Raw genomic sequence first — 57671 nt, 5'->3', positions numbered from 1 at the left:
GGGATTTTACTTAATTGATCTTTTACTGTAATAAATACTTCCGCTTGTCCAACAATAGCAGCTGCTACTGCGTTATATGATTCTAGTTTTCCTAGACCATTTACTTTACTTAACAACGTACCAATAGCACGAATAAATATCGGTAAAATTTTAAAGTGTTGCAGAATTCCGATTAAAACGGCAAAGAATACGATTGGTAATAACGCTGTTAAGAAGAATGAAACCTCTCCTTTATTAACAAGGCCACCAAATACAAAAACGATTCCAGCTTCCGCGTATCCAAGCAGCGCGCCAAATCCATCTGAAATTCCTTTTACTAAAATATAACCAACTTGCGTATTTAATAAGAAATAAGATAGTGCTAGCTGAATAACAAGCATAATTGCGATTGGTTTGTACTTAATCTTCTTTCGATCGGCACTTATAAGAAAACCGAGTACAAATACAACGAGTAATCCTACAAGAAACATAACAAACTTCATTAATAAAATCCTCCATTTAACTCTTCATTAACGTTGAACGTCTGACCACTCAAAATAAGAAATAATCCGAACTTTCCATTTCTCCTCCAAAACCTTCAATCGAATAGGAAAGATCATAAAACCTCTTGTTTCAAAGGCATTTATCATTCTAACACAAATCACATCTCATATCCGCACTTTTCTTAAAAAAATTACATTTTATTATAAAACACTCATTAATGTTCGTCTTTTACCACCAACAAATATCTGGATAAAACAAAAAAATGAGCATCAAGTTTCACTTGATGCTCATCTCATTATACTGCTTTTTCTTTATCAGCTACTCGCTCTTCCCAGCACTCTGTATTTTTCAGGCCTGGAATAGAATTCGCATAGAATACCGGATCTTTTCCTTGTTTCTTTTGCTTTACGTAATCTGATAATGCCGCAAAAGCATACTTAGAAAGGAATACAATCGCAACTAAGTTAATAACAGCCATAATACCCATGAACAAATCTGCTAAATCCCAAACGATTTGAATTGTTGCTACAGATCCTAACATAACCATACCAAGTACAGCAATACGGTATGCCGTTAATAACACTTTACTTCCATTTAAGAATTCAATATTCGTTTCACCATAGTAGTAGTTACCTACTAATGAACTAAATGCAAACAAGAAAATTGCAACTGCTACAAATATAGACGCCCACGGTCCGATATGTTGGCTTAACGCTTGCTGCGTTAATTGAATACCATTTAGATCAGCTGCATTATGCACATCTGATAAAAGAATAATAAATGCTGTACAACTACAAATTAATAATGTATCTGTAAATACCCCTAAAGTTTGAATGAAACCTTGTTTAACTGGGTGCGTTACGTTTGCAGTCGCAGCTGCGTTCGGCGCACTACCCATACCCGCTTCATTTGAGAATAATCCGCGTTTTACCCCTAATAAAATCGCAGCTCCTAATCCTCCGCCTACTACTTCTTTAATTCCGAAAGCATGTAAGAAAATTTCCTTAAATACATATGGAATTGCCGTAATGTTTGTTACAACTACGAATAATGCCACTGCTACATAAATAATTGCCATTACCGGAACAATCATTTCAACCGCACGTGCAATACGCTTTACTCCGCCGAAGATAATAACTGCAAGTAAACCAGCCATTACAAGACCTACTAACCTACTATCTGTTTTGAATGCCCCATCAAAAGCAGCAGCTACAGTATTAGACTGTACAGCGTTAAAAATCAATCCAAAACTTACTGTTATTAAAACAGAGAAAATAGCTCCAAGCCAGCGCTTATTTAATCCTTTTTCCATATAATAAGCTGGACCACCACGGAACGTATTCCCATCTTTCACTTTATAAATTTGCGCTAATGTGCTCTCTACAAATGCAGAAGCACCCCCAATTACCGCGATTAACCACATCCAAAATACTGCTCCTGGTCCACCTGCCGAAATTGCGATAGCTACACCAGCTAGGTTACCAGTACCTACACGAGAAGCTGTACTCATACAAAAAGCCTGGAACGATGATACACCGCTCTTCTCTTTTTGTGCTTTCCTCGTTTTCGAGCTTGCCCCATCCCCAAGCAATCGAATCATTTCACCGAAGTAACGAACTTGGACAAATTTCACACGAAACGAAAAGTAAAGTCCTAACCCAATTAACATCGCAATAATGATATATGACCAAAGGACATTATTTATATCCCCAATTACCTTAGCTAAAAAATCCATAATTGCATTGCCCCCTCTTCCTAACAATAAGAAAATTATATTCTAAAAACTCTTAGTAATCAAGAACTTTATGTTAGGTTTTCTAACACGAGTACGTCAACACACTTAACATATACGTTTTTTTATGTAAAACTATAACCAGTACGTGCATTTACCCAATAATCGATTACTCATTCTATACAACCAGTCATACCTTTAAGACAGGACGTTCCCTACAAATAACATGAGAGATGAACAAACAAAAATTATATTAATAATTACCTCTCACTCTTTTCATCATTTACTACAACAAAAAAGGCGAGCACCGAATTCATCTCGATGCTCGCCTTTTTATTATACTGCTTTTTCTTTATCTGTTACTGCTGACTTATCCCAACAATCTGTGTTCGTTAAACCCGGGATAGAATCTGCACGGAAGACTGGATCTTTCCCTTGTTTCTTTTGCCTTACATAGTCTGCTAATGCAGCATACGCGAATCTTCCAAGAAGTGTAATCGCAATTAAGTTCGTGATTACCATTAGTCCCATAAATAAGTCCGCCATATTCCATACAACTTGAAGCGTCGCAACAGAGCCGAATAATACCATTGCAACTACCGCAATACGGTAAATTGTTAACCACGTTTTACTTTGTTTAATGAATTCAATATTCGTTTCACCATAATAATAGTTTCCTAGAAGCGAACTGAAAGCAAATAAGAAAATAATAATCGCTAAGAAGCTACTTGCCCATGGGCCAATTTGTGAACTTAATGCATTTTGCGTTAATTCAATACCTTCTAAATTCGTTGCTTTATATGCACCAGAACATAGTACGATAAATGCTGTTGATGTACATACTAAGAATGTATCTACCAATACGCCAATTGTTTGAATAAAACCTTGTTTTGCTGGATGCGTTACATCAGCCGTTGCTGCCGCATTCGGAGCACTACCCATACCTGCTTCGTTCGCAAATAATCCGCGCTGAATACCATATTTCATCGCAGCACCGATACCGCCGCCTACAGCTGAATCTAAACCGAATGCACCTTTAAAGATTTCCGTAAACACATCTGGTATTAAATAGAAGTTTTTAATGACAACAAAAATAGCTACCGCAATATAAATAAGCGCCATTGGCGGAACAATCATTTCCGACATACGTGCAATACTTTTTACACCACCAAAAATAATAACCGCAACTAATGCAGCTAATACAATACCAACAATATAACGCTCTAAACCAAATGCATTTTCAAACGCCAATGTTACTGTATTCGCTTGTACTGAGTTAAAAATCAAACCATAACTAACTGTAATAAGGACAGAGAACCAAATTCCCATCCAACGTTTATTTAAACCTTTTTCCATATAATAAGCAGGACCACCACGGAAGCCACTGCCATCTTTTACTTTATAAATTTGGGCAAGCGTACTTTCTACAAAACTTGAAGACGCTCCGATAATCGCAATCACCCACATCCAAAATACTGCACCAGGTCCTCCCATAGAAATCGCTAACGCTACACCAGCTAAGTTACCGATACCAATACGAGCCGCTGAACTCATACAGAACGCTTGGAAAGAAGATACACTACCTTTTTTACGCGTCTTTCCAGTTAATCCATCACTCATTAATCGAACCATTTCCCCTAAATGAGTAATTTGTACGAATTTCAATTTAATAGAAAAATAAAGACCTAAACCAATTAACATTGCAATAAGAATATATGACCAAAGAATTGTATTCGTTGACGAAACAAATTGTTCCAAAATATTCATACAATTAACCCCTCCTTTTCTCCATAAAACGAATTATATTTAAAAAACATTCAAAAATCAACATTTTTCGACAATTTACATTTTCCAAATGTTAGTGGTTTATAACGAATCAATCTTTTTATGACTACCCTCCCTCTAACTGTGCATACTAAAGCAAAAAATAAATCTACAAACAACCCTATTGACAAAAATACCAACCTGTAACTATAATGATTACATCATGTTGTAACAAACATAATTACAACAAATCCATTTACTTTCAGATATACACTTTAACAAAACACTTTGGAGGGATTTATTATGAAAATTGGAATCATCGGAGCAACTGGTAAAGCAGGAAGTCGTATTTTAAAAGAAGCATTAGATCGCGGGCATGAAGTAACTGCAATCGTAAGAAACGCTGCAAAAATTACAGAAGAAAACGTAAAAGTTTTAGAGAAAGATATATTCTCTCTTACATCTAATGACCTACAGGCATTTGACGTAGTTGTAAATGCATTCGGCGCTCCAGCAGGCGAAGAACACCTTCACGTAGATGCAGGAAACGTACTAATCGAGGCTATGAAAGGTGCACCTAACACAAAATTACTTGTAGTCGGCGGCGCTGGAAGCTTATTTGTAGACGAAGAGAAAACAACACGCGTATTTGATACACCAGGCTTCCCAAATGAATACCTTGCAACAGCTCAAAACCAAGGTAAAAACTTAGAAATCTTGCAACAAACAAACGATATTACTTGGACATTCATCAGCCCTTCTGCACTATTTGCATTAGGAAAACGCACAGGCTCTTATACAGCTGGTAAAGACAACCTTCTTGTTAACTCAAAAGGTGATAGCTACGTAAGTTACGAAGACTTCGCAGTCGCAGCACTTGATGAAATTGAAAATCCGAAACACGTAAACGAACGCTTCACAGTTGTTTCGGAAGCTGAATAATAGAAAAAGCTCGTAAACATTATGTTTACGAGCTTTTTATTATTGTACTTGCTCTAAACCATTCGGAGTAATCTTAAAGGAAATTTCTTTAAACTTTTTCTTATCTCCTTTTCCAACTAACTCACTATTTTTGTACCAAATTAAACGATCTGATTCGGCATGATATACTTTCACTACATCTCCATATTGGAAGGAAGTTCCGTTTACTTGCTCAGCAAAATTCTTTGAAGTTTCTTGTCCTTCTGCTGTTACATGTTTTTTCTCCGTTCCGTTTTGATCATATAGTGTAATTCCCATATATAATTCGTTTTTAAAGTAACTATGAATTTGTTCATTTGTATGCGTTACATGTAGTTGCTTATCTTCATGATTGAACGTTACAACAGAACGAATATCATCACCCAGCCCTTGGTATACAAGACTATCTCCATACGTTACTTCTAATGCCACTTCTGTTACCTTTTTGTTTCCAAAACGATCTTTCGTTTCTACTTTTACTGTTTGCTTACCAATTTTTGTTGTATCTGGTTTCCCTACAAAACCTACTACTTCTCCACCCTGTACTTCAACAAATTTCTTCGCGTCTAGCGTTTCGCTGTTTGTTCCGATTACTACTTTTTGCGGATTTGCTTTTACTGTTTGCTCGCTGTCTAATCTTTCAAATCCATTTTCAGTGATTTTGAAGACTAATTCCTTTATCTCTTTACTTTTTCCTTCGCCTACATATACATCTTTTTGATACCAATGTAAACGAGAAGATTCCGCATGATATACTTTCACTACATCTCCATACTCAAATGTAAGTCCATTTACTTCCTTAGCGAATGCTTTTGTATTCTCTAAACCTTTTACCGCTATATTTTTCTTTACTGTTCCTTCTTTATCGTACAATGTGAATTCAAAATACTTTTCATCTTTAAAGTAATCATGAATTAGATTCTTTGTATCTGTCGCACTCAGTTTTTTCGTATCATGGTGTAACGTTATTATCGACTTCATATCGTCAGTACCGTAGCTTAATCCATATACAAGTAGGCTATCTCCATATGTTACTGTTAGAGGAACTTCTGTCACTTGCTTATTTCCAAACAGATCTTTCGTTTCTACTTTTACTTTTTGTTCACCGATTTTTATTGTATTTGGCTTTTCTACAAAGCCGATTACTTCACCGTCTTTTACTTCAACAAAAGCTTTTGGATCTAGCTTTTCAGCGTCTGTTCCTACTACTACTTGCTGTGGTTTCGCTGTTACTTCTTGTAAACTACCTTTTAATTCAAAGCCTTGCGGGGTAATCTTAAAGAATTTTTCTTTTTTATTTTTAGCTTTCCCTTGATCTACAAGTGCGTTATTTTTGTACCACTTCAAACGGCCTGGTTCTGCATGGAATACTTTTACTACATCACCATATTCAAAATCCAATTCATTTAGTTCCATCGCAAATCTTTTTCCTGTTTCTTGTCCTTCTGCTGATACACGTTTCTTTTCAATCCCATTTCGATCGTATAGCGTTAAGCCCATATATTCTTCTTTTTCAAAACGGTAATGTATCTCATTATTAGTAAAGTTTACATTTAATTTCTTCTCATTGTGGTGAAGTGTCACTGTCGACATTACATCATCTGAAAGCCCTTGAAAAACTATACTGTCATTATAAACTCCATTAACTTGGACAGGAATTGAATTTTTATTTCCTTTCTCATCCTCAATTTCTACTAACACTTCCTGTTTCCCATTCTCTAATTTAGGCCATACAATCTTTCCTGTTACTTTTACATTCTCACCTAAATTTCGAACAAGTTTACTTGCTTCATTCTCGTCAGAATCTGTACCAACTAAAAGGTTTTGCACCTCATTAGCAGGTTCACCATATGGAACCTTATACGGTTCAACTTGTTTCTCACGAATATCATTACTATCTGTAGCTTTCCAGATCTTCTTTTCTAATTTAGGTAACTTTAATTTTTCTATTTTCTCTCTAATATCATCATTTGGCGTTAATCCCCATTCCTCAAAGAAAGGAATTAAATTTTGTCCTGCCACTTTTGATGTCATAATCACAAACATTTGCTTTTTCTCTTCATCAGAATGAGGCATTTCACTCTGTGGTAACAAACGATAAGCTTGATGTAACCTAGGATAGAAATGTTCTCCATACACTACATTTAATTGCCAAAACATTGTAAGAGGGTTAATGTCATCAATGAATCTTTCTGCTTTAGGCTTCTCTAAATACTCAAATGAGTTTTTATAGTGCTCATCCATTTCTAATTGATTCCCTAACGCCTTTTGAACAGCTAATGAGTAAATATTTACTGTGACTTCCCTTACTTTAGACCACTTCCAAGGTTCTTGCTGATGTAAATGTCCAACTTCATGCCATGGTCCCCAGCCATCCTTTTCAAGCACTTCTATATCTAAAACTCTATTCATTGCCGTCGGGATATATCCTGTATGATAATTTGTTGCAAACATAAAGTTCCCTTTAGCAGGCTTCCTTTTTTCAACAAACTGAACATAATGATTTGGAGATTTTGCAACCCCAACACCGTCCTCAGATAAACCTGCCACTGCGTTTTCTAAACGAATAATCTTATCGTGTAATTTCATTAACTTTGTTGGATCTGTATCGTTCATATAATCTCGAACAGCATTATAACTCGCAGTAATTAAACTTCTCTCACCTTTTAATTCAACTGCATACGGATCCTTATATTTTTTTAACATTTCATCCCAGTCTTTTTTCGTATGCTTACCTAAAATAAATAAAGGGAAGTGACTACCACCATTCGTAACTGAAGCTGTTACTTCTCCTTCGTTATTCATATTATAAAAATATAAAATACCGCCTCTTGGGGATGAGATAACATTTTTCCCTGGTTTTAAATCAAACTCTTCCGGGTCTTCTTCATCATAAGATCTCGTTCCAATAAAAGCTTGAATAGACTGCGTTCCTTTTATGTCAATTGTAATCTCTTCATTTGGTGCCGCATAAATTCCAGTCGGCTCATTAGCAGCAAGTTTCCAGGTAACTCTTAAGCGTTTATTTTCTTCTTCCACACTACCTTTCCCCGGTAACTGAAACACTCTCTGCTCAAATTTATTCTCTTTAACATCTTCTAATTTCCCACCTTTATGTTCTTCCAAAGGTGCCGCATATCCTTTTGATGCTTCAAAAGCTACTGGCGATAACAATGTAGATATACATATTCCAGCCACTAATACCCTATTACTCTTTTTCTTCGACATAATCTGTGTCCCCTGTTCCTTTATTTAGAGAAACTACCCTATATATATTCATTTAATCAGGCATCCTATTATTTTTATAAAAACATTTAATGAATAGTCCAACACCTCGCGCACCTGTATCATTTACTACCGCATTTCTCTCCATGTATTCGCTTTCCTACATTAATAGAAATTTTTATATACTGTATTCTCCTCACTTCACTCTATTTGTGACGAGTTCTCTATACATAACAAGAGAATAGTAAAAGGTATATTCCAGTATTGTCATCTATACATCTAAAGTTGTAAATAATAATACAATCTTACATTTTCTTCATATATGACCATCTATAGGTAGTTTTTCCAACTGAATTTTACACGCTTTCTACTTCGTTTGATAGCCTTTCCAATTAGAATAATGTTACAATTTTGTGAATATAATCATTTAATCTATACGTTAAGATTTTTATACATTATATTATTTTAAAATAATATATGTGTTACATATCCTTTTCCTCTCCGTGACCTACTGATGATAATGCCTTCACCTTCAAACGAAAAACACCTCCATTGAATTTGCATACTAAGTATGCAAATTCAATGGAGGTGTTTTTTCATATGCCACTATTCGGGTCCACTTCAGAAAGATACTATTCTTTCGGGCAGTTTTTTTTATCAATCTAGCATACGTTTCATTATAAATCCTTTTCCATGCAACCATTCGTCTTCAATTTCACCAGTTAAATGGAATCCTATTGATTCATATAACCTTTGTGCAAGTTTATTTTCTGGATGTATGCTTAAATACATCACTTTGCAACTATATTCTTTTTTTAAATACTCCATTAATAAACGCAACAGCGGTTTTGCATACCCTTTTCCTTGGCATGCACTATCGATGACAAATTGATTTAAATATACAGCCCTTTCTTCTTCTTCAAACCATCCATACATTGTGTATCCGATAGGTGTATCACCATCATATAGACCTACCGAAATTGCATCCTTTTTATATTTTGTTTCAGCATCAACTAAACAATTTTCAACTGTACTTTCAATAAATTTATGCTGTTCCTCTGTTACTTTTAAATTAGCAATTTCATGCCGATTTTCTATCGTTATTTCACAAATACGAAGTTTCATTTTCTTATCTCACTCTCTAACTTTTTTCATTATACCTTACTTATTAAAACATTCATGCTGGCAATGTAAGAAATCCGAAGCATGCAAACAAGAATATATATTTTTCTCCATGGTTTGCTTTCGCTTGAATTTAACCCTTCAAAAAATATACCCACTCGATTTTCTAACATAACAATTTGATATATATAAACATTAAGTCTAAACGGTAAAAGGAAACTAAGTCTTCCCCAGTAATAAGATTTTTCATATCTATACTACAAAAAAGCACTGGCACAAGCCAATGCTTTTTTATTATCTCTTTTGATTCGGTTTATGTGGTTCGTTTGGAGTATGCGGTTTATTATTATCATGTCCATTTGTTGTTTTCCAACTTACCGATAACTCCGGACTTGTTTTTTCTTCACTGCGCTCAAGTAATACGACTGCATTTTGAATTGTTGGTGTACCTTTATGTGCAATCCCTTGTAACTTTGTTAAATTCCCTAATACTTTAAAGCTAAATCCACCAGCTGGTGTTTGTTTCGGAATTAAGATACGGAACTTTTCTCCTACATTAAATTCCGTTTTTGCTTCGCCTTTTTCATTTACAAACTTCGCGCCCGCTGGAGCACCTGTTGCTTGCACTTTATACGTTCCGCTTTTCGCATTTGTTTCTACTGTATATAAACCTGTTTCAAAGAAATCATTTTTCAATACTGCTTCTTGTTCTTCTGATGGTGTGACACTCATCGTAATTTCTTGTAATTCTTCACTAGCATTTGCTTTTGCAACAATCTCTTTCGTTAGCTTTTCTACATTTTTATTACGAAAATCTAAATCGTTAATATCGATTTGTTTTAACGCATTCCATACTGCAAGCTGCGTTGCATAATGTGCTTCTCTCCAATCAGAAACACCTAATTCTTGTGGACTCTTTTGTGGATATCCATTCAATAGTACACGGTACACATTAATATCCACTTTCCCCATTTCCGGTAAATCTTGACCGCTCGGAGATTTCAAATCTACATTTAAGCAAAAGGCAATTTTACCATCTGCTGTTTTAATAAGCTCTGTTCGAATTGGTTTCTTCTTTGACTTACTATAACTCCAATCCATCTGATACTTTGTATGATCCATAACTTCCGCGAATGCTTTTTGTAGCGGAAATAACACAAATAAAACACTTAAAAACACAGCCAAAAATTTGAACGATTGCTTTATATTCATGTTTACAGCCCCTTATGAAATAACAAATTTACTAATAAGTAGTATTTAGTTAGAAAAAAATTTTATGCATAAACAAAACAAAAAAGAGTGCAAACTGTTTGCACTCTTCTTCTCCACTATATGTTTAGAAATCGAAGTTATCAGGGTCTGGACCAACGCGGTGATTTTCGTTTAACGCGTCGATTTTCTCCATATCTTCTTTCGTTAATTCGAAATTAAATATATCGGCATTTGCAATGATTCGGTGTTCTTTCGTTGACTTCGGAATTGTTACAACTTCATTTTGAAGGTCCCAGCGTAAAATGATTTGAGCTGTCGTTTTACCATACTTATGAGCAATTTCTTGCAATGTTTCGTTATCTAACAATTGACCTTGCATAAGTGGTGACCATGCTTCCATTTGAATACCTTGCTCTTTACAGAACGCTTGTAATTCTTTTTGCGTTAAACGAGGATGATATTCCACTTGGTTAATCATCGGTTTCATTTCTGCATCTGCTAGCACATCTTGCAGATGGTGGATTTGGAAATTACTTACGCCAATTGCACGCACGCGTTCTTCTTTATAAAGTGTTTCTAACGCTCTCCACGTATCTTTATATTTCCCTTCTACAGGCCAATGAACAAGATATAAATCTAAATAATCGAGCTCTAATTTTTTTAAACTTTCTTCATATGCAGCAAGTGTCGTTTCATATCCTTGATCCGAATTCCACACTTTTGAAGTAATGAATAAATCTTCACGAGAAATGCCTGCTTCTTTTATACCAGCGCGAATTCCTTCTCCTACAGCTTTCTCATTTCCATAAATCGCAGCTGTATCGATACTGCGGTATCCTGCTTTAATCGCAGATTTCACCGCTTCTACAAGTTCTGGTCCATCTTCTACTTTGAAAACCCCTAAACCGAACCAAGGCATTTCTACACCGTTATGCAATGTTGTTGTACTTTGTAAATTTTTCATTATATTTTCTCTCCCTTATTTTACTTGATCTCTTTTTTCTAATGTCATACTCCACGCTGTTAAAATAACAGCGCCCACTACCATAATTCCGCCTACCCAAGCTGTATGAATTAATCCTAACGAGTTCGTAACAATGCCTCCTAAATAAGCACCAAGAGCGATTCCCGCATTAAACGCCGCAATGTTAATCGCGGATGCCACATCAACAGCGCTAGGTACAAATCGTTCAGCCAATATAACGACATACACTTGTAGCCCTGGAACATTCATAAATGCGAATAGTCCCATGAAAATAATTGTGATGAATCCAGCGACTTGAAACGGCGCTGTAAATGTGAAAACAAATAATACAATTGCTTGAATAAGGAACATGTAAAATAATGCTCGAATCGGATTATGATTTGATAATTTTCCGCCGACCATATTCCCCATCGCAATTGCGATTCCGTACACTAACAAAATAATTGTAACGGTACTTGCTTTAAATCCTGTTACTTCTTGTAATAGCGGAGATAAATACGTAAATGTTACGAATGTCCCCCCGTATCCTAATGCAGTAATAATAAATACAAGTAATAGTCTCCCATTCGTAATCAGCTTAAATTGATCGCGAAATGATACAGACGTACCTTTTTTTAAGTTAGAAGGAATTAACATACTGTTGGCGATTAAAGCAACGATCCCAATTACCACAATTACCATAAACGAGGCTCTCCAACCAAATTGTTGACCGATAAACGTTCCAATTGGTACACCTGTAATGGTCGCAACGGTTAAACCAGTAAACATAAATGCAATCGCACTCGCACGTTTATTCTCTGGTACAAGCGCAGCCGCAATAGTCGATCCTATCGACATAAAAACGCCGTGCGCAAACGCAGATACAACCCTCGCGATAAGTAACACAGTAAAGCTTGTTGCCACCGCTGCAATTCCATTACCAATAATGAAAATAATCATAATCCACATTAATAACGTCTTTCGCGACATACTAGCTGTTAATGACGTTAATACTGGAGCACCGAACGCTACTCCTAACGCATATAAAGAAACGGTTAAACCCGCTGTTGTAACAGAAACATGTAAATCCTCTGAAATAGATGGTAATAAACCGACGCTAATAAATTCGGTTGTACCAATTCCAAACGCACTAATGGCTAGTGCTAATAAAGCAAACATACTTCTCCGATTCGTCTGTACTGCCGAAGAAGATACTGTATATGAATTCAATTGAACTCCTCCTTAATACGAGAAATCCAATCATAATAGTATGAAAAAGGCCTTTTTTCTTCTACAAAATAAAATTACTGCTCATATATGCTATTATGAATGGCTTCACTCTTTTTTTGAAGAACGCACTTAAAAGTACGATAGGTACTCAAAAGTAACATAGGCACTTTTTAGTACCGTACTACTCATTTCCCTCTTACGTATGCTATTATGGAACATATTCAACATGATAAAAAGTACGTACTTTAAAGTGCTATAGGTACTTTTTAGTAACATTTAAATGATTTAGCTTCTTTTGTTGGAGAACTGACATCTACATTCATCAAAGGAGATTTTAATATGAAGAAATATAACATTCCCGTTGAAGCGACTTTAGAGGTTATCGGTGGAAAATGGAAAGTCGTTATTCTTTGCCACTTAACAAAAGGTACAAAAAGAACGAGTGAATTAAAACGTCTCATGCCTGGTATTACACAGAAAATGTTAACGCAGCAATTACGCGAACTAGAAGAAGATGGAGTTATTCAAAGAAAGGTATACAATCAAGTACCACCGAAAGTGGAATATTCCCTTACAGACTACGGTTGGTCTTTAGAATCCATTCTTGATTCCCTTTGTACTTGGGGCGAATGCCATCTTGAAAAAAGCGGTAACACATCGATGCTAATAACAGAAGGTGAACAATAAAAAAAGGAAAAAATGAACATAAATTTGTCCATTTTTCCCTTTTTTTCTTTATATATATGTACATTTCTAAGCTTAACAAAATAATTTATGCGCTTTCATGCCTTGGCAGTACTACGTTATACACGTAATATCAAATAATTAGGAATCATTTTTATGTTAACATAGGTGTATATAGTATATAATATAGGATATATATTATATACACTTTCCGATAAAGGAACTTTCCATTATGCGGACAAGCCATGTATCGGACAGTTCATAAATAATAGGTAGGACATTATGGTTTTGGGTTTATGATTTCAGCTTACTTGCTGACATAAATTTAAAGGCATTTTATTGTGTTTTGTGAAACTTTGTATAAAGTTTCGCAAGCGTTTACTATCTTACCTATCAAAAATAAGAGTATTGCTATCGTAAAGGAGAATTGGAGATGCCAGAAACTATGACTCAAACAAAGCCAGAACAAGAAACTGTACAAATTTCTGCTAGCCAAGGACAACTTGATGTACTTGATCAGTTGTTAAAACCTGAGGTACAAGAATCATTAACTACACTAGTAGAACAGCTTCCAAAATTAACTGAGCTTGTTAACATTTTAACTAAGTCTTATGACTTCGCTCAAACTGTTGCTACTGATGAAGTATTAAAAAGCGACACTGTTGGTGCAATCACAGAGCTTGTAGAACCTGTAAAAGATACAGTGAAAAGCATGGCTGCTACTGCAATCGAAGCGAAAGATCGTGCTGACGAAAGCAACGAAGTTATCGGCCTGTTCGGTCTATTAAAATTATTAAAAGACCCACAAGCACAAAAGATGTTCCGCTTTGTGAACGCATATCTTCAAATTAGTGCAGAACGTAACAATAAATAAGTTAACTTATAACAACAATTAGTAAAGACGGGGGATATCATACTATGTCAAAACAAATTGTCATCTTAGGCGCTGGTTATGGCGGTCTTCTTGCCGCTTTAAACGTACGTAAATATTACAGCAAATCAGAAGCACAAGTTACAGTGATCAACCAATACCCAACGCACCAAATTATCACTGAACTACACCGCCTTGCAGCTGGTAACGTGTCTGAGCAAGCAGTTGCAATGCCACTTACAAAGCTTTTCAAAGGTAAAGATATCGATCTTAAAATCGCAACAGTTGAGTCATTCTCAGTTGATAGCAAAGAAATTAAACTAGCTGGTGGCACTACTTTATCTTACGATGCACTTGTAGTTGCTTTAGGAAGTAAAACTGCTTACTTCGGTATTCCAGGACTAGAAGAAAACAGCATGGTATTAAAATCTGCTGCTGATGCAAACAAAATCTACAAACACGTTGAAGACCGTATTCGTGAATACGCGAAAACGAAAAACGAAGCTGATGCTACAATCGTAATCGGTGGTGGCGGATTAACTGGCGTTGAGCTAGTTGGTGAGCTTGCTGACATTATGCCTAAACTTGCAAAAAGCCACGGCGTAAATCCAAAAGAAGTTAAACTTCTTCTTGTTGAAGCAGGTCCAAAAATCCTTCCAGTATTACCAGATCACTTAATCGAACGTGCAACTACTAGCCTAGAAGCACGCGGCGTTACATTCTTAACAGGTCTTCCTGTAACAAACGTTGCTGGCAACGAAATCGACTTAAAAGACGGTCAAAAACTTGTTGCTAACACATTCGTTTGGACAGGTGGCGTTCAAGGTAACCCACTAATCGGTGAATCAGGTCTTGAAGTAAACCGTGGTCGTGCAACAGTTGATGCATACCTACAATCTACTTCTCACAAAAACGTATTCGTTGCTGGAGACAGCGCTGTTGTCTTCGCTCCAGACGGACGTCCATACCCACCAACTGCACAAATCGCTTGGCAAATGGGTGAGTTAATTGGATACAACTTATACGCAGCACTAGAAGGCAAAGCATTTGAAGAGTTCGCACCTGTAAACTCTGGAACACTTGCTAGTCTAGGACGTAAAGATGCTGTTGCTACAATCGGAGCAAGCAATACTCCACTTAAAGGCTTACCAGCATCATTAATGAAAGAAGCAAGTAACGTTCGTTACTTATCACACATTAAAGGTCTATTCAGCTTAGCTTACTAATCTGAATATAAGCCCGAATCATGCCCTGCATGATTCGGGCTTTTTTAGTCCGTAATTTCCTCTAACTTATGTATTCGGCAGATGTATAATATAACCCTTTTAATTATCTAAATTTACTGATTATTTTATGTCTAAATTGTGTATACGAAAGAATGGAAGTATTCTTCCTACTCCCATCCTTTCCTACAAACTATTCTCCTAACTTCACAAGGCTGTAGTTCTTCTTCCCTTTACGAATAATAATAAATCGTCCATCAAATGAATTTTCTACAGTCACATCCGTACCTACATCCGTTACTTTTTCGCCATTCATAGAAATAGCTCCATTATTAATATCCTCACGCGCTTGTCGTCTAGATGGTTCAATTCCTAAATCAACGAGCCATTCTACGATATTTTTCGTCTCTTTTGAAGACTGGAATGTTGGCATTTCTTTAAAGCCTTGCTCAATTTCATCGGCTGTTAACGATTTAATATCTCCGCTAAATAACGCTGCTGTAATTTTTACAGCTTGCAGGAACGCTTCTTCTCCATGAACGAATTTCGTCATTTCTTCCGCTAATACTTTTTGTGCTTCACGTTTATGAGGCTCTGTTTCTACCTTCACTGCCAATTCATCGATGCGCTCTTTCGTTAAGAACGTAAAGTATTTCAAGTATTTAACGACATCACGGTCATCTGTATTTACCCAGAACTGGTAAAATTCAAACGGTGTTGTTTTTTCAGAATCAAGCCAAACTGCACCACCTGCTGATTTACCAAACTTCGTACCATCTGATTTCAATAATAACGGAATCGTTAATCCGAATACCTTCGCTTCGTGCCCTTCTAACTTACGAATTAAATCTAAACCACTCGTAATATTTCCCCATTGGTCACTACCACCAATTTGCAGTTGAACATCTTCTTTCGTGTATAAATGATGGAAGTCCATCGCTTGCAAGATTTGGTACGTAAATTCTGTGAAAGAAATTCCTGTATCTAAACGACTTGCTACAATGTCCTTCGCTAACATGCTATTAATGCTAAAGTTTTTTCCGTAATCACGTAAAAATTCGATAATGTTTATTTCATGTGTCCAGTCGTAGTTATTAACCATCTTCACTTCGCTATTTCCGCCAAAATCAAACAGCTTTTTCATTTGCACTGTTAACGCATCCACGTTATGCTGAACGACTTCTAACGTTTGAAGTTGACGCTCTGATTGACGTCCACTCGGATCACCTATTGTTCCTGTTGCCCCGCCGATTAAAATAACTGGATGATGACCAGCTAACTGGAATCTCTTCATCATCATAAACGGAATCAAATGTCCGATATGCATACTATCACCAGTCGGATCAACTCCGCAGTATAGTGAAATCTTTTTCTCCTCTACTAGCTTACGTAAACCTTCTTCATCCGTCTGTTGATTAATGGCACCGCGCCATTCTAATTCATCAATAATGTTCATCTTTTTTCATCCCCTCTATTTTTTTGAAAACAAAAAATCCCTATGTCTATGACATAGGGACGATTATTCACCGTGTTACCACCCAGTTTGTATAAATAGCATAGCTACTCATACCACTCTTAGCAATAATATCGATTGCCAATCCGCTTAGCATTACCTAAGATACTCCAGAGTGTAATTCGCAAGTTTGTTTGTGCTAGGTTCCAGCAACCCCTAGCTCTCTCGTTAACAGTGACAAACTGCTACTGGGCTCTTTCAACGTATGTTATTTGTTAAATTATTAGCCATTATATTGAATCGCAAACAAATTGTCAACAATACCTAAATATTATTTTGAAATAATTCACAGTTTCATACGTAGAGTTTATTCTTTATCTTCTCCAATAATTCTTACTTCTCGCTCTAACTTCACGCCAAATTTCTCTTCAACAGTCTTTTGTACGAAGTGAATTAAATCAATGTAATCTTGTGCTGTTCCGTTATCAACATTCACCATAAATCCAGCGTGTTTTAGAGAAACTTCCACTCCGCCAATTCGCTTACCTTGTAGCCCTGATTCTTGAATTAGTTTACCAGCAAAGTTATTTGGTGGGCGCTTAAATACGCTACCACATGAAGGATATTCTAGAGGTTGTTTTGACTCACGTTTGAACGTTAAATCATCCATTTTTGCTTTAATTTCTTCATATACACCTTCTTCAAGTTCGAATCTCGCTTCAAGAATAATGTAATGGTTGTTCGCAAATACACTCTTACGATATCCAAATTCAAATGCTTCTTTCGTCAAAGTACGTAGCTCTCCATCACCTGTCATTACGACAGCTTCTGTTAATACATACGAAATTTCACCACCGTATGCACCTGCATTCATATATAATGCTCCGCCAACTGAACCTGGAATACCACAAGCAAACTCAAGACCCGTTAAGTTATGTTCTAGTGCAATACGTGATACATCAATAATTGCCGCACCGCACTGTGCTACAATCGTCGTTCCTGTTACAGTAACACCTGTAATGTGAATTAAACTTACTGTAATTCCGCGAATTCCACCATCTTTAATAATAACATTTGATCCATTTCCTAAAAACGTAACTGGAATATTATATTCGTTAGCATATTTAATAACTTTTTGAATTTCATCATAATTTGTCGGTGCAACGAACACATCTGCTTTTCCACCAACTTTAATATGCGTATGATTCTTTAACATTTCATCTTGTTTCACATGACCTTCAGGCAATACCGTACTTAAATATTCATAAACCTCTTGCATATTCATTTTACGATTCCTCTATTTCTATATTCTTTTTATCCCGTTATACGGGCCCATAATATCCCCACATACATGAAATGAACCTAAAGTGGTGGATACAGTGTACCCAAAATCAATTCGAGACACCTATTAACCTCTTAATTTATAAGAGGTGCCACTCATATTAAAATATATATTGCATAATAAAGCAACCCAAATGGGCTACTAAACTTGACATGTCATCAGAAAGACAACAATTTGTAAAATATATTACTTTTTCAACACACTACTCTTCAGTATCTTACTATATCATACGAAAATAAAGTGGTATTTTTTTGTAATATTTACTTTATTTTCATCACTAAAAAGGGAGGCTTTTACCTATGTAAAAGCCTCCCTTTCATCACTTATTATAAATTACTTTTCGTTCTCTTCTTTTTCCTTATCAAACCATAACAGCTCATCGTTATCAACTTCGCCATTATAATTGATTAAGATTTCTTCTCCCGCTTTTATATCCTTGTAAGCGAAGAAGTTAAACGTATGGTTCTCGAAGACAATATCATACGTCGCATTCGGTGTATATGAATGATTAAATAACATACCGTATCCTAAAAGGATTGCCGTATGATTTACCCCATACTCAAATGCGTAATCAGCAAGTAATGTTTTCTCAATATGTTCATGCTGCTCATTCGGATAAGAGATAACTGGTGCTGAGTGAATCAACTCACCCTTTTTAATATCACGAGTTGCAAATACTCCTCTATTAAATTCTCCATCACTAAGTTCAGAGGTCTTAACTTCGATCATATGCGTCACCTATATAATTCTTTCTTTGAAGTATTTTAATTCCGCTATTAGCTGAATTTTATCTCCTTAAGCTTGGCAGAAAACGAACAGAAAAGCAATTAAATTCCTCTCAAGTATTCGTTTAAATGAAAGAAGAGCACACATAGTGTGCCCTTTTGAAGTGATATTACTTTTCTAAAATATCTTCTAACAACTTCACTTGCTCACTAACAGTATGTAACGTCTTCACTGATGTGTCATTTCGATGTTTTTCTTCTTCCACACTTGCTAACACTTCTTCCGTGGCCGCAGAAGTTTGCTGAATTACATTAGAAGCATGTGTAACATCCTTTACGATATTCGTCGTTTTAACTTGGAAGCTTTCTTGATGACCAACGATTTCTCTCATTACATCATTGATTGCATCAATAAACTTTCCTAAATCCGTTACGTTTGTTAAAACGCTTGCTAACATTTCGTTACATTCTTCTTGTACTCTTTCTGATTTCTCTACCTGCGCTTCCACCTTACTTGCTTGATTACTAAACTCCTTTAAAATACCTTGAATTCTTCCCGCAGAACGATTCGATTCTTCGGCCAACTTTAATACTTCATTCGCTACAATAGCAAACCCTTTTCCATGCTCACCTGCTCTTGCCGCTTCAATATTTGCATTTAAAGCTAGCAAACTCGTCTGACTTGAAATATTCGTTATTACATCTACAATTTCATTAATTTGCTTCGACTGTATCATTAAATCTCTAAATATAATTCCTGATTGTGAAACAACATCATTTAAACTTCTCATATTCGCTTCAAAATTTCGCAAAGTATGTACACTACCCTTTGAAATTTCTAAACTTTCATCAACACGAATTGATGCATTTCTTACTTGAGAAATGATTTGTTCAATATTCCCCTCCATCTCATTCAATACTTCTACCGAACGATGCATCATCTCTGATTGTGATTGAGTACCAACTGCCACCTCTTCAAAAGCGAAATTAATTTCACTCATCGACTCCATCGATGTATTCATATTTTGTCTTAAATGATTGAAATTACTATCTAGTTTTACAACCGTTTCCTCAATAAGTCTTTGCGTTTCTTCTAACTCCTGAGCTTTCCTCATTACTTCTTGCTTCTCATCACTTAAGCGGGCTAACAGATTAGAGCCAATCTTCGTTACGCCCCACATAGCGATCGTTACGATTGCTAACAAGCTTGCAAAGTTTGCGGCTTCAGATGCGGCTGTATAAGCAAAAAATTGCTCCGGCCAATAACTACAAAGAATAAATGTGATCACAACCGCTACTCCGCCAAGAATAATAACGAGACGTTCACTTAAATAAATAAGTGAAACCGCTAGTGTAAAGTAGACCATTTGAAATACAGCCGGGCTTTCATTAAAAGCTTGTACCATAATGAAAGACATAATAAGCAACATAAATGTCATGATATATTTATACACTGATTCCATACTTTTTATAAATGTAAAGCTTGTTCCAAATACAACTACAGACATACCACAAATCCAAAACGGTAGTACGCTCGGTCTAAAAATATACCCGTAATACCCAATCAGGATTATCCCAAGGAAGAAACTACAAATCGTAATAAACAGCAATAAATGATTTTTCTGTGATTCTTTCTCAAGGTTAGAAAAACAAGTTTTCTTTAACCACTCCATATCTAAAATCCCACCTTCTGCGCTTCATTACTTCAGTTTAAATACCGCACTCACTGGGTTATGATCGCTATTTTCAAACTTTAAATCTTTCCCTTGCACATTTACAATCTCCACATTTGGTGAAACGATGAAGCCATCAATAATCGTGACGAAGTTTTCACCCTCCACATATTTCTTCACATCATCTCTCACAGTCATAACAGACGGATCTACACCCCACTTAAAGCCACCATCAGTAAAGTCCTTTGGTAACTCTACTAACCATTCCGGACGCTCTTTCACAAACTTCGGATCACTTAACTGAGCATTGGAAACTAATTGATTCCAATCTCCGCCCATTATTACGTAGTCACCATTTTTATAATGCTTGTTCATATATTCTTTTAAATACTCTACTTGCTGTTTTCTAATTTTCCCGCCTTCATCGTACGCAGATAAATGTAAGTTTACAAGTCTAACGTGCTTTCCATTATTAACAGGAATTGCATGTTCAACAATCGCTCGATCTAAATCGAATAAGCGCTTCGGCCAAGGCTCCATTCCAGGAAGCTGGAATCTCTTCACTGTTTGAACTGTATATTTAGAAAATGTACTTAATCCAGCCTCCGCATATCCCATTGGACTTATAATTGGAACGGGAACCCATTTTGTATCATAGTTCTTTCCGAACGACGAGGCATAATCAGGTAATCCTTTTTTCAAAAACTCATGCTCATTCACATCAAATGATCGCATTGACTTTATATCGACTTCTTGTAATAACGCAAAATCACTATTCTCATTTTGTAAAAAAGAAAGCATATTCTTTAGGTTAACTTCCGTTTGCGCTTTACTACTCGAACCAGATCCTTTTCCACCATCCATAAAGAAATCTTGATCCTTATCTAATCCACCATATCCAATATTAAACGTTGTAACTTTAAACTCATTTTCAGACGCTAATACACGCTCCTTATTATTTTCCACCTTCAAGCTTATCACATCAGCAGGTTGTTCTTTTGTAATTGTCATATACGCTAAAAAACCACCTAATATGCAAGCTCCTATCAAAATACATATAAGTACTATTTTTAATAACTTCTTCAAATAAACGCCCCTTTTCTAAAACACACAACTGAATTATCTTTATTTTCAGTTAACTAAAAACTGAATGACAGACATAAGAAATATTTTATCACATTGAAAACCTTATATCACTATATTTAGTTTATAAGCATCTTTATCTACCTTAAACCATTACACATATACAAAACGACTCCACTTCTTCACTGGAAATTCAATAAAATTTTTAGTACACTATATGTAATAATTATAGGCGATGGAGTTCGCCATAATCGCTGCTTAGCTAATGACTCCTACCAGTATCACTACTGGTAGGAGTCTATTTTTTTGAGCAAACTATTTTAAAGAGGTGAAGATATTGATTTATATTATCGTTGGCATTGCCGGTATATTAGGAGCACTCTCTCGTTATTATTTAGGCCTTACTATTCATACTTCATGGCATCATTCATTTCCGTTAGCTACATTACTTATTAACTTAGCTGGCTGCTTCTTATTAGCTTGGCTAACTACGTATATCGCTCGGAGAAATATCTTTTCTTCAGAGATTATCACAGGCATTGGAACTGGATTTATCGGTTCCTTTACGACGTTTTCGACATTCAGTGTAGAAACTGTGCAATTAATCCATCATTCTGAATGGAGTACGGCTTTCTTATATGTATCATGCAGCATGCTCGGTGGCCTCATTATGTCTGCTCTTGGCTATACACTAGGTGATTTCTTAATTAAGAAACACCTTACGAAAGGTGATCACTTATGATGGAAGCTTTATTAGTAGCAATAGGCGGTTTTTTCGGTGCGATTACACGATTTACAATTAGCAATTGGTTTAAAAAAAGAAATAAAACTTCCTTTCCAATTGCTACATTTCTCATTAATATAACAGGTGCATTTTTACTCGGATATATAATTGGCAACGGTGTCTCTACAAGTTGGCAATTATTATTAGGTACTGGATTTATGGGAGCCTTCACTACATTTTCAACGTTTAAATTAGAATCTGTTCAGCTTCTCAATCTAAAAAAATGTAGCACACTCCTTTTATACATAAGCACTACTTACATAATCGGTATTCTCTTCGCATTCCTTGGAATGAAACTAGGCGGAATATAAAGAAAGAAAGCGACTCTAATCAGTCGCTTTCTTTCATAAGAAATATGTCCCGCCATACGGAATAGAAAATAAACCCATTGGTTGCACATCGTAATGTACACTTTGCATCGGAAGCTGTGAGTACGACATATACGGTCCTTGCATCATTTGTGCAAAATATGCTTGTTGCTGCATTTGAATCGCTTGATTCACAGCATGAATTGTCCCCTGAGCTCCTGCCAGTGTAATAGCTGCCCCCACTTGTCTACCATTATAAAAATAATGATTCATTATGATTCAGCTCACTTATTATTTTTCTTCCATATTATATGTTTCTATTTTATAGTGAGTATTTTGTCCTGATTAATGGATCCCTCACTACTTAAATTTCATTTTATCTATTACTTTTTTTTAGCTTTGAAGCAATAAATTCAAATAGTAATACACCAATACCACTTAAGAATAATACATAACTTATCGGTACTAGGAAAAAGAAAGGTTCTTCAAGAAACCCATTCGCCCCCACTTTACTATTTGAAGCATGTATAGTTAAAGAAATAATCGCTAAAATCATGAAAGAAATAGATACTATGTATTTATTTATCATTTCACATTCTCCTCCATTCATATAATTATCCTTAGATTGTTAACATCATACTATCTAAAAACACATTAAAAATCAATAATTATTTATTGTTTAACAATAAATAAATTGTCTAAATTTAAAACAAAAAGGTTTATGAAGCACCTTACATTGCCTCACAAACCTTTTCAAACATATATATTTACACTTCAAACCTCTTGCTTACTACAACATATATCGCACACAATAGCACGAATATCCCAGCATAAATTAACAAAATTTCTACACTAAACATATCAGCCAATGGGCCAAATATTATCATTCCTAAAGGAAGGGCGCATGAATTAGCGATTTGTACAAGACTAAACATTCGTCCGTGCATGGAAGGTTCTACTTTTTCCTGCAATAACACGTTAACCGGTGTATTGAAGCACGGCATTGTTATACCAATTAAAAAGTTAAATACTAAATACATAATAAATACCGGAGCGATCCCTAGTCCAATCATAAGCAGGCCATACAACGCACAAGCTAGCGCTGTTGTATGCATACGATTACGGAAACCACCCCACGCTGCAATCAATACGCCACCAGCTACTGCCCCCGCACTAAAAGTCATCTCGCTGGCAGTAAGTCTCCACATTTCTGCACCGAAAGAACGAGTTACCATTAAAGGTGTTAAAAAGGCAGCTGGACTTATTAAAATCATGACAATGATTAATAAAACGAGTAGCCTTTTAATAAATACATTTTCTTTTAAATAAGCAAAGCCTTCTTTTATGCCTTGTAGATTAGATTTTTGCTTACTCTCTGCATTCACATGTCTCTTCACTTGAATGATAAACATAATACTAATTCCAATCATAGCCGTAATAACATCAATAAAAAATGTCGTTTCAATACTAGCAATAGAAAGAATTGCAGCACTTGCTGCTGGAGAAAGAAACATAATTAAAGATGTAATACTGCTATTCATCCCATTTACTTTCATAAGGTAATCTTTTGGAACGATTTGTGGGATTAATGCATTCACAGCTGGCGTTTGTACCCCTGTCCCAGCTGAACGAATGAGTAATACTATAAAAAGTAACCAAATACTTTTATATCCTGTTAAAAATAAAATTGCTAAAATTAATGTAGCAATTGCTATAACCCCGTCCGATAACATAATCATCTTTTTACGATCGTAACGATCAATCCAAACACCTGCAAATAAAGAAATCGCAATTTGTGGTAAGAAACCGGAAACAGTTGAAATGGTCAACATTACCCCTGACGATGTCGTTAAGGTGATATACCATATAATCGCGTACTGTACGAGAGATGAACCGAATAACGAAATCGTTTGAGCGGTCAAAAATAATATAATTTTCGTTTTCCAATTGTTTTCAATCATACGTTTCACACCCCCTTAACTAATCCTGTCTCTATATTAAAAATACTATCTGCCCAATCAAGATAAAAACTTGCTTCGTGAGATACAAGTATAATACTGCCCTTAAACTTAATTAGTGCCTTTTGCAAAGCTTCCTTTGCTTCTGCATCTAAATGATTTGTCGGCTCATCTAAAATTAAGAAGTTACAAGGTGATAGTAATAATCCGCATAGTTTCACCTTCGATTGTTCACCACCACTTAACGTACAAATTTCTTGCGAAACGTGCGTATCCTTCACAGCACATGCAGCTAAATGCTGGCGTATTTCCTTCCTATTCAGTTTAGGAAACTGTTCTGAAATAATTTGAAGCGGCGTTAAAGAATCATTGCTCCAATTTAAATCTTGCTCATAATATCCAATTTTTATTTGCTCTGAAAAGTGAAACTCTCCAGAAATACTAGCAATATTTCCAACGATTGTTTTTAACAAAGTAGATTTCCCTACTCCATTGAAACCTGTAATAACAAGTTTTTGTCCACCCATTACTGAAAAATTCAACTTTGGTAAGAGAGCAAAATCGTAGCCAACTTCAAGATTATTTACTTCAAGAACTGTCTGAACTGAAATGGGAAGTTCCCGAAAATGAATAGACGGTTTATGAGTAAAACTTGGTGGCGCAATTCTTTCCATACGTTGCAACTGCTTTCTACGTCCCTGTGCTATTTTTGAATTGACCCCAGCAATATTTCTACGAATATACTCTTCCGTTTTTTCAATTTTCTTTTGTTGTGCATAATATTGACGAATATAATCTTTTCGCAAATGCTCCTTTTGTCTTACAAAATCTGAGTATTTTCCGTAATACTTCTTCACCGTTCCAAACTCTACATCACATATACAAGAAGTCACTTTTTCTAGAAAATCAAAATCATGAGATACGACAATAAACGCCCCTTCAAAATTCATTAAATAATTAGCAAGCCAATCCACATGCTCTTTATCAAGAAAGTTTGTCGGTTCATCTAGTAATAAAATATTAGGCTCCTCTAATAAAAGCTTCGCTAAAATTACCTTTGCACGCTGCCCTCCGCTTAATTCACAAATAACACGATCCATCCCAATCGCATCAATACCTAAACCGGCTGCTACCTTATTTATTACGCTTTCTACTGAATAAAAATCACGAGCTTCCAGTTGCTCTTGTATTTCAGCTGCTTTCAATAGTTGATTCTCATCTCCAGTCATCGCACTTTCTTCATATAACTTGTTCATTCTATCTTCCATTTCATACAAATCATTAAAAGCTCGCTTTAAATATTGTGAAATAGTATAGTTACCATCAATTTCTGCATATTGATCAAGATGTCCAATTTGAATATTAGGGTGCCACTTAATGCTCCTCTTATCAGAAATAATTTCCCCCACCAATATTTTCATTAACGTACTTTTTCCTGCACCATTCTGTCCAACAATCCCCATATGCTCCCCTTTATGCAAATCAAAAGAAGCATTTTCGTATAATACTTTATCTATAAAACTATGTGATAAACTTTCAACTTTAAGTAAACTCATTTTTATTCCTCTTTTCCTGAAATTAAAAAAAGCAGAGAGATAGCGTCATTCGACACTAGCCCTCTGCTTCGTGGTTTTTCCTATACTACTCCAATTTATAAGTAAAGACTCATCGGAATAAATACACAAAGGGCCATAGACAAAGCATTGTCTATGGCCCCTTAATCTATTTTATACACCAGCTGAAAAACCATAACGAAATAAGCATAGATAAACTATACTTTTTTCGAAAAGTTATTCAGCCGATGAATATAGGGGATTTATACCCCTTGATTAAGCTCCGTACAACGCTTCACCGTATACATTTGTGCGGAGCAAAGTTTTCTAATGAGTTTTACAAATTTTATATAAAGCATATTCTGCACCTTCCTTAATACTTAAAAGGGATTTTAGCATACAGTTTTACGAAGCGTCAACATTACTTCCAAATCATTTAACTATTTGCTTTCAAAATATTCCTTCTGAAACATACACATTCTTATTGCATTATGATAGTTACCATCCACGAAAAATTCGTCGAGAAGTTCTCCTTCCACCATAAATCCAACCTTTTTATAAACGTGTACAGCTTTTTCATTCTCTTTATCAACAACTAAATATATTTTATGCATATTTAATACGGCAAAAGCGTAATCCATCGCTAAACGCGTCGCCTCTGCTGCATAACCATACCCTTGATAATTCGGATCAATAATAATTTGGAATTCTGTTCTACGGTGAATATAATCAATTTCTACTAACTCGACCAATCCAACCATCTCATTGTCTTTCTCAACGATAAATCGGCGTTCACTTTGATCATGTATATGCTTATCATATAAATCCTGCAGCTCCACAAATGCCTCATATGGCTCTTCAAACCAATACGACATAATATGTGCATTATTATTCAGTTCATGTACGAACTTTAAATCTTCTCGCTCTAATGGACGTAACTTCAATTCCTGATTCATTTCTATAACCTCCAAGTAAAAGAAACCTCTTCACTTAATTTCTCAATTTTTTTCAATTTCAAACGCCCTAATTTCATTGTAAACTTTCAAGTAACTTGAAGGTCAAGACATAAAAAAGTAGTGCAAACTTATGTCTGCACTACTACTCTTTTCTCAAATCTCTCATATTCGATATGTATAAAGCAATAACTAAAACAAGAATGGATCCCGCATATAACAACGTCTCCATCGGTTCCTCATGAGACACAATAATTAATCGAATTAAAGCCGTAATTCCTATATAAATAAAATAGCGTAACGGGAAATGATAATTTGATTTAAAATACTTAATAATCAATGCGATGAACTCGAAGTATAAGAAATAGACGATGATACTCTCAACCAATTTATACGATGTATATTCCTTTGTTGAAAATATGTATTGAATAAATGTGATAGTCTCGTTAATTAAAAAGATAGATAAGACAATGGATAATATAATCAACGCTATATTCAATATCCACTGTAAAACGCTAGCTATGTAATGATCGATATTAAACTTCATTTCACACTCTCCTTCACGTAAATACTTATTTATTATAGCAAAATTATAATTGGAGGTGGGTTAAATCATATTTCCGACCTTTGTTGGTGCCGGTATGGGGGATGTTCATTGTTTGGAGGAGTCTTTTGACAGTCGCACTCGATTGAACGTTAAGAAATTTCTTCAACTGCATATTTGTACAAGTGTCACCAATAAGAAGTGCGTAATCTTTTAAAACAAATTCATGCGCCACTTTAGAGATAGCTTTACAGTTCGAACAATACCAGCCTTTTTTCAATTTAAACATTGGTAGTACAGAACATACCTCACATTGTACACCGTGTAACAACTCTTCTTTTTTAATTTTAAATTGTTCAAGAATATTTTGCCGTAATGGAGCGTGGTTGGCTACTATTTGACGAATAAGAATATCTACATTTTTTATAGCTTTTTTCTTATATTTACTCTCAAACCATTTGATTTTATTAGGTAAATTTGCACTGTGGATAATTGTATTAAGGAGATTATCATCTGAAGCTTTAATAATAGTTCGGGGATTGCTAATCACAACAAGCGATTCAATTGGAAAACGAGAAAATCCATTTAGACTTAACCATTTCCTAAGCTGTTGCTCTTGCCTTTTCACTTGTAAAATTGGGTCTGGAAATCCTTCTGAATTCCCCTCTGATATTCTAATAAGCTGATTAAACTTTGAATCAAATAATAATGTACCTGCTATATTTTTTATTTCGAGGAAAAGAAGAAAATAGGCGGAAATGATAATCGTATCAATTTGGAAATGGTAATTTCGGTCGAACAACCTTATATCGTGCAAAATACGATATTTCTCCTCCGACAGGAAACTTAGTGAATAATTAATAGCTTGTTCGCCTTTATAACCAGCCTTATGCTTCGCTAAACTTTCTACAATCATATCTCGTTTCGGATGATGAGCGGGTAATCGCCTAAATAACGCTTCTAATTGCCGTAAATAGATCGGCATTTGTCGCTCTTTTACAATCATTTTTAGCCCTCCCCAGAATATATCAACGATTTTTCAAATATATCGACGATAACTCACAATATATCAACGATTTTTTCAATATATCGACGATTCGACAGAGAATATCGACTTACCGACAAAAACCGACACAACAAACACTCATAAACAGTATATCACCACATGTAAAATCGCACTGTAAGCATAATGTTACTTCTCCCCTTTTGATTACGACATTTTTAAAATGAAAGAATAACATTTACCGTATGTAAAAGAGCTTTTTTATACATGCAACCTCATAGGCAATCGCACAAAAAAGCTGCTGCCTATAAAATATAGACAGCAGCTTTTTTCGCATACTCATTTTGTAATTAATAAACCGCGATTGGCCCATAAGGACCTTTAATAATTTCTATTTTTGTTTCAAAAATATCTGTCAAAAGTGTTGAGTCCATAACCTCTTCTACTGTTCCAAAAGCAGCAATTTGTCCATCTTTCATAGCACAAATTTTATCAGAGTATTTCGCTGCAAAATTTATGTCATGCATAACAGTCAAAATGGTTCTTCCGAATTCATTAGCTGCACGTCTCAAATGCTCCATCATTTGAACAGAACGCGCAACATCAAGATTGTTCAGCGGCTCGTCCAACAGCACATATTCAGTCTCCTGGCACAACACCATGGCTACATATGCCCTTTGTCTTTGACCACCAGAAAGCTCATCTAAATATCTATTCTCTAAATTAGTTAAATCTAAGAAATCGATATATTTAGAAATGATAACCTCATCTTCTTTCGTTAATCTTCCCTTCGAATACGGAAAACGCCCAAATCCAACTAATTGTCTAACAGTAAGCCTCGTTACAAAATGATTTTCTTGTCGCAATATAGTTAAAACTTTTGCTAAGTCTTTTGATTTGGATTCAGAAACATCCATATTCGCTACTTGGATTTGACCTTCATCCATATCCAAAAGTCTTCCAATCATCAAAAGTGTCGTTGACTTTCCAGCGCCATTTGGTCCAATTAAAGAAGTAAAGCCCGCTTTTGGTATTTCAATATCCAAAGGTCCTATTTTCACCTTATCGGTATAGAACTTTTTAACATTATCAATTTTTATCATAAAGCCCTCTTCCTTAAAACAATAGTTAAGAATATAATTCCACCAAATAATTCAATAATAACTGATACTACACCTTGAGCATGGAATACATGATACATTAAAAAGTATGCACTCGTCATTATTAAAAATCCTATAGCAAAAGCCATTGGGAAAATATATCTATGATCATAAGTTGACGCCGCCTGATAACTCAAAGTTGCTACTAAAAAGCCGTAGAACGTAAGTGGTCCAATTAGAGCAGTTGAGATAGACATTAAAATAGCTACTAACACAAGCGTATAAATTACACTAGGTTGATATTTAACCCCAAAAGAAGTAGCAACATCCTTTCCTAGTGACAAAACATTCAATTTCTTAGAATGAGTAAAAATTAATAACGCTACAATTATGATCATTGGAATTACAACCGGAAAATATGCAGGGTCTGCATGATTAACAGAACCAAATAATCTCGCTTGTAAAATATCAAATTCTGAAGGCGCAAGTAGTTTTCTCATGAAAGTTGACACAGAATTTAGCCCAGTACCAATAATAATTCCAACTAAAAGCATAAGTTGTAAATTCCCGTATTTACCGGAAAGTAACCATCCATAAAGTATCAAACTCATGAAGACCATCACAACAACTTGAAATAAAAATGATCCAATTCCATTAAAGTTTATTAATGCACTAGCGCCAAAGAAGAATATTGTACTCGTTTGAATTGCTGAATAAAGTGATTCGAAACCTAAAAGTGAAGGAGTAATAATCTTATTATTCGTAATAGATTGGAAAGCAACTGTCGATAAGCTATGGCAAACTGCCGCAATAATCATTGCAACGATAGCTACTATCCTTCTCTTAACAACTGGGATAAAAGAAGGTGAATCTATCGGAACTGGATTGTTATAAACTAAAAGTCCATATGAAGAAAGGAGACCTAAAGCAATCAATGCTATGAGTAAAATCCAATAACGTCTTGCTTCCTTCTTAGAACGAAAAGCACTAGCTGATCTACTTTCATTATGAAGGCTAGAATCGATTTCGACATTTTCTTTATTTCTATAATCTAATGTGATCATCGCAGCCTCCTTGGTTTTCTTTGTCTTAATAGAATAGTAATAAACACGACCGCTCCCACTGTTGCAAGTATTAAAGAAACAGGTAATTCAAACGGCTTTATAATTGTTCGAGAAATGATGTCACAGGCAGTGATTGCCCCCATTCCGATTACACATACCCAAGGTAAATTACTTCTAAGATCATCACCTCTAAACATGGAAACAATATTTGGCACAATTAATCCCAAGAAAGGTAAGTGTCCAATAACAGCTGCAACAATTCCAACTGCCACAGAGATAAGAGCAGTCCCAAAAAGAACAATTCTATTGTAATTAACGCCAAGGCTTGTTGCGACATCTTCTCCTAGTCCAGCTAAAGTCAATCTATTCGCATACATAAAAATAAGCAAAGTAATGATAACAATCAGCCATAAATATTCATATCTTCCCACCTGAATGTTAGCAAATGAACCTACGAACCAAGTTTCAATGCTTTGCGTCATTTGAAAAAGAAGTCCCATAAAAGTAGACACTGCCGAAATAACTGCTCCAAGCATCAATCCAATAATCGGGACAATTAAAGACGAACGAAGCTTAACTCTTCTTAAAAATAGAAAGAAAATCATAGTTCCTATAAAAGAAAAAATGATTGCACCAGTCATTCTTTGAACTAAAGTCGGGGCAGGAAATAATAAATACACAAAAAGCAGGCCTAAGCCTGACCATTCAATCGTCCCCGTTGTAGTAGGTTCAACAAAGCGATTCTGTGTAATGAGTTGCATTACGAGTCCTGCCATCGCCATTGCAGCTCCAGTAAGCATTAATGCAACTGTTCTCGGAACACGAGTGATGAAAAACATCTCCATTCCGTCCTCTTGTCCACGTATATCATAAACTCCAGTAAACAGTGATATAATCCCTAAAATTATAACAACTATAACCGCTATTATAAAAGGTTTTGTCCATATTTTATTGTGATTATAAAACTGGGGTTGAGAAATATTATCAACCCTAGAAATCATATTTTTTGACACTGTTTCGTACCCCTTTACACTACTTAGCTAAAGTTTTTGCAAGATTTCCAAATAACTCTACATAGGTCTGAATTGATTCATTTGTGTAAGTATCTTCTGGTGCATAAACAACTTGTTTTTTAGAAACAGCAGTTGTGTTTTGAAGAGCTGGTGATTTAGAAATAACATCCTTAGCAGGTGTTGACTTAGCTGCATCAGATGTTGCAGCATCACGATCTAATACGAAAAGCCAATCAGGATTCGTTTGTGCGATAGCTTCAACAGAAACGTCATCACCTTTATGACCTGCAGTAGAATTCGAAACTTCTAATGCTGGAGTCCAACCGAAAATTTCATACATAGGTCCCCAAACGCGACCAGAGTGCGGCGCAGCAAAGCCAATATTTCCACCAGTAACGATAACACTCATAACTTTATCTTTTCCGTTATAAGCAGATTTTGCTTTTTCAATAGATTTATCGAAATCAGCTATTAATTGTTTAGCTTCTTTATCTTTATCAAAGATTTTTCCTAGAGTAGTTGTTGAATTTTTAAGTCCATCTACCAAATTTTTTCCAGGCGTAGTAGATTTCTCAGAAACATCAAAATTAAGATCAATAACAGCTGCATTTGGCACTAATTTTTTGATTTCTTCGTAATGATCAGCAAATCTTTGACCAACGATTACAAGGTCAGGGTTTGCCGCTGCAATAATTTCAAGATTTGGTTCGCGGTGATTCCCGATATTTTTAACTGAATCATCTTTTTTATATGCTGAATCCGCAGGCATGATATCCTTTGGAGCAGCCGCTAATTTAATTCCCCAATCAGCTAAAGTTTCAAACGTTCTATTATCTAAAGCAACTACATTTTTTGGATTTACAGGGACTTTAACAGTTCCATGAGCATCAGTGATTTCAACCGTTTTTGGCTTATCACTACTATCACCTTTATTAGCTTTCGAAGTTTCCTTACTTGAATCTGAGCAAGCTACTAACATTAAAGTAAAAATTGCTAGAATACTTACTAATTTTAAAAGCATAGTTTTTTTCATACGTATACTCCTTATTATGTAATTTAGTTCGAAAATGATAGCATCGATAGATTAAATTAAACAGTAACTTTTATGTACCCAAACTGCTATTGATAATCATTTTCATTTGAACATCCTGTAAATAAGTATAGTCATTAATTCTGTGAAAATCTTGTGAATGGTGTGAATTCATAAAATCAAGCAAAAAAAGTAATATGTGCGGTCAGGACTGTTGATTAACCTTCATTAAATACTGTCTCAACGAATACGAGACAGAGACCTTTCTTTACAAAATACGCACAGTAATAGCTAATATTTCACAGAAACTACTTTTATTATCTTATTTTTATCATTCAACCATTGAATAGCCTCTGCCATGTATCGTTTGAATATATCTGTCTTTCTTCTCGCACTTTAGCTTTTTTCTTACATACCCAATATATAAGTCTACTACATTCGGATTTACTACTACGTCATATCCCCAAACCTGGTTCAAAAGCATTTCACGGCTTAATATTGTATTTTTATTCTTAATTAAAAATACAAGTAAATCATACTCACGCTTCGTAAGCGAGAGATTTTTGCCACCTTTTTTCACAATATTGCTAGATGCATCAACAAAGAGATCTTTAAACTGAAAAAAGTTTGTCTCATTTTGCTGATTATAGTCACTTCTTCTTAAAATAGCTTGAACTCTTGCTACTAATTCTTCCTTCACAAATGGTTTTCTAATATAATCATCTGCTCCTGCTTGTAACCCTGCTACGCAATCCTCGCTAGAAATATTATTGGTCACAATAATGATTGGTGTCTTTTTAACAAGTCGTATTTGTCTACAAATTTCTGGTCCCGATATACTTAATGAATCCCAATCCAATATGATAATATCCCAATCTTGTTCATATGCTATATTTAAACCTTGGTTTTCATTGTGAAGTTTTAAAATGAAATGGCCCTCTTGCGTTAAACCGCTTACGATTTTCTTTGCTAAAGACCGTTCATTCTTAATTACTAACACCTGCCTCACCGATGGTTCACCTCTACTTTAATATAACTTAGTTACATAAAAAATTATCTCAAAAAAATAACTTTAAATTTATAGATATTAGATTCCTAAAAAAGCCATTATAACGGCTTATTCGGAGAACTCTATATAATCTTACAATAGATGCGAATAGAAACACAAAGGATATGAAGATTTAAATACATATTATGTAACCATTAAAGGTAGAGTGTACCTACCTACTTATCATCAATATCTATTCATTCAGTTTCTGTTTCAAGGGGACTGTCCTCAACTTCAGCATTTTATAAAACTACAAAACAAAAAGAACCATAACCTCGCCAACCTGGCAAAGTTATGGTTCATATCATACAAAATATGTGATTTGAACCATAAATCAGCCACAGTTTGAACCATATTATTGCCATAAACCATTCTTTTTTTAGGATAACCTTATAAAATATGAACCATATTATTGCCCAAAGTTTTGGATTAACCCATAACCTTGCCGCTATTTTCAGCTGTACCTACAATTAAATATTCTTAATTCAATTAATATCACATGAACGTTCCTAAAATTCTTGCGGCGGAACTGGCAAACACACTCAAATTGCAATCGATTGTCCTTTTGTGGCGTGCGGGTTCGATTCCCGTCAGGCTCATTACAAAGAGCACCTTTTTAGGTGCTCTTTGTAATTTTATAATGAATCTCACACTTCTCTTAATCGTTATAACTAAAGTTTTACTAATTTCCAGTAGAGTTACATTTTTCATAAAGAAAGATATTATTCTACAAAGACAACCAACGCTACATTACTAGCGATACCCTAACTTTTTTAATAAGTCTAGGTGAGCTTCTCGAAAAACTGGTTTAAGGACACACGCAGGTTCAGAAAGATATTTAGCAAGCTGGTGTCCACTAGGATAAATCCCTTGATTATGTAGATAGTAAGTATAATGTTCAATTTCTTTGATAATTCTTATTTTACGTTCTTCTTTCATCTTTAATTGATAGCTTTTATATCTCTTACTAATTTTATTACATACTTCTGAGAAATTAATTCTTCCTGCAGAACGAGAAATTTCTAATTTCTGTAAAATTAAATATAAACTCAAATCTTCATATAAATTAGCATTTACAATCTTCTCTAACGCTTCTTTTCTTTCATCGTTTCGTTTTTTGATAATGCTATCTTTATGTATCTTATGTTTCAATTTAATTTTCCGATATAAATTAGGGAAATGTTTTTTTATTGTAACTGGTGCATACCCATACTTTATACGTATGTCAGCTAGGCTTTTCGATTCAGTTGATTCTAATTCTTTTTCTAATACATCTTTTAAAATCGATTTCTTAAATTGCCTACTCTTTATATTCATTTTCTTTTTACTATCTTTTGCTTTAATTATTAACATAAGGTTATTCATTTCCTCTTTATATTGAGAAATTTCCTCTGTAAGAAGATTATACAACTTAACATTAGAATGATAAGAAAATTCGAAAAGAGAGTCGATAGATGGATATTTCCTTCCATTTAACCAACCAAATATAGAAGATGGACTTACCAAAAAAAACTCCGCTAATTCCTTTACATAAATACCTAATTCATCCTTAATTTCTTTGATAATAACTATACTTTTATATTTTAATGGCACCTCCAAAATCTTCGGAGCCATTTCTAATAATAGACCGTAATCATTGACTAATGCTTTCTCTTTGCTAGTTACGTGATATTGAGCTTCTTTAATTTTATAATTTTTAGTTTCTCCTAACCATTCTTGACAATACTGACAATACCCCATACGAATCTTCCCATGTAGATACATCAATTTCTTTGAACAATTCCAACATATTTCGGATAACCTATTCTTATGTACTGTACAATATTTACTTCCACGCAAATACCAAATTAACGGTTCATAAATGGGGCTTTCTTGCTTTTTCCATTCATCTAAACAAGCTGAGCACCACTTCCTATGATTATCTACTATTTTTCTCACATTTATAATTGATGTCCATGACAGCATAGTCAAATAAATAATATCGTTCCTTACCGTTAATTTCTCTAATGCTTGTACATAATCTAAACAGATATCACCAAAGCCATTTATTCCTTGCGTAACTGATGATATTCCTTGATTATATAACTTATTTCTTACTGATTCATGCTTCAATTCTTTAACAATAATCCTTTTAATTAATACGCTAACCTTAACATTATGGATATGAGCTAACCTTGAGATATAGCTAGTCAAACTTTCTACATAGGGAGTTCCTAATCCTATAGGCTCTATTGAATACAGTGTACTAACATCTACTTTATATTCATTGCGTATCACTGGATCTATACTTTGAATCCCCATTATTTCACTTCCCTATTACATCACGTTTAGCTTTTCTAACACCTACATTTTGCTTTGAGTTACTATGCAGATTTGAAGATACTTGATTCACTGAATCCACATTAAATTTATCTAGTCCCATTCTTACTCGCAATTCAATAACTTTATCTTTATCTTCATTAAATTTATCTTCGCCTACTTTAATTTCTTCCATCATTACTTCTATTTTACTAATCGGTAAAGCGTACTTTTTCAAAGACTGTAAACTTATTGTAACCTCGCCATTGTTTAAGGTACCAACTAAGCACCGACTAAGCCAATCTTTCAAAATCCCTACACATCCCAGTGTACGCTCATATATGAAATCATAATGATTTATTAAATCTGGTTCTTTCTCTAAAGGGAGTTGTTGTTGTAAATTCGCTAAAACATTGACAAAGTGTTTTAGTTCATCAATATTATTGGCATTATATCTTGCAAAGTGAATGTCTGTAACCCTTCTACTTAATTGTCCACTTAAATTAATAAAATCAGCTAAATCATAATGACCAACAAGAATATGTAATACACCAGATATGTTTGCTAAGGATTTAATAACATCTAATTGCAAGTGCAACGTTTTTCCACTTGCAATATTTGAAAAATGTTGAGCTTCATCAACTAAAAAAGCCAAAGGCTTTCTATAATAAAAAGCTTTTTCTAAAGAACGCCTTAATTCAGGAGATGTTCTTTTGTCATAAGGACTTATTTTTGTTCTATTTCCATCCTTTTTTAAAGTATCGTAATCTACCTTAAAATCAATTAATGGTTCATTTAAAGCTTCTAATGCCCTTTTATAATAAGCTTTCCAATTAAATCTTCCTAACTCTGGAGAGGGTAACTCTAAGCCTGTAATGGGTATCCTGTTATCTATGTCTTCTTTTTCGGCACACCACTGATAAATTTTACGTACTACCAATTCTTGTACAGTAGTCTTTCCCACCCCAGTTGGACCAACTACCATAATTAAATTACTTCCGGCCGGGTTTTTAATACGTTCAACTAAATCCTCTACAATATTCTCCATAATAGGATGTTCAACTTTTACATATTGTTCAAACCATGTACCTCTTTTTTCACTAGACTCTAATAAAAGTTCTTGGGGAAAATTTCTTTGCGAAGACATCATTACCCTCCTTCACCAAATCGCTTTAATGGCCTAAACTCAAAATTCAATACATTGATCTTTTCCTGGCTAGTAAATGCTTCCTCAACTTCTTGTTGATTTTCAATAATTAATCTATCACCTTTCTCCTTACTAACAATTGATTGCATTTCTCGATCTTTAATTGCCTGTTCAAATGCTCTTTCACTTTTTTCGCTCTTGTTAATAAAATCGGCTATCATTTTCGCAGAAATATTAAACGACTTATTATGATTCTTAAACCTTTTTTTGAGCTCAGCCGTAATATGTTTTAACTCTCTCTCTGTTCGATTTCTAAAAATTGAATAGTATTCCGATATACATCTAACCCATTTATTATTTACATATGCATAAGCGATACTGATATCATAAGGATCGTATCTAACAGCTACATTTGTATTTTCCACTTTTGGATTACTAAATTCACTACACCAGTAATATTTATAATCAATTTTTACACCACGCCCTACATGTACCTTTGCTATACCTTTAGAAGTTGAGGGCAGGGTTAAAACCTTAAATTCATCATCATAACGAATTAATTTAAATTCTCTAGAGCCACTAATCACAAAACTCTGCTCGAAACATTCTAAAGGAGTTTGTCCCAATGAAGGGTGAGAAAGCTTATGATATACATCTTCAAACCATTCATTTAAATATCCATATAATTCTTTAATCGTCCATACCGCATGAGTTTTGGGATTTACGCTTTTGGTAACTTGACGAACATCTTTCATAATCAATGTATTGCCTTTTAAATTATGAATAAACATTGTATTAGTCGTCCCAAACATCCTTTCAATTACAGAACCAAACCTAGACTTAGCGGGCGGTCTAGATTTTTTTGTGATTTCAAAGTATGCTAATAATGTTTCAAAATACACACTACTAAATTCTTTTCCATTATCTACAACAACTATTTGAGGCAATCTCGAATGTCTTCTAACACACTCCCTCATCACCATCATAGCTGAACGATAACTAGGTGAATCAAATGTTAAGAAAAAGGATAAAACTCTTCTTGAGTAAGCATCTGTCATAAGGGTAAGCCATGGTCTTCCCAAAGATTTTTTTGTTTTTGAATCGACGAGCTCAATATCTAATTCTGTATGATCAATATGACAAACGTGAAAAGCTCGTTCTCCATGTCTAGGTGTTTTTAATTCTAATTCCCAATAAAATTGATTGTAATTATATGCTGCTCTCTTCCCTTTTCTCTTTTCTATTCCCAAAGCTTTTGGACGTACTTTAATATAATTCGTAAATGTTTTATAACTTGGTGCAATAATTCCTTTTTCCTCACAAGCATTAATTAATGAACCATAAACAACTCTCATTGACTTTTGTTTATTGGTTTCGTAATCTCGTTTAATGTATTCTTTCATTAATTCGATGGATTCCGGTGGCAATTTATCACTTCTATTACCCCTATCTTTACTTTTAGGAATTAAGCCTAAATAACCGTTTCCATATAAAAGTTGCGCTTCTTTAAATTTTTTAGTCCAGTCTCTAATCGTTCTGGAAGGTACATCATTATTCTCATTTAATTCTCCGTTTAGCTTTTTCCTTACTAACTCATATCTTTTATTCGCAATTTCATAATCAGCTTGTTTGGCTTGTATAAGTATCTCCCTTCTTATTTTTTCTTTATCCCGACTCATTGTATTAATTCCTCTAATACTTCCTTTTACAAATAAATCCATAAATACATTTTCCGAAACTTTAACAACTTGTTCTTCTGAAGACAATAGGGTTATCTGTTCATTACCATTATTAATAATTAGATACTGATTACCATCCCACATTACATTAGTACCTATATCAGTGCTCACTATTTCAGGTTTACAATTTTCTTGTTGTTGCTCATTAATAGCACTATTTATAAAAGAATGATACTGTTCAACGCTTATAAATACAGGATGTCTATCGGGTTCACTAAGTAAATAAGTATTTAAATCAACATAAATTTCATTACATATTATTAAATTGTATACATAATCAGCTGAATATAAATTAGAAGATTGAATTAAGTCTTGAAGGGATATTCCTGGAGAAGTTTTAATTATATTGAAGATAACATTTTTAATATCACTTGATACATTTTGTTGACCAGCTCTTAAATAATCATCTAAAAACTGAAAATTACGGGACAATACCCAATTAATTTCACTATCTGATCTAACTCTAAATTTTAAAGCCTGCTTCACTGCCCATTGTTCCGCCGGTGGGGAACACCATTGCCCTTTTTCATTTTTTTTATATCTTACTGGCTCTTTTTCAAATAATTTTATAAGTTCTTTTTCAGTTTTCCATTCTTCAAAGTAAATAGCATCTTTTGTAATGACTAAAAAATCTGGAGTATAAATAGGTGCCACTTTTCTACCATTAGACTTTTGATATTGAAGTTTAATTTTAGTTGGTTGATCATAATACTCTAAAACATTTGGGTCATTCTCCATCATAAAAATAGCTGGTAACTCAACCTTAGAAGATTCATATTGAATTGTGTAGCCCATTTTTTTACTAGGATATGTTCCACATACATTATGATGCCCACCTCCTACACGACGTACAGGTTCAGAAACACGTATATGATTTATGAATTCTTGGGTTTGCTTAGATAAATGTAACTTTAAACATAGCTGTTCAAATTCAAAATCACTTAACATAAATAGACTCCTCTCATCTTCTCATTCTAATATCTTCTTTAACCATTCTTCACGTATTCGCCTTTCATGTAGAAGGCCCGGTTTATTTAAATACTTTTCAACTTCTCTTCGGCTAGGATAGACTTCATTTTCTTGAAGATAGTTAATTGCCCTATCGACACCTTTCATCAATTCAATATTTCTGTTATGTTTTTGTTGAATACAATACTCTTTATGCTGGTTTACAATCAGACGACATATCTCTGGAAACTTAGACATTAATACTTTCCTGTCATATCCAAGTATTTTAGAGACCTTTGATAGAGATATCGATGAGTTTTGCGAAAGGAATACCTCTAATTTCCTTTGTAGCTTCTCTTGATTAATCTTTTTTCTTATTAAGTTTTTCTCTCGTTTTGGTTCAACCTTTTCGTTAAACTTGATATTTAATTTACAATCACCATTTAAGAGCTGTATTAATGAAACATTGCTATTAAAACAGATATCCAAAACTTTTCCTAGTGAAGGTAATCTCCCACCATAAACCCAGTCCCATAGTGTTACTTTTGGAATATTAATCAACCTCGCAAATTCTGCTAAATTTCCATTCGTGTAACAATTAATTAACTGCAAAAGAGCATTAGAAATGGATTCCTTATCATCTCCTCGAGCTAAAAATGAACGATTTGCTACTAAATTACTTATTCCTTGTGCCTTAAATAGCTCTTTATCATTCTCTATTCTTTTTATTTCACTTGTTCCTAGCCATTTACTACAATAAGGACAATAGCCAATCAACATTTTTCTATGTAATATTGGCAATTGTTTATTACAAGATGGGCAGATATTTTTCAACTCACAATTATGCCGTAAACAAATCTTTACATCTTTAAAAAACCAAATCAATGGATAATAAGCATCTTCTTTCCAGTGATTTAAACATATTGGACACCAAGCTAAGTTATTTTTTAATAAGTCTCTTGATGCAATCAAATCTTTGATTTCCCTCAGTGTTGTCTCTTTTATATCATTTCTACCTGTCAACAATCCTAAAATACGAGTAAATTCTGATGCACTTTTATCAAAGCTATTTAAACTTTTTGCTCCATCATAAAATCTATTTCCTCCATTGATGCTGCTATTTAATATATACCTACTATCTAAAATAGGAGCTACTATTTTATTAATTAATATCCCTGTCATAATATTATGTTCTGTGGATAAACGAATAATATAGCTACTTAAACTTTCACACATCCCGGTTCCAATTTCTTTCGGTGAAACAGGATATAAAACGCTAGTATTTATCTTAAAAAACTCCATATCCCTTACTTACTCCTCGTTTTAGAAAATTGAATTTTCTTACCATTTTAACCGATTCTATTGGAAAATAAACTCCCTTTTAAGCGTTCGCAAAAACCTTTGTACATTTAGAAAAAGATGAAAAACCCAAGATAAATTTAGATATTCATCTTGGGTCTTAACAGTATCACATGATAGCTGTTACTTTTCTATGATTGAAACTGTATTGAATGTATTTACTTGTTCCCTCGAAAGATTGTCAGCATTATTTTTCACTAGAGAAAGAGCAACAACTGCTTTTCCAACCCATTCTTTATTTTGCATTTGTGGAGTTTAGAATATCGTTCCCATTTTCCCTAGTGCTTTTCCTATTTCTTGACTCTGTTTTGCAATTGCTTGTCAATATTCAGCTTCTTTCAACTTCGCTTGTTCTTCTACTTTTTTTCTGCATCATGTTGTTTCGTTATTTCTTCAGATTTTTGTTTTATTTCAGCTTCTCTTTGTTCTTTCTCTTTTTCAGTCTTTTCTATATCTTCTTGATGAATTTTTTGCATTTGTTTTGTTTTAGCTTCTCTTTGTTCTTTCTCTTTTTCAGCCTTTTCTATATCCTCTTGATGAATTTTTTGCATTTGTTTTGTTTTAGCTTCTCTTTGTTCTTTCTCTTTTTCAGTCTTTTCTATATCTTCTTGATGAACTTTTTGCATTTGTTTTATTTCTTCTTTAGTTGGTTCGCTTTTTTCTTGTGTCGTAATCGTAGTAATGATCAATACAATGAAACATACAGCGAATCCAATGATTGATTTCTTTCTCATTGATTTGTTCTTCCTAATTAATGAAACTAGAATCATAAGTAAAGCAATGACTCCTCCAACAATTGATAATACACCGAATGAAGAATTCATAATATTTAAAACCTTCCTTTTTTCCTATTTTGTAACTTAATACCCTAGTTGTAACATAGTATTTATCTATACAGTAAATACTATGTTATGAAACAAAATATACCAATAGGGGTATTAGCTATTTTCTAACACATCTTACATTTCACCTACACTATTATTCATATCGTAGGCAATCAACTGGATCCAATTTAGATGCTTTATTAGCCGGAATTATACCAGAGGCAATGCCAACCAATATAGATATTCCAACAGATAGTAGACCGAATTTTAAAGAAATAATAAGTGGCCATTCACCTATGAGGGCAGCTATCCAGGAAAAGAACGTACCAAATACAAAACCAATCGCTCCGCCAAAAGTTGTTAAAATACAAGCTTCAATGAGGAATTGCATTAATATTTCCCCTCTTGTTGCACCAAGCGCTTTTCGAACACCAATTTCACGCGTGCGCTCTGTAACGGATATAAGCATAATATTCATCACACCAGCAGCACCTACCATTAAAGAAATCCCCGCGATAACAGCGAACACCATTTGTAACTCTCGGGATGTTTCTTCTAGTCCTTGACTGAGTGTTGCCGCATTATCTATCGCTTTAAATGAATGTTCGAATTCTGGTGCTTTCAATTCATTTAATACGGATAAAGCTTGTTTCTCTACATTTTCTCTCTCACTAGGAGAAGATAACTTAATTGTCACTTGATCATATTCCTCAACCCCTGAAATCAACGGTACATTGTCAATCGATGTATATCCTGCAAGCACATTTGATAGGAATAGATTATCATATTTATACACCCCGGCAATCTTATATGGTTTTCCTTTTATATCTATATACAAATCATCTTTCCAAATATCAAACAATTTTGTAAATAAAGCTTCACTGAGAATGACAACAGGGATTGGTTTTTCCAGTTCAGTCTCTGTTAACTCACGCCCATGTACTATTTTTAGTTTACGGTCCTGCATAAAATTACCTGTTCCCGCACTCAAACCAAAAGCAACATCTTGTGACCCCGTATATGCTTTTACGTTCATGCTCACATCTGGATACACATCCTTTACACCTGGTATCACTTGTAATTGCTTTACCATATCTGGTGTAATTTTCGATTTCTCTAATGGGAGGTCCGGATTGATATACTCTATATTAATTTCATCCATATGGTTGTTCTTTTCAATTTCTTCTTGCATCTTTGCAGTTTGTCCATCACCCATTGCGAGAATCGTAATAATCGCACTAATTCCAATAATAAATCCCAACATCGTTAAAATGGATCGCATTTTATGTGCAAAGATAGAAGATATAGCCATACGTATATTTTCATTTATATTCAAATTTATTCTCTCCAATCTTGAACAATGTTTCCGTCACGAATAACAATTTGACGTGCTGCGGCTTCCCCAATTTCACGATCGTGGGTAATCACAATAATTGTTGAACCTTGTTTGTTTAATTCGTAAAATAGATTTACAATTTGTTCACTTGTTTTTGTATCTAGCGCACCTGTTGGTTCATCTGCCAAAATAAATTTCGGGTTATTTACAATTGCACGTGCGACTGCAACACGCTGCTTTTGACCACCTGACAATTCATTTGGCAAGTGAGTAGCACGATCAGCTAAACCCACTTTTGTTAAAGCTGCTAACGAACGCTCTTGTCTTTCTTTTCTATCGACTCCTGCATAAATAAGCGGTAATTCAACGTTTTGAAGTGCTGTGAGTCTCGGCAATAACATGAAGTTTTGGAATACGAATCCAATCTCTTTATTGCGAACATGTGCGAGTTCTGTTTCAGACATATTTGAAATGTTTTGACCAGCTAATTCATACGTACCCGTCGTGGGCTTATCTAAGCAACCGATAATATTCATTAATGTAGATTTACCAGACCCAGACGGTCCCATGATAGAAGTGAAATCTCCTTGATTTAGCGTTACATCAATTCCATGTAATATTTGAACTGGTTCTGCACCATTTTGAAAAGATTTGGTAATTCCTTGTAAGTTAATCATTGCTTAGCGACCTCCATACCATCTTTTAGATCTACAGAAGGATTAGAGATAATCTGTTCACCTTTTTTCACTCCAGAAACTTTCGCCTCACTACCCTTTTCAGATTCAACCGTAACAGCTTGTTCTTTTGCTTTTCCATCTTTTACAACAAAGACAACATTTTTGTCACCTTTTTTCAAGATGCTACTTTTCGGAATGATTGTACCAGTTGCTCCGCTAGATTTACGCATTACATATACATGGAATCCGTTTTGTAATTCTTCATTATTATCTAATGTAACAGTGAACGGATAGTTAGAAACTGTTTTATTTTCATCCATACTCTTTAGCGGTGTAGAACCGATTTCTGTTACTTTTCCTGTCCAAGTCTTGCCAGCAACAGTTTTTGAGGTAACAGTTACTTCTTCTCCAACTTGGACGCTAGCTAGTTCATATTCAGATAGTTGTCCTTTCACTTTAAACGGGCCAGCGTGACGAATTGTAATACCGCTCATACCGGATTTTTCATCTGAAACTTTCACAATATCGTCAATGACACCATCGGCTGGGCTTGTTACAGAAAGAGTATTTACTTTCTCTTTTGCCGCTTTAATCATTTCATCAGCTTTTTCTACTTCAAACTTCATCATTTCAAGTTGTGAATCTAATTTTTGAATTTCAATTTCTGATGCTTTTACTGCTTCCGCAGGCAGACCAGCATTTTTTTCTTTTTGTAGTTTTTGTTTTGCTGCATCAATTTGTTTTTGCTGTAATGTTACTTCTTTTTGTGCAATTCTCTTTTGCATTTCTGCTTCTGCTACGCCTTGTTTAACAGTTGGATCATTGTATTTAAACAGAAGCTGTCCTTTCTTTACTTCATCCCCTTTTTGGACAGCCAATTCATACGTACCTTTTGTTGGATCAAATGAAATGGTTTCCAATCCATTTGGAATTACTTCACCAGCAAATCTTTGCTGATTCTCAATTTTTTTCTCTAGTACTTCAGATAGTTTATAGGTCATAACTGGTTCAGATCCCCCAGCGAACGTCATATACGCTCCAACTCCTATACCAATTGTTACTACACCAACGATGACTACTTTAGTTACTTTTTTCATATTATCCTCACTTTTTCTTATATTTTATTTTTCGATAATTAGTTAATTTTTCGGAATTTATATATAAATTAAATTTTAAATATAAACATCTCCTTTTTAAAATCATCATTTTATAAAAAACCAGCGCATACGGTGCACAATAAAAAACACTTTTTATTTCTAATTTCTCCTTGCCCTAACCTATGTATAGGATAGAAGAAATTTATTAAATAAAAAGTGGGGTAAAAATTAAATATTTATTAAATCTTTTTTATTCTCTTCGTTGGGCAATCTCACTTCAAATGTTGTTCTGGTTTCATCACTTTGTGCAGAAATCTTCCCGTTATGTTGTTCGACAATATTTTTTGCAATAAATAATCCAAGACCCGTACTGTTTTTCTGTCCTGTTCTGGCTTTATCCCCTGTATAAAACATATCAAAAAGATAAGGTAAATTTTCTTCTGGAATGCTATCCCCATAATTAACAATCTGTACAACAACGTCTCCATCTTCAATATATCCATTCATATCAACAAATTGTCCATTATATCCATATCGAACCGCATTAGTTACAAGATTTTCAAATACCCGGGATAATAAATTCCCATCACCGTTGATAGTTAAATGAGGCTCAATTTGTAATCTATTTTCTAGTTGATTCTTCATCAACAATGGATATAATTCCTCATCTAGCTGTATGAGCAATTCACTTATATTAATTGATTTTTTATCTAATTTTTGTATGCTATAATTCATTTGTGTAATTTCAAATAACTCCTCAATTAACATCTCCAGTCGCTTTGATTCTGCAAATGCAATTGTAGAATAATGTTTAATCTGCTCTTTCGTTAAATTCTCCCCTTCGATAACTAAATGTAAATAACCAATCACAGATGTCAATGGCGTTCTTAAATCATGAGCTAGGTTAACAACAAGCTGATTTTTACTACTTTCAGCAAAGTCTCCCCTTTCAACCGCCTCTTTTAATTTTTCACTCGCGATATTAATTTCGCATGCAATATCGCCAAATTCATCATTTGATGAAATATGAACTTTATTTGTAAAATCTCCTTTAGAGAGATGATGAATTCCTTTAGAAATTTCATCAAAATGCTTTAAGTATGGTTTTGTTAAAAAGAAAAAAAACAAAACACATAATAAAATATAAGAAATTAAAAAATAAAATATCGTAAATTCTCCAAATGCCCATCCAGTTTTCCTAAATTGGTCTAAAAAATTTTCATGAAGTATCATTGTTTTAAAATAAAACACCCCTATATACATCATACATGTGACAACAGCTGCTAGTACTATGCTTAGCGCAAACAAAACAATTATTTTAAATCGAAAACTTTTTATTATGTTACCCACTGAAAATATAGCCTCCCCATACATTTTTATTAAAATTTCTCTTTATTTCTAAAAGGCGTTTCGACGAACCAGAAATCTACAGTTACTGTATCTAGACTCTCAATATACGCACTAAGTTTTTCGGGAAGTAAAACCCTTTTTAAAATAGTAGGGTTATATAGATTCCAGTAAATACTGAAAAAAAATAAAAAAACCTACTTTTCATTTCTAATTCTTCTTCGCCTTAACATACGTCTAGGATAAAAGAAATTAATTAAATAAAAAGTAGGATAAAAATTAAATATTTATTAAATTTTCTCATTCTCTTCCTTTGGCAATCTCACTTCAAATGTTGTTCTGGTTTCATCACTTTGTGCAGAAATCTTTCCATTATGTTGTTCGACAATATTTTTTGCAATAAATAATCCAAGACCCGTACTGTTTTTCTGCTCTGTTCTTGCCTTATCACCTGTATAAAACATATCAAAAAGATAGGGTAAATCTTCTTCTGGAATGCAATCCCCATAATTAACAATCTGTACAACAACGTCTCCATCTTCAATATACCCATTCATATCAACAAATTGTCCATTATATCCATATCGAACTGCATTTGTTACAAGATTTTCAAATACCCGGGCTAACAAATTCCCATCACCGTTGATAGTTAAATGAGGCTCAATTTGTAATCTAGCTTCTAGTTGATTCTTCTCCAATAATGGATATAGTTCCTCATCTAGCTGTATGAGCAATTCACTTATATTAATGGATTTTTTATCTAATTTTTGTACGCCATAATTCAATCGTGTGATTTCAAACAACTCGTCAATTAAACTTTCAAGTCGCTGTGATTTTGCAAATGCAATTGTAGAATAATGTTTAATCTGCTCCTTCGTTAAGTTCGCCTCTTTGAGAATTAAATCTAAGTAACCTAGCACAGATGTTAATGGTGTTCTTAAATCATGAGCTAAGTTAACAACAAGCTGATCTTTACTACTTTCAGCAAAGTCTCCTCTTTCAACCGCCTCTTTTAATTTTTCACTAGCAATATTAATTTCGCATGCAATATCGCCAAATTCATCATTCGATGAAATATGAACTTTATTTGTAAAATCTCCTTTAGAGAGATGATGAATTCCTTTAGAAATTTCATCAAAATACTTTAAATATGGTTTTGTTAAAAAGAAAAATAATAAAGTAGATAATAAGCATAAGAAAATGAAGGAAATCAAATAAAAATATTCTCTATACAAATATAATATTCTTCCATAATCTTCATGACTAATCATCATTCTTAAACAGAAACCCAATATTCGATAAATCATATATGTAGCGCCAGCTGCTAATATCATACTTAGCGCAAACATTTTAATCATTTTAAATCGAAAACTTTTCACTATTTTAGCCATTGAATGTGTAACCTACTCCCCATATCGTTTTTATTAACTTATCCTTTCTTTTATCTTCTCCAAGTTTTTTTCGTAATGTACGAATATGCACCGTAACTGTACTTCCGCCATCATAATAACCATCTTCCCATACGTGTTGAAATATATTTTCAACACTAAATACTTTCTTAGGGTGCCTCGCTAATAAATATAAAATATCAAATTCTTTTGGGGTTAATTCAATTTTCTCGCCATATACATGTACCGTTCGGTTCTCAACGTCAATAATAATGCCGCCTATCTCTAAAACGGATTGATTCTTCTCTTCTACTTTCGGTTGATTTAACGTAAGAAATCGGCGAAGTTGAGCTTTCACACGTGCAACTAATTCAATTGGTGTAAAAGGTTTCGTTATATAATCATCTGCACCTATTACAAGACCTGTCACTTTATCAAAATCAGATGTTTTCGCACTTAAGAAAATAATTGGCATATGATGTTTGGCACGAATTTGACGCGTCACTTCATAACCATCCATTTTTGGCATCATGATATCTAACACGACTAAATCAATTACCTGTGATTGAATAACTTGAATTGCCTCTTCTCCATCAGTTGCTTTCACAACCTGGTATCCTTCTTTTTTCAAATGTATTTCAATTAATTCAGCAATCTCCATGTCATCATCCGCTATTAAAATTGTAATTGGCTTCATTTTATTCCTCCTATCTCTTTAATTTCTTATATCCGAATTTAAAACTTAAATTCTCTATTTATGTACTCTTTAAAAGTACTAATGTATAATTCATTCCTTTTGGAGTTATTTCTAATCCCTATTGTTCCCTTAAGGAGACAAATTCTTTTAGTATTTTTCGAATGGCAATGTACGTTGCACCAGGCTATACAATTTCACATTCTACATTGAAACCTTATCATTTTCAAAAGGGAAACAAAAATTGTCTCTAATAATAAATCTTTTCAAATACCTTACTAACCTTAATATTTTTGCTTCCATTGAAATGTTAATCCATTATAAATAGAACGTATTTCAGCTAATCAGGTTTGAGATAATGTATCTTTAAACAAATAACAAGCAACACCAGCCGGTATTCCATCATACACATATTAAACATCTATGAAAATTATATCCCTTACAATGTTAAATTCATTTTTCTAGATATTGTATATCCATGATAACTTTTTAGCCATACCTCCAAAACTTCTATATCAAATTAGAGTTTCTTCTATAATTTCCAGATCATCTTAATCTTATCTTTTATAAGTACATACTTTCTCTACTCCTGGAAAATAAGCTGTTAATTTGTCTTTATCTTGTACCATTTTTTGTTTTTGAGTAAAGTCGTTTCCATAATCAATGTTTATCCACTTATTATCCAACCAATTATATGTCCCTAAATTTTTATATTCATCTGATATTTTTTGAGTATACATCTTTATTAACAATATAGTTTTCTTTTTTTTTGTTTCTGGATTAACTTCTATTTTCTTGCTAAACTGGTAAGAAATTGGGCAATCATTAACATTATCCACTAATCTCCAATTCCCATTTAATTCTTTATTACTACATCCAATTAGTAAAACACTGAAAATAATTGGAAAAATTAACATTTTGATTTTCTTCATTTTATATTTCCCTTTCATCACCACTTTTTTATTTCTATCCCCCACCTTACTCCAACACACGTGTATAGGATAGAGAAAATTAATTAAATAAAAAGTAGGGTAAATATAAAATTTTTATTAAATTTTTAAATTCTCTTCTTTTTGCAATCTTATTTTAAATCTTGTTCTTAGTTCATTACTTTTAGCGGAACAGGTTCGCTTATGCTATTCAAGAATGCCCTTTACAAAATTTCATTCATGTTATCTTCTCGATTATGTAAAATAAATGTACTTAAAACTATCTTTCTTTAAATGATTAGAAGGTTATAATAAGTTCTTTGAAAAATACCAACACCTTGTAAAGATATACCTTTTTAAATGGTTAAGTGTCATCCGGAAAATGTTGGAACATCAAGTTTATATATAAGAAGCTTATGCAAAGCGAAAAAAAGAGAAATACTTTTCATAAGGTAATATTCATAAAATAAATTACAACCTAATTAAAACATAAGAGCTGAATATTCCTTAAAGTAGGAAATTCGGCTCATTTATGTCGACATTTGCTTAGCGGATATCTCCGTAAAAATGTAGGCGGTACTCCATGACCATCAAGCTAAGATTTTCAGAAACTTGTGGAATGAATATGTTTAGTTATTCGGTAGTATCGCTGTAAAATATGTATTAATAATATATTATGTCTAGAAAAGGAGATTTTTTTTTGAAATATATATTAAGAAAAAAAGTCAAGGGTATTTTTGAATAGCGTAAGTGGATAAGGTTTGCTAAAAGCAATGAGGTAAGAGCAAGATTTAAAATGGAATTGCAAAAAGTAGGGTAAATATAAAATTTAATAAAAATTTTATATTTACCCTACTTTTTATTTAATTAATTTTCTCTATCCTACACATATGCGTTAGATAGAGAGGGAATGTCCAAAAACACCCTACTAAATAATTTGTTCCGGTGCAAAAACCTTGAATTTTTTGGAGTACGATTTTAAAAAAGGTTTACAGTGAGTATGAACAAGGAAAATTAATTTAAGATAGAAAGAGTTCCTTTCTTACAACAATATAAGGGAAATGTAGGGTTTACCAATAGCAGTTCTCCTCTAAAAGGCGCAGAATAGGTAATGGAAAAACAAGTGTAGGAGGATATATATGACGAAACCAGTTGTAGACGTGAAAAACGTTCAAAAAGTGTACGGTAAAAAAGGTGAAAACCAATCACACGCGTTAAAAGGTGTTTCATTCTCAATTCAAGAGGGGGAGTTTGTCGGGATTATGGGACCATCTGGTTCTGGTAAAACGACATTATTAAATGTAATTTCAACGCTTGATAAAGCAACGGACGGCGTTGTTGAAATTGCGGGGACAGACATTACGAAAATGAAGCAAGGTGAGCTTTCTGATTTCCGCTCGCAAAAGTTAGGATTCATCTTCCAAGATTTTAATTTATTAGAGAACTTATCTATTTATGAAAATATTGCACTTCCACTTTCCCTTCAAGGTGTTCCATCACGTAATATCGGCCCGAAAGTAGAAAAGGTAGCGGATATGTTAGGGATTTCGGAAATTCTTCAAAAGTATCCATCGGAAGTATCTGGTGGCCAAAAACAGCGTTCAGCCGCCGCGCGCGCGCTCGTGCATGAGCCGGCAATTATTTTAGGGGATGAGCCAACAGGAGCTCTTGATTCTAAAAACGCAACTAGTTTACTTGATGCAATGACAAATTTAAATAAGGAACAAGACGTATCTATTATGATGGTTACACATGATCCATATAGTGCAAGTTATTGTCAGCGTATTTTATTCATTCAAGATGGTGAGCTATATAAAGAAATTCATCGTGGTGGTACACGTGAAGAGTTTTATAAAGAAATTTTAGATGTGCTTGCAGACTTAGGCACACAAAAAGCGTAAGAAAGGAGGTTCCAGTATGTTATTTAAACTTTCCATGTCAGGGCTAAAGAGTAAGCTAAAAGATTACATTGTCTTACTTGTCGGTCTTGTCATGTCGATTTCAATTTTTTATATGTTTCAAACGTTAGCGCTGAATACGGCGTTTCTAGAATCTAATTCAGCCATTAATTCTATTGGATTCGTATTCCAAGCAGGATCATTTCTATTAGCAATTACAACGTTCTTCTACATTTTATATGCGAACTCTTTCTTATTATCTCTTCGTCAAAAAGAATTCGGTATGTATATGATGTTAGGAGCGAAAAAACATAAAATTACGTTACTTATGTTTATTGAAACAATCGTAGTAGGTGCTGCATCTCTTGCAATCGGAATTGTAGTTGGTGTAGGGTTTGCAGCTGGTATCGGACAGTTATTAATGAAACAGCTTGAGTTTGCTGGTGAAGGGTATACATCGTTTTATATGCCATCTCTGACTGTTACTTGTCTCTTCTTCTTTGCACTATTTGTATTATCAGCAATTATGAACAGTATTAAATTATCACGTATTTCTGTATTACAACTTGTACATGCAGAAACACAAAGAGAACGTGTTGTGGTAAAAGGAAAAATGAAAGGTTTAGTTGCATTCCTTGCCGTTATTTTATTAGGAATTGGCTATGCATCAATGATTTATATGGGAAAATTAAAAGAAATGGGAATTATAATAGCATTAATTACAACCACAGCTGGTACTTACATGCTATTTGGCTCACTTCTTCCATTTATCATTAAAAAGTTAAAGGGTAATAAAAAACATAGTGAAAAAGGCCTTAACACTTTTACGCTTGCACAATTAAACTTCCGTATCAATAGTTTAACAAAAGTGCTTGCAACAGTGGCAATGTTAGTCGCTCTTGGAGCGGGTGCAATTTCAGGTGGTATGGCGTTTAAAAATAACGTTATAAAAACAGTTGATGGTGCAGCAATATACGATTCGATTATTCATAATCCCACAGTTGAACAAAAGAAAATTTTAGATGGCATATCATTTAAAAATAAAGCTGAATACCGATATAAAGTAGATGATCAGTATGTTTATTATTTGAAAGAGGATTTGGATAAAAATCGACCACTTATTTCAGATAGAGTAGGCAAAGATGCTCTTGGTAAAGTTAAAGAAATTATCGGTAAAGTTAAAGAAATTTCCGGAGAAGTTCCTGTAGATGCAATTACAAGATCAAACATGGAGAAAAATGAAAATGTAAAAGAGATGCCAGTGGAATGGGACGATGCATTCAGAGCAATCCAGCCATATTTCTTATATACCCAAAAAGCAATTAAAATTGTAGATCAAAAAACATATGATAGTGTAAATGGTAAAGAAGGAATGGTATTCCTTGGTAAGACATATGATTTTGTATCGTACACAAAAGAATGGAAAAAACTTGACGAGTTGCAGCTAGTTAAATATAAAAATATAAAACCTGCAGTTTTGGACAGTAAATATCAAATGTATGATATGCTCTATAGCGTAGCAAGCGGAACAGTATTTATGGGCTTCTTCCTTGGAATTGCTTTCTTAGCAATGATGGCAAGCTGTCTAATGTTTAAAATTCTTTCTGGTGCATCAAAAGATATTATGCGTTATCAAATGCTACGAAAAATCGGTGTGCGCCGTGAGTTACTAACGAAATCGATTTATAAAGAGTTATTCTTAGTATTCTTATTCCCGGCAATTGTGGGTATCGCTCACGTATTAGTTGGTATGAATATTTTCGGATTTATTTTACTAGATCCGTACTTCCGTATTTGGGTACCAATCATAATTTTCGTAGTTATATATTCGATTTATTACTTTATCACAGTACAATTGTATAAGAGGATTGTTCTTCCGAAAAAGGACTAAAAAATAATAAATACCGAGTAATAATGCTCGGTATTTATTATTTTTTATTTTTGATCTTTTGTTTTTTATTAAAATAGGTATTCAATCTTTGTTTCAACGTATTTTTCCTTATAATTTTTAGTTCCACACTTTTAATGAATGTTTTTCTATAGATCTGAATGGTTGGAACTACTCATCACTTAAAGATCTGACGTACTATTTGAAGCGAGATATCCCCACGTAATAATCATCAAACTAAAAAATTTGTATCCATTTTATCAATCTTTACAAAAAAACACCCAAGAATTAACAAAGATATTGTTACGTCTGTTCAATCTCTTACAGAAAAACGGACGAAAATCCCATAGGTATGAGAAGAAAACAGTCTTTGATATCTTAGGCGTCTTATACAACTTTTCTATGTCTCACAATCATGTAGCATAATTCAAAAAATTGAAACCCTATAGGATTTATTTGGTATGCAAATCTTTAAAGAACTTACACTGGATCCTTAGAAAAAAGAAAAATTATCATGTGAAGTTAAACTTATATAATCTTAGGTTGATGGGCATGAGGCGGTACTCCTATTAATAGAATATGCATTTTGTAACATACAAAAAGGAACCCATTTTGAAAGAAGATTGATTAGAATGGATTCTACGGCCTTGAAATAGATGCAATTTTCACAAAAAAGTTTAATCGTTTTAAGGTGAATTATGTTAGACATTATATACCAGCAAAAGTAGATAGTTAGATGATACCACTATCTAAAAAAATATTTTATTAGTTCAAGTCTTAATATTTTAGCACAATCGTTCAAATAAAATAAAAATTATTTTAAGTTCTTTTTTACAAACGATTTAACTTTTTTAAAAGCGACAGATTTATATATATTTTCGAACCATAACCTTGCCACAAATCAAAAGAACCATAACCTTGCCAAAATGGCAAAGTTATGGTTCAAATCACAAAATAAAAAACCACCAAACAGTTATGTATTGGTGGAGACGGTGGGAGTCGAACCCACGTCCAAAAATATCGGCACTTAAGCTTCTACGAGTGTAGTCGATATATTAGCATTTCGCGAACTCTTCGGCCTATCGACAGGCTTCCAAGTTGCTAGTCTGGTTGTTCTCTTCCTTTGTCCTCAGACGGCGAACTCCGGCGTAGTCCACTTAGTTTGAGTCCCTTACCCTACCACATGGACGATGGAGGGAGGAACCTTTAGTGCAATTAAGCAGCTAAAGAAAGATTGTTTTGTTTGCCAATTATAGGCTTTGACGTTTTAACGAGGCCGATCCCCTCGACTCGCAACCTAAGCTCGAACTATCCCTGTCGAATCCGTAACGTCCCCATGATAAAAATGGAGCATACGAAGAAATTTCGTGATAGCTACTAAGAGCTGTTTTTCAATGTGCAACAATCTTACATAAGTTATTATATCATACGCGCGCCGTTTTACAAATGTAAATATCTGTATTACATCTTTTGACGATCACGGAACGCGCGTGCAATTTCACGTTTAGCTTCTTTCTCTTTTAAATCGTGACGCTTATCATATTGTTTCTTACCTTTTGCTAAACCAAGTGCCATTTTCGCGAATCCATTTTTCAAATAGATTCTAACTGGAACTAACGCATAGCCTGTTTCTTTTGAAGCACCTGTTAACTTCTCAATTTCTTTTTTATGAAGAAGTAACTTTCTTGTACGAAGTGGATCATGATTGAAACGATTCCCTTGTTCGTACGTGCTAATATGCATATTATGAACCCATACTTCACCATTATGTACACGAGCAAATGCATCTTTCAAGTTCACACGTCCAGCGCGAATCGACTTAATTTCCGTTCCTTGAAGGACAAGCCCTGCTTCGTATGTTTCTTCGATGAAATAATCATGAAAAGCTTTTTTATTTTGTGCAATAACCTTACCTGAACCTTTTGGCATATAACGTCCCTCCTCTATTTTTACTATTGTAACAAATGTTAATAAAAAGCGAAAGTGGCTCGCTCTCAAGCCACCAAGAAAAAAGAAAAAGCCCCGCTTTTCATCAAAGCGAAGCCACTCTTTTCTTACTTACGCTTTTTCTTTTTCTTCTTGAATCCTGGTACGTTTTCGAAGAATGCTTTTTTCTTCTTGCCGTTACCATCTTTTTTCCCTGGCTGGCTAGCTGATGCTGACGCGGAAGCGGATCCTCTTCCTTTTCCTTTGCCACCACGGTCAAATTTTCTTCCTGTGCCACGTTCTCCGCCACGCTCATTACTGCGTTCGCTACGTCCACCGCGTTTCTTTCTGCCTGTTCTTGGCTGTTCGATCACGACTGGACGATCTTTGAACTTACGACGAGGCGTACCTTTCATGCCAACGATTTCAAAGTCGATTGCACGCTCGTCTTTGTTTACGTTAATAACACGAATGGTAATTTCGTCTCCGATGCGGAATACGTTACCTGTACGTTCTCCGATCATTGCGAAATGCTGCTCGTCATAACGGTAGTAATCATCCGTTAAGTAGCTAACGTGTACAAGACCTTCAATTGTATTTGGAAGCTCTACGAATAAACCGAAGTTTGTTACAGAGCTAATCATACCGTCATACTCTTCACCGATCTTATCAACCATATACTCTGCTTTTTTCATTTCGTCTGTTTCACGTTCTGCTTCAACAGCACGGCGTTCCATATTAGAAGAATGATCTGCAATCTCAGGTAATTTTTCACGCCATTTTGCTTGTGTTTCACTGTCGACTTTACCGTTAATAATGTATTCACGAATTAATCTATGAACAATCGTATCTGGGTAACGACGAATTGGTGATGTGAAATGTGTATAGAACTCAGTTGATAAACCGAAATGTCCTAAGCTATCCGCATCGTAACGTGCTTGCTTCATGGAACGAAGCATAACCGTTGAAATAACTACTTCTTCAGGCTGTCCTTGCACCATTTCAAGAATTTGTTGCAGCGCACGAGGATGTACTTCATTTGCACGTCCTTTTACCGCATATCCGAAGTTCGTTACAAACTCGAAGAAACGCTCTAGCTTATCTTCTTTTGGATCTTCATGGACACGGTACATGAATGGTACGTTCATCCAGTGGAAATGCTCTGCTACTGTTTCGTTCGCAACAAGCATAAATTCTTCGATTAGTTTTTCTGATACAGAACGATCACGCATAACAACGTCTGTCGGTTTTCCTTCTTCATCTACTAATACTTTCGCTTCTTTAAAGTCAAAGTCGATTGCACCGCGGCGCATACGTTTTTCACGTAGGATTTGTGCCAATTGACCCATCTCTTTAAACATCGGTACAAGCGGCTCATAGCGCTTAATTAATTCTTCGTCCTCATCTTCTAAAATGCTTCTTACGTCAGCATACGTCATACGCTCTGTCGTTTTAATTACACTTTGGAAAATCTCGTGTTTTACGACGTCACCTAAGTTGTTGATTTCCATTTCACAAGACAATGTCAGACGGTCTACTTTCGGATTTAATGAACAAATACCGTTAGATAGACGGTGCGGAATCATCGGAATTACACGATCAACAAGATATATACTCGTCGCTCTCTCTGCTGCTTCTACATCAATTGGAGAACCTTCTTGAACGTAATGACTTACATCCGCGATATGAACGCCAAGCTTATAGTTACCGTTCTCAAGCTTCGTTACTGTAACAGCGTCATCTAAATCTTTCGCGTCTGCACCGTCAATCGTTACGATCATTTGGTCACGCAGGTCACGACGATCTTTTAAATCTTCTTCTGAAATCGTTTCTGGTACACTGTTTGCATGCTCCATCACCTCTTCAGGGAACGCTAAAGGTAGATGATGTTTATGAATAACAGATAAAATATCTACTCCTGGATCATTTTTATGACCTAGAATTTGAATAACTTCACCTTCTGCACTTAAACGATTCTCTGGATAACTCGTAATTTTCACAACTACTTTATGACCTTCTACAGCACCCATTGATGCACTTTTCAAGATAAAGATATCACTCGTCCAGCGCTT

47 protein-coding genes, 1 other RNA gene, 1 pseudogene, 1 riboswitch and 1 other annotated feature (2 of these 51 cut by a window edge) are annotated in these 57671 nt (G+C 34.4%); of the genes and pseudogenes, 9 read left to right on the top strand and 40 right to left on the bottom strand.

Annotation, left to right across the window (positions count from 1 at the left end):
- The 3 genes from ACZ76X_RS19465 to ACZ76X_RS19455 all read right to left on the bottom strand — a co-directional run.
- On the bottom strand, positions 1-482 hold the beginning of the coding sequence (locus tag ACZ76X_RS19465; RefSeq protein WP_000673853.1) for a NupC/NupG family nucleoside CNT transporter. The gene continues 700 nt to the left of window position 1, outside the view; the window shows 482 of its 1182 coding nt (coding positions 1-482); the start codon lies at positions 480-482; its stop codon lies beyond the left edge, outside the window.
- A gap of 296 nt (positions 483-778) precedes the next feature.
- Entirely contained in the window at positions 779-2218 is a 1440-nt protein-coding gene (locus ACZ76X_RS19460; protein ID WP_479851421.1) for an alanine/glycine:cation symporter family protein, read from the bottom strand.
- 333 nt (positions 2219-2551) lie between these two features.
- Complete coding sequence (locus ACZ76X_RS19455; RefSeq protein WP_479851420.1) at positions 2552-3982, bottom strand: alanine/glycine:cation symporter family protein; 1431 nt, start codon at positions 3980-3982, stop codon at positions 2552-2554.
- 300 nt (positions 3983-4282) lie between these two features.
- On the opposite strand from ACZ76X_RS19455, the gene ACZ76X_RS19450 reads away from it, so the two are divergent.
- On the top strand, positions 4283-4921 hold the full coding sequence (locus ACZ76X_RS19450; RefSeq protein WP_479851419.1) for an NAD(P)-dependent oxidoreductase: 639 nt from the start codon (positions 4283-4285) through the stop codon (positions 4919-4921).
- Between the two features lie 39 nt (positions 4922-4960).
- Here the strand turns inward: ACZ76X_RS19450 and ACZ76X_RS19445 are convergent, their stop codons facing one another.
- The 5 genes from ACZ76X_RS19445 to ACZ76X_RS19425 form a co-directional block, all read right to left on the bottom strand.
- The gene (locus ACZ76X_RS19445) at positions 4961-8167 is read right to left on the bottom strand and encodes a putative mucin/carbohydrate-binding domain-containing protein (protein WP_479851418.1); all 3207 of its coding nucleotides are present in this window, start codon (positions 8165-8167) and stop codon (positions 4961-4963) included.
- A 654-nt stretch (positions 8168-8821) separates the two neighbouring features.
- Positions 8822-9289 carry a GNAT family N-acetyltransferase gene (locus ACZ76X_RS19440; protein ID WP_479851417.1) on the bottom strand — a complete coding sequence of 156 codons (468 nt, stop codon included), beginning with the start codon at positions 9287-9289 and terminating at the stop codon, positions 8822-8824.
- Between the two features lie 291 nt (positions 9290-9580).
- Positions 9581-10498, bottom strand: a complete 918-nt coding sequence (locus ACZ76X_RS19435; RefSeq protein ID WP_479851416.1) for a thioester domain-containing protein — start codon at positions 10496-10498, stop codon at positions 9581-9583.
- Positions 10499-10622: 124 nt separating this feature from the next.
- Positions 10623-11462 carry an aldo/keto reductase gene (locus tag ACZ76X_RS19430; RefSeq protein WP_098520863.1) on the bottom strand — a complete coding sequence of 280 codons (840 nt, stop codon included), beginning with the start codon at positions 11460-11462 and terminating at the stop codon, positions 10623-10625.
- Positions 11463-11477: 15 nt separating this feature from the next.
- The gene (locus tag ACZ76X_RS19425) at positions 11478-12641 is read right to left on the bottom strand and encodes an MFS transporter (RefSeq protein WP_479851506.1); all 1164 of its coding nucleotides are present in this window, start codon (positions 12639-12641) and stop codon (positions 11478-11480) included.
- 390 nt (positions 12642-13031) lie between these two features.
- On the opposite strand from ACZ76X_RS19425, the gene ACZ76X_RS19420 reads away from it, so the two are divergent.
- The 3 genes from ACZ76X_RS19420 to ACZ76X_RS19410 all read left to right on the top strand — a co-directional run bounded on the left by ACZ76X_RS19420 (position 13032) and on the right by ACZ76X_RS19410 (position 15473).
- Positions 13032-13379, top strand: a complete 348-nt coding sequence (locus ACZ76X_RS19420) for a winged helix-turn-helix transcriptional regulator (protein ID WP_000760478.1) — start codon at positions 13032-13034, stop codon at positions 13377-13379.
- A gap of 430 nt (positions 13380-13809) precedes the next feature.
- On the top strand, positions 13810-14250 hold the full coding sequence (locus ACZ76X_RS19415; RefSeq protein WP_001115309.1) for a DUF1641 domain-containing protein: 441 nt from the start codon (positions 13810-13812) through the stop codon (positions 14248-14250).
- A gap of 44 nt (positions 14251-14294) precedes the next feature.
- A complete protein-coding gene (locus ACZ76X_RS19410) occupies positions 14295-15473 on the top strand; it encodes an NAD(P)/FAD-dependent oxidoreductase (protein ID WP_000043204.1) in 1179 nt (392 codons plus the stop codon).
- A 190-nt stretch (positions 15474-15663) separates the two neighbouring features.
- Here the strand turns inward: ACZ76X_RS19410 and tyrS are convergent, their stop codons facing one another.
- The 5 genes from tyrS to ACZ76X_RS19385 form a co-directional block, all read right to left on the bottom strand.
- On the bottom strand, positions 15664-16926 hold the full coding sequence (gene tyrS / locus ACZ76X_RS19405) for a tyrosine--tRNA ligase (RefSeq protein WP_479851415.1): 1263 nt from the start codon (positions 16924-16926) through the stop codon (positions 15664-15666).
- 52 nt (positions 16927-16978) lie between these two features.
- Positions 16979-17194 (bottom strand) — a binding site (T-box leader).
- Positions 17195-17290: 96 nt separating this feature from the next.
- A complete protein-coding gene (gene murB / locus ACZ76X_RS19400; RefSeq protein WP_098669500.1) occupies positions 17291-18208 on the bottom strand; it encodes a UDP-N-acetylmuramate dehydrogenase in 918 nt (305 codons plus the stop codon).
- 390 nt (positions 18209-18598) lie between these two features.
- Positions 18599-18994 carry an SET domain-containing protein gene (locus ACZ76X_RS19395; RefSeq protein ID WP_479851414.1) on the bottom strand — a complete coding sequence of 132 codons (396 nt, stop codon included), beginning with the start codon at positions 18992-18994 and terminating at the stop codon, positions 18599-18601.
- 166 nt (positions 18995-19160) lie between these two features.
- Positions 19161-20663, bottom strand: coding sequence for a DUF4077 domain-containing protein (locus tag ACZ76X_RS19390; RefSeq protein ID WP_479851413.1), 1503 nt, complete (start codon positions 20661-20663; stop codon positions 19161-19163).
- Positions 20664-20690: 27 nt separating this feature from the next.
- Positions 20691-21749, bottom strand: a complete 1059-nt coding sequence (locus ACZ76X_RS19385; protein ID WP_479851412.1) for an endonuclease/exonuclease/phosphatase family protein — start codon at positions 21747-21749, stop codon at positions 20691-20693.
- 219 nt (positions 21750-21968) lie between these two features.
- Positions 21969-22028, top strand: a riboswitch (Fluoride riboswitch).
- A gap of 55 nt (positions 22029-22083) precedes the next feature.
- Here ACZ76X_RS19385 and crcB (ACZ76X_RS19380) point away from each other — a divergent pair.
- Positions 22084-22488, top strand: coding sequence for a fluoride efflux transporter CrcB (crcB, locus tag ACZ76X_RS19380; protein ID WP_479851411.1), 405 nt, complete (start codon positions 22084-22086; stop codon positions 22486-22488).
- On the top strand, positions 22485-22841 hold the full coding sequence (gene crcB, locus ACZ76X_RS19375; protein WP_098669505.1) for a fluoride efflux transporter CrcB: 357 nt from the start codon (positions 22485-22487) through the stop codon (positions 22839-22841). The genes crcB (ACZ76X_RS19380) and crcB (ACZ76X_RS19375) overlap by 4 nt, the downstream gene beginning before the upstream one ends.
- 33 nt (positions 22842-22874) lie before the next feature.
- Here the strand turns inward: crcB (ACZ76X_RS19375) and ACZ76X_RS19370 are convergent, their stop codons facing one another.
- The 24 genes from ACZ76X_RS19370 to ACZ76X_RS19255 form a co-directional block, all read right to left on the bottom strand.
- Positions 22875-23114, bottom strand: coding sequence for a DUF3947 family protein (locus tag ACZ76X_RS19370; RefSeq protein WP_270707787.1), 240 nt, complete (start codon positions 23112-23114; stop codon positions 22875-22877).
- Positions 23115-23214: 100 nt separating this feature from the next.
- Positions 23215-23448, bottom strand: coding sequence for a DUF3955 domain-containing protein (locus ACZ76X_RS19365; protein WP_479851410.1), 234 nt, complete (start codon positions 23446-23448; stop codon positions 23215-23217).
- Between the two features lie 157 nt (positions 23449-23605).
- Positions 23606-24799, bottom strand: coding sequence for an MFS transporter (locus ACZ76X_RS19360; protein WP_479851409.1), 1194 nt, complete (start codon positions 24797-24799; stop codon positions 23606-23608).
- Between the two features lie 5 nt (positions 24800-24804).
- Positions 24805-26352: an ABC-F family ATP-binding cassette domain-containing protein gene (locus tag ACZ76X_RS19355; protein ID WP_479851408.1), complete on the bottom strand. Its 1548-nt coding sequence runs from the start codon at positions 26350-26352 to the stop codon at positions 24805-24807.
- 437 nt (positions 26353-26789) lie between these two features.
- Entirely contained in the window at positions 26790-27305 is a 516-nt protein-coding gene (speG, locus tag ACZ76X_RS19350) for a spermidine N1-acetyltransferase (RefSeq protein WP_479851407.1), read from the bottom strand.
- Positions 27306-27447: 142 nt separating this feature from the next.
- Positions 27448-27849, bottom strand: coding sequence for a phosphate-starvation-inducible protein PsiE (psiE, locus tag ACZ76X_RS19345; protein WP_000671178.1), 402 nt, complete (start codon positions 27847-27849; stop codon positions 27448-27450).
- A gap of 43 nt (positions 27850-27892) precedes the next feature.
- Entirely contained in the window at positions 27893-28852 is a 960-nt protein-coding gene (locus ACZ76X_RS19340; protein ID WP_479851406.1) for a nuclease-related domain-containing protein, read from the bottom strand.
- A gap of 347 nt (positions 28853-29199) precedes the next feature.
- Positions 29200-29952, bottom strand: coding sequence for an iron ABC transporter ATP-binding protein (locus ACZ76X_RS19335; RefSeq protein ID WP_000590066.1), 753 nt, complete (start codon positions 29950-29952; stop codon positions 29200-29202).
- A complete protein-coding gene (locus ACZ76X_RS19330; RefSeq protein ID WP_479851405.1) occupies positions 29949-31013 on the bottom strand; it encodes an iron chelate uptake ABC transporter family permease subunit in 1065 nt (354 codons plus the stop codon). Before ACZ76X_RS19330 ends, ACZ76X_RS19335 begins: the two co-directional genes overlap by 4 nt.
- Positions 31010-32026 carry an ABC transporter permease gene (locus tag ACZ76X_RS19325; RefSeq protein WP_479851404.1) on the bottom strand — a complete coding sequence of 339 codons (1017 nt, stop codon included), beginning with the start codon at positions 32024-32026 and terminating at the stop codon, positions 31010-31012. The genes ACZ76X_RS19330 and ACZ76X_RS19325 overlap by 4 nt, the downstream gene beginning before the upstream one ends.
- A 19-nt stretch (positions 32027-32045) precedes the next feature.
- On the bottom strand, positions 32046-33059 hold the full coding sequence (locus ACZ76X_RS19320; RefSeq protein WP_479851403.1) for a siderophore ABC transporter substrate-binding protein: 1014 nt from the start codon (positions 33057-33059) through the stop codon (positions 32046-32048).
- Between the two features lie 328 nt (positions 33060-33387).
- A complete protein-coding gene (locus ACZ76X_RS19315) occupies positions 33388-34065 on the bottom strand; it encodes a response regulator transcription factor (protein ID WP_166688257.1) in 678 nt (225 codons plus the stop codon).
- Positions 34066-34857: 792 nt separating this feature from the next.
- Positions 34858-36405, bottom strand: coding sequence for a helix-turn-helix domain-containing protein (locus ACZ76X_RS19310; protein ID WP_479851402.1), 1548 nt, complete (start codon positions 36403-36405; stop codon positions 34858-34860).
- Positions 36406-36409: 4 nt separating this feature from the next.
- On the bottom strand, positions 36410-37549 hold the full coding sequence (locus ACZ76X_RS19305) for an AAA family ATPase (RefSeq protein ID WP_479851401.1): 1140 nt from the start codon (positions 37547-37549) through the stop codon (positions 36410-36412).
- 2 nt (positions 37550-37551) lie between these two features.
- Complete coding sequence (locus tag ACZ76X_RS19300) at positions 37552-40236, bottom strand: TnsA endonuclease N-terminal domain-containing protein (protein ID WP_479851400.1); 2685 nt, start codon at positions 40234-40236, stop codon at positions 37552-37554.
- Positions 40237-40257: 21 nt separating this feature from the next.
- Complete coding sequence (locus ACZ76X_RS19295; protein WP_479851399.1) at positions 40258-41538, bottom strand: TniQ family protein; 1281 nt, start codon at positions 41536-41538, stop codon at positions 40258-40260.
- Between the two features lie 413 nt (positions 41539-41951).
- Positions 41952-42419 carry a hypothetical protein gene (locus ACZ76X_RS19290; RefSeq protein WP_479851398.1) on the bottom strand — a complete coding sequence of 156 codons (468 nt, stop codon included), beginning with the start codon at positions 42417-42419 and terminating at the stop codon, positions 41952-41954.
- Positions 42420-42573: 154 nt separating this feature from the next.
- Complete coding sequence (locus ACZ76X_RS19285) at positions 42574-43755, bottom strand: ABC transporter permease (RefSeq protein WP_479851397.1); 1182 nt, start codon at positions 43753-43755, stop codon at positions 42574-42576.
- Positions 43756-43757: 2 nt separating this feature from the next.
- A complete protein-coding gene (locus tag ACZ76X_RS19280; protein ID WP_479851396.1) occupies positions 43758-44432 on the bottom strand; it encodes an ABC transporter ATP-binding protein in 675 nt (224 codons plus the stop codon).
- Entirely contained in the window at positions 44429-45529 is a 1101-nt protein-coding gene (locus ACZ76X_RS19275; RefSeq protein WP_479851395.1) for an efflux RND transporter periplasmic adaptor subunit, read from the bottom strand. Before ACZ76X_RS19275 ends, ACZ76X_RS19280 begins: the two co-directional genes overlap by 4 nt.
- Positions 45530-45757: 228 nt before the next feature.
- A complete protein-coding gene (locus tag ACZ76X_RS19270) occupies positions 45758-46879 on the bottom strand; it encodes a sensor histidine kinase (protein WP_479851394.1) in 1122 nt (373 codons plus the stop codon).
- Positions 46880-47166: 287 nt separating this feature from the next.
- Positions 47167-48267 (bottom strand): sensor histidine kinase, encoded by a 1101-nt coding sequence (locus ACZ76X_RS19265; RefSeq protein ID WP_479851393.1) that lies wholly within the window; start codon positions 48265-48267, stop codon positions 47167-47169.
- A complete protein-coding gene (locus tag ACZ76X_RS19260; protein ID WP_479851392.1) occupies positions 48260-48961 on the bottom strand; it encodes a response regulator transcription factor in 702 nt (233 codons plus the stop codon). The genes ACZ76X_RS19265 and ACZ76X_RS19260 overlap by 8 nt, the downstream gene beginning before the upstream one ends.
- Positions 48962-49515: 554 nt before the next feature.
- Entirely contained in the window at positions 49516-49890 is a 375-nt protein-coding gene (locus tag ACZ76X_RS19255) for a hypothetical protein (RefSeq protein ID WP_479851391.1), read from the bottom strand.
- Positions 49891-51026: 1136 nt separating this feature from the next.
- Between ACZ76X_RS19255 and ACZ76X_RS19250 the strand changes: the two genes are divergently transcribed.
- The 3 genes and pseudogenes from ACZ76X_RS19250 to ACZ76X_RS19240 form a co-directional block, all read left to right on the top strand.
- A complete protein-coding gene (locus tag ACZ76X_RS19250) occupies positions 51027-51788 on the top strand; it encodes an ABC transporter ATP-binding protein (protein WP_098307339.1) in 762 nt (253 codons plus the stop codon).
- A gap of 16 nt (positions 51789-51804) precedes the next feature.
- The gene (locus ACZ76X_RS19245) at positions 51805-53676 is read left to right on the top strand and encodes an FtsX-like permease family protein (protein WP_479851390.1); all 1872 of its coding nucleotides are present in this window, start codon (positions 51805-51807) and stop codon (positions 53674-53676) included.
- 255 nt (positions 53677-53931) lie between these two features.
- Positions 53932-54099 (top strand): annotated as a pseudogene (locus ACZ76X_RS19240) (IS4 family transposase); the annotation flags it as partial.
- Between the two features lie 555 nt (positions 54100-54654).
- Here the strand turns inward: ACZ76X_RS19240 and ssrA are convergent.
- The 3 genes from ssrA to rnr all read right to left on the bottom strand — a co-directional run.
- Positions 54655-55009: a transfer-messenger RNA gene (gene ssrA, locus ACZ76X_RS19235) on the bottom strand.
- A 125-nt stretch (positions 55010-55134) separates the two neighbouring features.
- The gene (gene smpB / locus ACZ76X_RS19230) at positions 55135-55602 is read right to left on the bottom strand and encodes an SsrA-binding protein (protein ID WP_001123907.1); all 468 of its coding nucleotides are present in this window, start codon (positions 55600-55602) and stop codon (positions 55135-55137) included.
- A gap of 125 nt (positions 55603-55727) precedes the next feature.
- Positions 55728-57671, bottom strand: the 3' portion of a protein-coding gene (gene rnr, locus ACZ76X_RS19225) for a ribonuclease R (RefSeq protein WP_479851389.1). It continues 483 nt past the right edge of the window; 1944 of the gene's 2427 nt are visible here — the last part of the coding sequence; its start codon lies beyond the right edge, outside the window; it ends in the stop codon at positions 55728-55730.

Source organism: Bacillus sp. BC05(2025), from assembly GCF_056725905.1.
This window is presented reverse-complemented; position numbering and strand designations above follow the sequence as displayed.

Bases quoted from the DNA above. Each gene is read 5' to 3' on its own strand.
- ACZ76X_RS19460 (WP_479851421.1), bottom strand. From the start codon at position 2,218: ATGGATTTTTTAGCTAAGGTAATTGGGGATATAAATAATGTCCTTTGG.
- ACZ76X_RS19455 (WP_479851420.1), bottom strand. From the start codon at position 3,982: ATGAATATTTTGGAACAATTTGTTTCGTCAACGAATACAATTCTTTGG.
- ACZ76X_RS19450 (WP_479851419.1), top strand. From the start codon at position 4,283: ATGAAAATTGGAATCATCGGAGCAACTGGTAAAGCAGGAAGTCGTATT.
- ACZ76X_RS19445 (WP_479851418.1), bottom strand. From the start codon at position 8,167: ATGTCGAAGAAAAAGAGTAATAGGGTATTAGTGGCTGGAATATGTATA.
- ACZ76X_RS19440 (WP_479851417.1), bottom strand. From the start codon at position 9,289: ATGAAACTTCGTATTTGTGAAATAACGATAGAAAATCGGCATGAAATT.
- ACZ76X_RS19435 (WP_479851416.1), bottom strand. From the start codon at position 10,498: ATGAATATAAAGCAATCGTTCAAATTTTTGGCTGTGTTTTTAAGTGTT.
- ACZ76X_RS19430 (WP_098520863.1), bottom strand. From the start codon at position 11,462: ATGAAAAATTTACAAAGTACAACAACATTGCATAACGGTGTAGAAATG.
- ACZ76X_RS19425 (WP_479851506.1), bottom strand. From the start codon at position 12,641: ATGTTTGCTTTATTAGCACTAGCCATTAGTGCGTTTGGAATTGGTACA.
- ACZ76X_RS19420 (WP_000760478.1), top strand. From the start codon at position 13,032: ATGAAGAAATATAACATTCCCGTTGAAGCGACTTTAGAGGTTATCGGT.
- ACZ76X_RS19415 (WP_001115309.1), top strand. From the start codon at position 13,810: ATGCCAGAAACTATGACTCAAACAAAGCCAGAACAAGAAACTGTACAA.
- ACZ76X_RS19410 (WP_000043204.1), top strand. From the start codon at position 14,295: ATGTCAAAACAAATTGTCATCTTAGGCGCTGGTTATGGCGGTCTTCTT.
- tyrS (WP_479851415.1), bottom strand. From the start codon at position 16,926: ATGAACATTATTGATGAATTAGAATGGCGCGGTGCCATTAATCAACAG.
- murB (WP_098669500.1), bottom strand. From the start codon at position 18,208: ATGAATATGCAAGAGGTTTATGAATATTTAAGTACGGTATTGCCTGAA.
- ACZ76X_RS19395 (WP_479851414.1), bottom strand. From the start codon at position 18,994: ATGATCGAAGTTAAGACCTCTGAACTTAGTGATGGAGAATTTAATAGA.
- ACZ76X_RS19390 (WP_479851413.1), bottom strand. From the start codon at position 20,663: ATGGAGTGGTTAAAGAAAACTTGTTTTTCTAACCTTGAGAAAGAATCA.
- crcB (WP_098669505.1), top strand. From the start codon at position 22,485: ATGATGGAAGCTTTATTAGTAGCAATAGGCGGTTTTTTCGGTGCGATT.
- ACZ76X_RS19365 (WP_479851410.1), bottom strand. From the start codon at position 23,448: ATGAATGGAGGAGAATGTGAAATGATAAATAAATACATAGTATCTATT.
- ACZ76X_RS19360 (WP_479851409.1), bottom strand. From the start codon at position 24,799: ATGATTGAAAACAATTGGAAAACGAAAATTATATTATTTTTGACCGCT.
- ACZ76X_RS19355 (WP_479851408.1), bottom strand. From the start codon at position 26,352: ATGAGTTTACTTAAAGTTGAAAGTTTATCACATAGTTTTATAGATAAA.
- speG (WP_479851407.1), bottom strand. From the start codon at position 27,305: ATGAATCAGGAATTGAAGTTACGTCCATTAGAGCGAGAAGATTTAAAG.
- psiE (WP_000671178.1), bottom strand. From the start codon at position 27,849: ATGAAGTTTAATATCGATCATTACATAGCTAGCGTTTTACAGTGGATA.
- ACZ76X_RS19340 (WP_479851406.1), bottom strand. From the start codon at position 28,852: ATGATTGTAAAAGAGCGACAAATGCCGATCTATTTACGGCAATTAGAA.
- ACZ76X_RS19335 (WP_000590066.1), bottom strand. From the start codon at position 29,952: ATGATAAAAATTGATAATGTTAAAAAGTTCTATACCGATAAGGTGAAA.
- ACZ76X_RS19330 (WP_479851405.1), bottom strand. From the start codon at position 31,013: ATGATCACATTAGATTATAGAAATAAAGAAAATGTCGAAATCGATTCT.
- ACZ76X_RS19320 (WP_479851403.1), bottom strand. From the start codon at position 33,059: ATGAAAAAAACTATGCTTTTAAAATTAGTAAGTATTCTAGCAATTTTT.
- ACZ76X_RS19310 (WP_479851402.1), bottom strand. From the start codon at position 36,405: ATGGGGATTCAAAGTATAGATCCAGTGATACGCAATGAATATAAAGTA.
- ACZ76X_RS19305 (WP_479851401.1), bottom strand. From the start codon at position 37,549: ATGTCTTCGCAAAGAAATTTTCCCCAAGAACTTTTATTAGAGTCTAGT.
- ACZ76X_RS19300 (WP_479851400.1), bottom strand. From the start codon at position 40,236: ATGTTAAGTGATTTTGAATTTGAACAGCTATGTTTAAAGTTACATTTA.
- ACZ76X_RS19295 (WP_479851399.1), bottom strand. From the start codon at position 41,538: ATGGAGTTTTTTAAGATAAATACTAGCGTTTTATATCCTGTTTCACCG.
- ACZ76X_RS19290 (WP_479851398.1), bottom strand. From the start codon at position 42,419: ATGAATTCTTCATTCGGTGTATTATCAATTGTTGGAGGAGTCATTGCT.
- ACZ76X_RS19280 (WP_479851396.1), bottom strand. From the start codon at position 44,432: ATGATTAACTTACAAGGAATTACCAAATCTTTTCAAAATGGTGCAGAA.
- ACZ76X_RS19275 (WP_479851395.1), bottom strand. From the start codon at position 45,529: ATGAAAAAAGTAACTAAAGTAGTCATCGTTGGTGTAGTAACAATTGGT.
- ACZ76X_RS19265 (WP_479851393.1), bottom strand. From the start codon at position 48,267: ATGGCTAAAATAGTGAAAAGTTTTCGATTTAAAATGATTAAAATGTTT.
- ACZ76X_RS19260 (WP_479851392.1), bottom strand. From the start codon at position 48,961: ATGAAGCCAATTACAATTTTAATAGCGGATGATGACATGGAGATTGCT.
- ACZ76X_RS19255 (WP_479851391.1), bottom strand. From the start codon at position 49,890: ATGAAGAAAATCAAAATGTTAATTTTTCCAATTATTTTCAGTGTTTTA.
- ACZ76X_RS19250 (WP_098307339.1), top strand. From the start codon at position 51,027: ATGACGAAACCAGTTGTAGACGTGAAAAACGTTCAAAAAGTGTACGGT.
- ACZ76X_RS19245 (WP_479851390.1), top strand. From the start codon at position 51,805: ATGTTATTTAAACTTTCCATGTCAGGGCTAAAGAGTAAGCTAAAAGAT.
- smpB (WP_001123907.1), bottom strand. From the start codon at position 55,602: ATGCCAAAAGGTTCAGGTAAGGTTATTGCACAAAATAAAAAAGCTTTT.